Source organism: Alloyangia pacifica (genome assembly GCF_900116195.1).
Classification (GTDB): Bacteria; Pseudomonadota; Alphaproteobacteria; order Rhodobacterales; family Rhodobacteraceae; genus Salipiger; species Salipiger pacificus.
In genome coordinates this window covers 229,551-274,804 of record NZ_FOZW01000009.1, presented here as the reverse complement: position 1 = coordinate 274,804, position 45,254 = coordinate 229,551, and the positions used below count along the sequence as shown (strand labels likewise).

Sequence of the window (45,254 nt, the reverse complement as noted above, 5' to 3'; positions counted from 1 at the left end):
CGCAGTTCGCGGTTCTCCCGCTCCAGCGCCTTCATTCTCTCGGCCATCTCGCTGCGAACGCCTGAACGCTTGCCGCTGTCGACCTCAGCCTTCTTGACCCAGTCGTTCAGCGTGTTCGCCGAGCAGCCGATCTTCGCTGCGATCGACGTGATCGCCTGCCAGCGAGATCCGTGCTGCCCCTCGTTGTCGAGAACCATCCGCACGGCGCGCTCACGCACTTCGGCGGAAAACTTGTTCGTGGTCTTGCTCATGATGCTCCATCCTACTCAAGAGTGGGAGCCTCCGGCAAACCCGGGGCGGTTCAAACCCAGGGCCGCCCGCGTTAAGACGGCCCTGTTCGTTCAAAGCTCTACGGCTTCAGCGATGGCGAGGGCGTCCTCAAGTTCCACGCCCAGATAGCGCACCGTGCTGTCCATTTTGGTGTGTCCAAGCAGAAGCTGAACCGCGCGCAGGTTTCCGGTCTTACGGTAGATTTGTGCGACCTTCGTCCGGCGCATCGAGTGCGTACCATAAGCACTTGCTTCGAGCCCGATCGAAGTCACCCAATCTCGGACGAGACGCGAGTACTGCCGCGTTGAAATGTGGGGGCGGTCGTGAAAGCGGCCCGGCCACAGGTGTTGCGAGCCGATCATCATGGGATCGTCCAGCCAAGAGCCGAGAGAGTTCCGGGTGCCTTCGGCGATCTCGAAACGGACCGGTTTTCGCGTCTTGCTTTGGATGATCGAGGCGCGCTGCTTGACCTGGCCGGCGGCGTAGACATCTGCCACCTTCAGCCTGACCAGGTCGCAGCCACGCAGCTTGCTATCGATGGCGAGATTGAAAAGCGCGAGGTCGCGAGCGTTGCCTGAGATTTCAAGCCGAACGCGGATCGCCCAGACATGCTTCGGCAGAAGCGGGCGCTTCTGGCCAACGATACGTCCTTTGTTCCATGCGGGACGGCAGGCGCGGATGGCGGGCAGGTTAGCGATAGACATGACGGTCCTCCGATCCGCCTCCCCCAAACCCCGTCGCCAACTCGACGTTGGCATAGCAGGATACCATGAAGAAACGCGGGAGCAGAGATAGTCCGCGCGGAGCTGTTCCATGATGCTCGCCACGACGGGTAGAGTGGCTTCTTCGCATATGGAACACTGCCGCGAAAGGCTCCAGACCGTGCGGTGAGACCACCGGCCGTTTACACGCCTGAATCTGCGAATAGGGAGATGATCAATCGACTTTCGGTTCAAGCCCAAGTGCCACATTACAACATTAGCTCCAAAGCTTGGACATCTGGCCGTCTTTTTGAAAGTCGGCAGCACCGACTACGGAAGGATTTGCAAAGAGGAGATACGCCTCTTTCAGCGCCCGGCGCTTGGCGCGCGACCCATCAAGCCATGGCCGCTTGCTTGAAGCCTGCCATTCGGGCGGCCTTCAGGAAAGCATTGCGGGCATCGTCGACGGAGTTCATGCATTCCATGGCCGCCTCGACCTTCGCCAAGGCGGTCTGTTGCGCCGCATCGGCCACCGGCCATTTCCGGCGCAGCCAGTAATGTACCTTTTCGATCGTGCAGAATCGCGTAACGTCCCCGTCTTTCGGGTCAATCAGGATAAGAGGGTCGCCCCAGAAAATTTCCATCATATTTGTTGTCTTTCGTATTCGTGATGCCAAGGTGCCGACGCTGGCGACCACTCTCGCAAGTTGCTCCATCGGCGGCGCCTGCGGCGTGGGAAGATGTCCGGACGCAGGAACGCTCATGCGCTCAAGGTCGCCGGATTGGGGGGGGCCGGGACATCGTCAAGATAGATGAATGTCGCCCGGCCAAAATTCGAGGCGCAGATGTTTCTGCGCTGGCAGCCCAACCAATGGGCTGCAGAAAATTGCCGCTCCGAAATCGCTCAAGGTTGTTCCTTGCGATTCTGCTCGGGCGGCAGATATATCGAAAGGGCCGTTTTCATTGGGATTAGCCCAGCTTGCGGCGCTCGAGAGGGTGAGCCGTCGCGCCGGAGTTTATTCCGACTTTTCCTCGGCGGGCTGTGCTGCGGGCTTGGCAACCGGCGTGGGCGGTGTCCTGAATTTCTGGAAGCCGAAAGTTTTCGCTCCAGGGCGTTTCTTTGCCGGCTGGCTCAGGAAGTCCTTGAGGTCCAGCTGTTTTTTCGAAGGCGAATAGCCCATGTCTCTTTCCTCTAAATGGTCAAAGTGAATGGAAGCTGCCGCAGGGCAAGCCCTGCAGCAGCTCCTCCAGGTGAGACTGATACGGAATGGTCGAGACCCACAGGAGGGGCCAATCCACTCGACGCGCTCACCCGGAATTCGGATCTACTTGGCCCGAAGTGTGCGGGCCGATCAGATCGTCGTCGGCAATCGCGAGACGGCGCCGCACGGGCAATCCAACCGTTCAGCGCCGGCCGCGTCTTGGCGGTTACGTCTTGTCGCGCGCTTCGCGAGCAGCTTTGAGGCGCGCCAGCTTTTCGGTGCGCTCGTCGGCTTCTTCTTTAAGCACGCGCTTGGCGCCCGCCGTGATCTTGTCGAGCTGGGTTTCCGGCCCGGTCCGCTTCTCACCGGACGTCCCCTTGGGCTGCGGCGGTTGCCCGCCGTTCCCGGATTGCGCCGGAATGCCCTTCAGCAGATCGTCCAGCGAGCGCTTCAAGCCAAGGCCAGATTGCTGGCGGACTCGCGACCATCGCGGCCGGTCTCGACATCGAAGGTCACGTTCTGACCGTCGTCGATGCGCGTAATGCCAGCGCGTTCAAGCGCCGTGACGTGCAGAAAGATATCCTTGTCGCCGCTTTCCGGCGCGATGAAGCCGAAGCCCTTGGTGCTGTTGAACCATTTTACGGTGCCATTGGCCATGTCCGTAGTCTCCTGAATATGCTGCCCGCGACATGCGGCAGCCCGGCAAATGTCGATCCAAGACGATCAACCGAAACCGGGTCAGCGGAAGCAGCATTTCGAAGAGAAAAGCGTAAGCTCATTACATGTGGAGACTGCCGGGCAGGTTTACAAGGACAATCGGAAGTTGGTGAAAATTAAGTTCTGTCCGAGCGAAGCCGATGCGCCCGGCACACGGTCCCACTCTTGGGCGGCTTATTGATTTACCGTGAAGATGCCAATATCGGCGCACCGATCTTAGGGGCCTGAACGTTCAAGGACCATCCACGCTCACGCTCACTCCGACCTCCAGAGAGAGAAGATCGCAACCCCTCCCGTAGTACCCGCCACTCACCGGCGTCACCTGGACAATGTTGCGCGCGACCGCCACCGGGATGAGGTTCGCCGCACCGACGGAGCGATTGGTCGGGTCGAAGGCGATCCAACCCGCCCCGGGAACGAAGACCTCAACCCAGGCGTGGGTCGAGCCCGCGCCGGAGGAGCCAAGGTTTTCCTCTGCGGGGTCGTGAAGATAGCCGGAGACCAGCCGCGCGCCAAAGCCAAGCGTGCGCACAGCCTCGGCAAAGAGGACCGCGATATCCCGACACGAGCCCCAGCCTCTGTCCAGGGTTTCGAGCGGCCCCTGAGTCCCTTCCGACGAGCGGCTTTGATAGTTAATCCACGCGTTCACCCCGTTCGCCACGTCCTTGAGCAGCGACAGGGTGTCGGTCGGCCATTCCATGACAAAGCAATCTACCCAGCGCGCCAGCCTGCCGGCGTGGTCAGCATACTGGGGCTGGGCGAGCGGCCCAAGATCGGTCCAATGATCGCCCTCGTAACGAAAGGGGTAGGACGCCGCTGAGGCGGCAATCGCAAAGATCGGCCAAGTCGGAGCACTCAACTCCACCGTCATCCGCGATTGGATGCACAAAAGCTCGGAGGAGGTGTCGAAGGTGGCCGATGCGACCGCGTTGCCAGCGACGTCCTGAGCCCAGTCGATCCGTGCGGAGGGTGAGATCTGCAGATCGAATGCGATCAGGCGCAGGTCTCTCGTCTCTCGGGGGCGCAGCATTAGTCGATGGGGGCCGATGGCCACGGCCGTTCCGTAACGATACGTTGTGATGTGCGAGATGTTCAGCGTCGTCATCAGAGGCCCTACGGGCCGACGCCGGAAAACCGACGCCGGACAGGGCCCGAGCCGGCCGGCAGAGACGATCGCCAGGTGGCGGAACGTTTGCAGTGACCACAAATTCTCTCGCCGAAACCCGTGCTCAAGAAACGCGCGCCGCAACGCAGACATTTACGCTCTGCTTCCACGTCACCGCGGGCCTTGGTCAAAGCCAACGGCGCTTTTTCATCTTCGGTCATAGTGTCGTCCCTTCGCGTTCCTTGAGCAGGTCGAGGTCCTTGAGCGCCTCTTCGATGATCGTCTTGATCATGGCCTCTCTGACTTCAGGCGCATTCTGGTGTTGCCGCAGCAAGACACGCACCTGCTCCATCGCCTCAATCCACCGGCGCAATGAATCTGCCAGCAACATCACGTCGATTTCGACGCCGTTGTGATCGAGATGGGCCAGAAGTCCGGAATTCGCCGCCATACGGCGAATGCGGCTTTCGAGCCGTCCATTGGGCGTCCTGTGACGGTCGAGATCGATGGGAAGATTTGTCATGGCCCGGGAGCCCGACGTGCCGGCGTCACCGCAAGTCCCCAAAACCGGCGCGTGTCAAGACGCCTCATTCGCCAATGCCCGGCCGAGAAGACCCGGAACGCGGGAACTTTTCGGGCTTGCTCTCCACGCCTGCTGCGGCAGGGTGATCCCCGCGAGCACGATGCCGATGAATGCCGCTCCCGGGTGATCTTGTGGAATAGTAGTGCCGCAAGTCTCGCTCGCTGACGCCATCCGCCAGCATCACCATGCGAATGAGTGGATCGGCCAGCATCTTCTCAAGGAATGTGTCCCTCAGCTCCGTCTCCCCCATCCTGTCTTTCGCCATGGCCAGTTCCAGATCGCCAAGCGGGATGGTCAGGGTGCGTGCGAGGCCCGGGTGAGCGATCTGTGGATGCAGATGGACGAGAACCGACGAGGCAAGGGTTTCGTCCGCTCCTCCGGCACCCAATGGCGGTAATTCGGTCTCGATGAGGTACTCGCCCGCTGGCAGGGTTTCATCAAAACTCTCAAGTTCAAAGGAATTCAGAAATACAACGATGGTGGGGATCGGAGTGCTCATGTCTGGTCTCCCAAAAAGTGTCGTTGGTATGTAGCCGTGGATGGAACCGAAAAGCGCCATTGCTGATCTGGCTCTGTGATCAGCGGGTGCATGGGGATCAAGCATCAGACGCCTTGATGAAACGCCAAAAGCCCTCAGTTGAAGGCCTCCGCCTCCTCAAGACTCCCGGTCGGCTCCGCTTCCTCTGTCCAGACCTGAAATCCGGTCAGCGTGTTCGGCCCGAAAGTCTGCGTCAGCGGAACGTCCGCCGCGTCTCGACCTCGGGCTATGAGGATCCGCGCGGTCCGGCGCGTGTTGTTTCGCGGATCGAAGACCCACCATCGCCCGTCGAGGAACACTTCCATCCAGGCCGCAAAATCGCCCGCGGGGTGTGGCTCCGGCTCACCGATATCGCTCAGGTAGCCCGTGCAGTATCGTGCAGGAATGTTCATGCACCGGCAGAATGTTATCGCAAGATGGGCAAAGTCGCGACAGACGCCATGCCGGGTGGACAGTGCCTGTGATGCCGTGCGCGTCGCATCGGCCTTCATGTAATCGAACCTGATCGTCTGGTGGACGTGGTCACAGATGGCTTGGACACGTGCCCAGCCCGGGATGGTGCCTTCGAAGAGCTGCCATGCCTCCTCGGATAGGATGTCGGTGTCGCAGTAGCGGCTACCCAGCAGGAACACGAGCGTCTCGAATGGCAGGTCTTCGACGTTGTGTTGCTGCGCCGCCGGGGACGTCGGGTCGGGCTGCCCGGTATCGCGGAAGATGCCGCTGCTGGACAGGGTGAACTCTCCAGCCGGTGCCAGCATCCGCGTACACCAGTTGCCGAAGCCGTCGCGATAGCTTTCAAGCGAGACGCTGGGGGACGTGACAAGATAGTCCGCCTGCTCGAGATCGCCGAAGCGCGAGTAGTGGACGTTCAGCATCGCGATCAACGGTGTCGGCTGCACGAAATCATACTGCAGGCGGCACCCTATTCTAACTCGCATTTGGATCTCCTTGGCGCCGCATGTGCGCGGATGGTGTTGCGGGAACTTGCGCCGGAACCGAGCCATCGCGGCGGTTTTCCGGGTGATGCGAGGGCCGAATGTGTATCAGGGTGCGAGCGCGGTCAGGCAGGCCTTGGCTGCGTCCGGGTCCGATTTCTCAGCGCCGGGGATCGTCTTCCAGACTGCTGAAATACATGCACCTTCTCTGCATTGGGAGCGAGGGCGCGGATTGTTCGCACCTTCGCATCGTACCTTGCACCATCATCGGACCCTCCCAGGTGAACCCGAGCATCGCAAGAGCAACAGGCCCCGGCACTCCAAACGCCTCGCTTGATCCAGGAGGCAGTCTTCATAGTTCGGTCCCCCATGGAAGTGAGCGCATGCCCCACCGCTCTTGGTGAGAATGCCTCACTGGTGTTAGGGCATCGATGAGGGTCGCGCGCTTACACATGTTAGCGGCTTCTCGCGGGGCAGGTCCGCGGGGCCGAATAGCTGTTGGCGCGCGGGCCCGCATAAAGGATCGGCAGTTTGCAAACCTTGCGTCGCCGCGAAAATCCGAAAACCCGCGACATGTGCGCCATGGAAACAAAAGATTAATGGTTGGCGAAGCGCCCGATCCAGGGATGCTTTTTGGTGCTTTAGGGCCGAACGCGCCAAAAGAAATCGGGCAACTCTCGGGTCTTGGTTCCGTCAATTTAAGGCCACTGTCCAATGCGCGGCCACACCGGATCATGCTCCGGAGAGCAACGGCCCTTCTTGGTCCAAGTAGGTCGGATCAAAATCCGCGAGCGTCACCAGCCCGTCGTAATCCTCGAACGACACGTGGCCGTCTCGAAAGGTGACCAGCCCTTTTTCCCGCAATTGCCGTAGAACGCGATTCACATGGATGGCACTCAGACCCAGGGCATCCGCCAGGTGGTACTGCGTCAATGGGCAGTCATATCCATCTCGCCCTCCCAGCCCGACCAGCGACAGACGGGCCGCGAGTTCCAGAAGGAAATGCGCCATGCGCGCCGCGGCATCACGCCGACCGATCCCGACAAGGTGCTCGACCACCATGGCCTCGTCCCGCGAGGCAGCCCAGAATATCGCGGTCGCCAAGCGCGGCATCTGCGTGAGGAGTTTCAGAAGATCGTCCGACAACACCTCGATCGCCTCGATGTCGGTGATTGGTTCGAAACTATGGTCTGACGTGCGAAGAAGGACGCTTCGCAGGCCGAGGAAATCTCCCGGGATCTGGACATCGACGATCTGCCGGGTACCGTCTGCCTGAACCTTGTAGGAACAGGCCCATCCGGCGGCGAGCACGTAGGCCGCTTGCCGCGATTGCCCCTGATAGACGAGGTCTCTCCCGACCGAAAAGGACCTGCGACGCTCATGGAGGCGCTCAAGCATCGCAGTCTCGCTTTCATTCAATAGCGCGAACGCCGACAGCTTGCGGGTGAGAGGGCTGTCTGTTCCGGCAGTCATTGGCGCCTCACTGGGTTCAGAATTTCGTGACCCCAAAAAATCGAACTGACTGCTTCAGGTTAGTTCACCATAGCAGCCTATCGGTCAAAGTGCAGACCTACAATCGGACAGCCGCTTTTTCCCGGTTCATGAAGGAGGTAAGATCAAGATGTCTGACCATGTCGAATATCTCGGCGTTGCCGCGGTCTCCATTTGCGAAGCACTCCTGTTGGCCCTGAAAGAGAGCGACATCCTCCCCGACGGCGAGATAATGGGAGTTTTGAAGGATGCCGCCGCGACACATGAAAACGCGGCAAAAGCGTCCCAGCAGCCAGCCGTCATCGAAATGCACCGCGAAGTCGCGTCGGTCATCAACCGCATGATCGCCGGCCGAGCGACGATCATCTTCCAGGGCTGAACTCGCGACCCACCGTGTTCGAAGAGACAAAACGGTGCGGTTTCATCAGCGGAATCGATCAGGCTGAGCGAACGGCGGCTTAGACTGGCCGCGCTGCGGCATGCGGAACCGGTGCCGAAGGTCGGCTTGGGGCCCGAGAGCGACGGGTGCTGCGGTCCGCCAGGTGTACGCATCGCTGCTCTGCCGCAAGCCCGCATCGAGCTGACCTTCTCGGCCTGTCTGGATGCTGCATCGCGTCGCTTGGTCATGCGAAGGCCGTGAGGCTCACCATTCCCCCGGCCTTGCTCTTGGCACCCAATACTGCAACCTTGCCTGCGAGTGCATAAGGTCCGAATGATCGCGCCACAAGCGCGCCCGACCGCGCAGGGAAACCAGAGAATGACCTATATTTCCACTCAGCGCCAGGTTGACAGCTACAGTCTCAGTTTCACTGCAATGCAAGCGTGCCATCTTGATGCCTTGCATCGCCTTTCAGCTTGTGTGGGCTGGCCCCACCGTCGGTCCGATTGGGCGACGAACCTCGAGACAGGCGTTGGGATCGTTGCAGTCGACGAAATGCAGCGCGTGCATGGCTCGGCAATGTGCTTTCCCTACGGCGATGGGGCCGCAGCGGTCGGAATGGTCATCGCAAATCCAAAGCTCCGCTCCTCGGGCCTAGCCGACATGTTGGCACGGGAAGCCGTAGAACGAAGTGGCAGCCCAAGGGCGTTCCTCAATGCCTGCCAGGGCGACGTACTGTTCTATCGCGGGCTCGGCGCGAAACGAGGAGAGCAGGTCTTCAAGTACGAAGGTGTGCTGAAGGTCAACTTGGTGGCCTTCTCCCCGATCCGGGATTTCGCCCCTGAAGATTTTCTCAAAGTGCTGGAGCTCGATCAAACGTCCTACGACGCCGACCGATCTGCGGTTTTGTCGGGGCTGCTGGCAACATCGGATATTCGGGTGATCGAGCGTGCGGGGCAAGTTGTTGGCTTCGCAATGCGGCGAAGGTTCGGACGAGGCTACGTCATCGGGCCGATCACGGCGGAGCTCGGAAGCGACGCAGTCGCGCTCGCGACGTCCCTGCTGGCCGACCTCAAAGGCCAGTTCGTCCGGATTGATACGCGCCACACCGACGGGGTGTTCCAGCGATTTCTCGGCTCCTTGGGGCTTCGGTGCAAACCGGACGTGGTGACAATGACATTCGGTCGGAGCCCTCGGATCGGCTCCCCCATCGGCTACGCTCTTTCGAGCCATTCGACGGGGTAGAGAAGAGACACGCGCTGCGCAGGCCTTACTCACTCGTCCGGAGTGAATAGCGATATCGAATTCCGGTCGGTCGAATATGCTTCCCGGCAAAGTCGAACTACCGCGCTCTACGGCAGCTTTGTCCGCAATGCCGAACGCTGATCATCGGCTATGCTGCGCCGAGGCACGAACGGCCGCTTCCGTGAAGTCGCTCCGCAGCGCCCATCAGAACATCGAATGTCCGTTCTGGGCCGGGAGCGGCGGGCGCGGCTGCCCGACATGTGTATGGCTCGCTGCACTGCCGTAAGCCCGCCCCGAGCCCATGCTCGCCTTCCCTCTGTCACGTCTTTGCTGCGAGTGCATTCGGGCGTACGGCCTACGAGCGGTCTTTGGTTCGCGACGCCGCACCAAGCTTCGAGCGCGAGCCCCCGCTGAGGCCCGCTCTCTGTTGAAGACTGGATTACAGTTCCACGCCGGCGCAGAAGTCGCGATGGCGGTGGCAAAGCGAGGCTGGCCAGCCACCAGGACTTGAACATCCTGCATCAGATTTCATGTCGCGCTTGACTGTTGATACGCAGTTACTCTGACAGGGTGTTCTTGAAGACCACTCCGTCCTTCATGATCAGGTCGAAATTTGTTTCAGGGTCGGCAACGAGATCGAGGTCTTCCAGGGGATTGCCATCGACAAGGATCAGGTCGGCGTAGGCGCCCTCCGCGATCACCCCGAGCGGCCCCTCTTGATAGGGATTTCGCGCCCCGCTCAAGGCCAGCAGTTCCGCGTTTTCCGAGGTCGCGATCTTCAGCGTCTCGAAAGGGGTGTACCAGCGGCCGAGCTTGCTCAAGAACTTGCCCTGCTTTGCCGCGACGGCCGGATCGAACAGAATGTCGGTACCGAAGGCCACTTTCACATCGAGCCTATTGGCAGTCTCATAGGCGGTGTCAGTTCCGTCGGTGACGCGGATCCATTTCTCGGTACTCACCGGATCAGCAAAGGTAAAGGCATCCTCGTCGTTCAGGAGCGGCTGTATGGACAGCCAGACACCCTTGTCCGCCATCATCTGCAAGGTCTCTTCGCTCAGCAGGAAGCCGTGCTCCACAGACTTGATGCCGGCCTCGATGGCGATCTGCGTCGCACGGTCGGTAAAGGTGTGGGTTGCGACATAGGTGCCCCAGTTTTCGGCCACCGTCACGGCGGCGGCGATCTCTTCCGGGGTGTACTCGCTCACGTCCAGCGGGTCATAAAGCGATGAAACACCGCCGCCGGTCGCGATCTTTATTTGGCTTGCACCCATTCGAAGGTTTTCGCGAACGCGCAGCGTAACCTGGTCCACACCGTCGGCCCTCATCGCGATGCCGTTGCGCTCCAGGTAGCTGAGCGCATCGGGATCATCTGTCGGGACTGATGTGTAGGGGTTAAAATCGGCATGTCCGCCGGTCTGCGAGATCATCGTGCCAGAAGGATAGATGCGCGGACCGGGATAAACCCCCGCATCGATCGCTTTCTTGATGGAGAACGGGTTGCCACCGACATCGCGCACCGTGGTGAAGCCGCGCAGCAGCGTGGCCTCAGCCGACTTGGTCCCCATGATGACCATGTGGGCGAAGTCAGACTGAAACAGTTCCGCCTGAGGAATGGAGTTGAATAGGACGTGCCAGTGGGCATCTATGAGCCCCGGGATCATCGTCCGGCCGCCCCCGTCAATAACGGTGACACCCTCCTCATCGAGCGGCTCTGCCGAGACCAACTTGATCAGGTTTCCCTCGACCAAGACATTAGCGTTGGTGATCAGCGCCTCGTTCACCCCGTCGAAGACATTGACGTTGGTAAACAGCAGCTGCGGGAACGCATCTTGCGCCACCGCAGGGGATGTGCTCAGCGTGCATGCGAGTATGGCCAGAGGCCCTTTCGTCGAAAGCATTATTTCCTCCCTTTCCATGTTCCAAATCAAGTTTTATATCGCCTATCCGCGCTGCAGGTATCTCCAATAGTGGGAAGTGGACGGCACAGTGATTGCCCCAAATAGAAACGAATGCCGGCATAAAATTGATAATAGCTCCACTAATTTCCTGGATGCACTCTTATAGGTACTTCGCAAGGGTTTCCTCCCTGCGAGAAATTAAGCAGCAAACGAGAAAAGCGCAGCGCGCCTCGACGCCCCGCGTACGGTGCCGTAACTCCGTACTTGAGCCGGTGCTTTGATTGAGATCAAGCTTGCTCAGTTAAAAGCACCATGATGCGCGTGCGGCGAGCGGCAGCAAAGTCCCGCAAAGCGTAACGTAGCCGTAGAAAAATGCTGCGCGACGCATGAATGACTGTTTCCGTGAAGCTGCGCCGCAGCGAGGTCGTCCAGCCCCAAGGTCGGGTTAGGGCCGACCGCTGACGACCGGCCCGGCCTATTAGCGTTCCAGCGCTTCCGCGATGGCGAGCGCATCTCCGAGCCGGACGCCGAGGTGGCGCACAATCCTCTCCATCGTCGTGTGGTCAAGCACCGCTGACCTCAGCATCCTTGGTCTGCTAGAAGGGCCTTGTAAAAGGTGCAGGAGCCGGGGGTGAGTCAAGGGAGGTCATGCCGTCGGTACGGTTCCGCCATCGATCACATATTCGGTGCCCGTTATGGTCCCGGCGCGGTCCGACGCGAGGAAGGCGATCAGGTTCGCGATCTCGCCAGGTTGTGACGGACGCCCGATCGGCACCCCGCCCAGCGAGGCCATGATCATGCGCTTGCCCGCGTCCACGTCGACCCCGTGCTCCGCCGCAAGGCGTTTGGCCAGCTCGACCGAGGACTCGGTTTCGATCCAACCCGGAGAGACGCGTACAACCCTCACCCCCTTTGGCGAGACCTGCTTCGACAGGCTTTTGCTGTAGGTGGACAGGGCCGCCTTTGCGGCGGCATAGGCGGTTGTCGCCTCTGGCAGCGGCAGTTCGCGCTGGATAGATGTGACGTGGATCACGACGCCGCTGCCCCGCGCCTCCATCTCGGGAACCAGCGCGCGGTCAAGGCGGACCGCCGGCATCAGGTTCAGGTCAAGGTCGCGCCGCCATTCGTCGTCGCCAAGTGCCCTGTAGCCGCCCGCGGGCGCCGAGGAGCCGCCGAGCATGTGGACGATAATATCGACGCCACCCAGCTTCTCGCGCACGGCCTGAGCAACCTCGGCGCAGCCCTCAGCCAGGGTCAGGTCCGCCGCCACGAAACGGTTTTCCGGCATCTCTGGTGGCCTTGTCCGCGCGGTCGCCAGGACGTCGGCGCCAAGCTCCTTGAACAGGGCCACGGTCGCGCCTCCGGCGCCGCGCGTGCCCGAGGTGACGAGGGCCCGCTTTCCCTCGAGGGTCAGGAAGGGGCTCATGGCACGATCTCCAGTTCGGCGATCTTGCCCCCGCGAAGGACGAAGAAGTAGCGCAGGTCGATCGGGCTTCCGGGGAAGGTCCCGACGACGTGGCTGGTGACGATCGTGCGATGACGGTCTTCGGCGATGTCGAACGGCTCTGCGGTGTAGGTGTATTGCGTGGAGGCATTGGCCCTCCACTGCCGGATCGCTTCGCGCCCCTCGTAGGTATTGCCTTCGTCGATGACCGTGGCGTCCTGCGTGAAGCCCTCGGCGATCGCCTGCGCGTCGCCTTTCTTGTCGGCTGAGAAATAGGCGTCAATCGCCTCTGGCAGTTCGATACTCATGGCGAGTCTCCTGTCTGAATAGGGATCAAGGGTCGCTGCCGATCTCGCCGCTCGAACTCTCGGTCCGGGTCGGGACCGGCGCCCTGAGCATGAAGTTAGGGCTTTGACACTCTGCGGATAAGCGGGATTAATCCGGATGTGGAATTTGAATTTTCGGGATAATGGCAACCTACAAGCTGGCTGATTTCGACGCGGTTCTGGCGATTGCCCGCAGGGGATCGTTTCGGGCGGCTGCGCTGGACGTTGGGATGTCTACAAGCGCGCTCAGCAGCGCGGTCTCGAAGCTTGAGGAGCAACTTGGCGTGCGGCTATTCAATCGCACGACGCGCAGCGTGTCGCTGACCGCTGCCGGACATCGCTTCGTCGAGCAGGTCAGCCCGGCGCTCAAGGACATTCATGGCGCGATCGACACGGTCCGCTCGCAGCAGGAGACGCCCACCGGCATTCTGCGCATCAACTCCTTCGCTACGGCGGGTCGGGAGATCCTGGCGCCGCTCGTCCTCGAATACCTGCGGCGCTTTCCGGGGGTCCAGATCACCTGGTGACCGAAGGCAACCTCGTCGACATCGTGGCAGACGGTTTCGATTTTGGGGTGCGCAGCCAACCCCTTGTGCCAAGCGACATGATCGCCATCCCGCTCGGGCCTGCGCGGCGCTACGCGGTCGTTGCGACACCCACCTATTTCGAAAGCCGGGAACCGCCCAAGGTGCCTTCCGATCTGATGGCGCATGCCTGCATTCGGACGCGCCTGCCGAACGGCGCCCTCTTTCGATGGCACTTCGAAGCCGAGGGCCAACCGGTCCATGTCGATGTCGAAGGCCCGATCACGCTGGACGAAGCCAGCCTCGCGCGCATTGCCGTGCTTGATGGTCTCGGTATCGGGTACTTCATGGAGTCGGACGTGCGAGAAGATATCGAGACGGGGAGGTTGGTGCGTGTTCTCGACGCCTGGACGCCGCCGCTGGCGCCGCTTTGCCTATACTATCCCAGCCGGCGCAATCCGCCGGCGGCTTTCAAGGTCTTCGTCGATCTCGCCCGGGAGCTCGCGCGATCCTCAAGGCCGAGGTGAAGGCGTCGTGTTTATCCCGTCGCAAAAGCAAGCAGTGGGAGTCCAACATCAGAGCAGCGAACGATCGAGAGGTCCCTCACCGCTGACCTTCGCGCATCCGATTTTGCCGCGCAATGTGCCGAAAGGCTGGTCCGGGAAAGCTGCGGTGCAGCGATGACCACCTGGCGAATGTCGCCTGTGGGCCGAGAGCGACGGGCGCTGCAGCCCGCCATGGGTACGGCCTGCCGCAGCGCCGCATGACCGCCTCGAGCCCTTAGCGGAAGCGCCAATTTCTCGCTGCACGCGCACGTAGCGGAACGGCTGCTGCGCTGCCTCAGATGGTTTCGCGGCGCCGCAGCTAAGACCTCGGACATTCGTGCTTGATACAGCGAAAGCCCGAGGAGGAAAGATCGGATTGTCGGCCGAACCGGTATGGGCGTGTTAAGACCTGCCGGAAAACTTTAGCTGCCCGAGTAACGTGACACTCAGCCTGTGAATTGCATCAGCGGACGCAGCGCCGTCTCGACCCTTTCGCGGTCTGCTGGCTGAAGCGCCAGGATCGGGCGCGGGGGTGTGAAAGTTGCAAATCCAAGGGTCTCGGCGATTGCGAACATCACGCGGAAACTCCCGAACTCCCGGAACAGCGCCCAAAGGGGAGCGAAGGTCATGTCGATGCGCTCGGCTTCGGTCGCATTGCCCGTCCGGACCGCACGGGTGAGCGCGAGTGCGGGTTCAGGCAAAAGACCGGCGATCACGCTATACCAGCAGGTGCCCCCGGCAAGCAGAGAATCTTTCGCACCCCAGTCGCCACTGTATCCGATCACAAACCCCTCCGGTGTCATGGCCCGCAGGCGCTGCATCTCGCCCGCATAATCGCCATCCGCAGGCAGTGGCATCTTCACCGCGGTCACATTCGGAAGCTTCGCCAATCGCGCGATCAGGTTCAAGCTGAAGGTGAATTTCGTGGTGCCCGGGTTGTTGTAGATGCACAAGGGGAGCCCACCCGCCGCAGCGACGGACTCGAAGTGTCGGAAGACCTCTTCCTCGGTCAGCGGTTGGTAGGACATAGGCGCAAGAAGTAGGCCGTCCGCGCCGGCTTTCTGGGCATCCCGCGCGAGCTCCTCGGCGACATCGGTCGTAAGGGCGCCGATACCGACGATGAGCGGCGTCCGGCCCGCCACGCTTTCCACGGCGGCGCGGAGAGTGCGCTCGCGCTCCTCCACCGTCAGGTATGCGTATCCGCCGGTGCTACCGAGTAGCCCGATGGAATCCACACCAGCTGACACGATCCGCTCAAGGAAGCGTTGCAAAAGCTCGGGCTTTAGCTTCCCTGAATCGTCGATTGGGGTAAGGGGAAAGGCCGATAGGCCAGTGAACAGGGTCAAGGGGTTCCTCCTTTAGACGCGTGAGAAGAGCAGGCGCAGGCCGGCGAAACCAAAGAAGGCGGCAAGGACGCCTTCGATTCCGCGCCGGGCGCGCCTGTAGACGCGGACCATTGGTGCCGTCGAGAACACGAGCGCATAACCACCGAAAATCGTTACGCTCAGGATCGCGCAGCCGGCCAAAATGGTGCTCACGTCACGCCAGGATGCATCTGGACCCAAGCCAAGGGTGACGAGGGCGATCCATGCCAGAACCGCCTTCGGGTTGGCCAAGTGCATGATCAACCCATGACGGTAGAGTATCGCTGAGGACGGAGCAGTATCAGTGCGCGCGGGCATGGATGAAGTCGCGGTATCGGGCGTCATCGCGCTTCGGGCCGCCCGTACCGCGAGGTACAGCAGGTATATGCCGCCGAAGATCTTGAGGACGATTAGAGCGTCGGCGTAGCGTGCGAGCAATCCGGACACACCGGTGGCAGCAGATATCCCCCAGATAAGCGATCCAGAGATGACGCCCGCGGCCAGTGCCAGCCCGGCTTTCCGACCGTGGTTCATCGCAACGCCCATGATCCGGAGGTTGCTCGGCCCGGGGCTCCCGGCCGCGATGACGTAGGCGGTATAGACGACGAGCAGGTGGTTGATGTTTTCCATCACAGGTTCCCTTGGTGGCACGGAACTCGTCGGGCGAGGACGGCACCGCATATTCTTCCGCAAGCATCCTGCATCAGGAGCGGTTCAACTCCCTTTCGAGCACCGCCATTGAAAACTCTACCGGCTCGTCTCCGACGCATGCGTAGCTGTGCGGGCTGTCGGTCAGAAGCCTGATGGCTCCGCCCGCATCCAGGCTGATCGATTGGTTTCCGACCGTCACCACGAGGCGTCCGCGACTGACTGAAACAAGCTCACGCGTGCCAGGGCTGTGTGCGTCTGCCTCGTAGGTCTCACCGGGCACGAGGGTCCACGACCAGAGCTCGAACATCGTCGAACCAGTGATAGCGGCATCGAGCCTTGCTGCGCTCCCGGCGACCGAAGACCAGAGAACCACTGGCGTTGTCCTTTCGATCGGTTCCTCCGAAACCTCAGAAGCCGGATCAGCCAGAAGATCCGTAACGGAGAGAGACAGGGCTGCTGCCAGACGGCATAGCACACCGATGCTTGGATTGGCCTTGCCCTGCTCCACAGCTACAACCGTGCCCTTTGAAAGACCTGCTCGCTGCGCCAGCGCATCAAGGGTGAACTGGCGCGCGCCTCGGAGCGCGCGAACACGCTTCGCAAGCGTATCACCCAGCTCCCGTTCGATGTTTTCGGACATCGCCGCATCGGTCATTATATTGACTTCCCTCATCTCGATACCTATAGTCAATATAATGACCAAGATGAGGTGGCAACTACTATCGCTCAGCGAAGCCTTGGGGCCACCTCTTGCACATCGAAACCAAAGCGATTCACGCAGGACGGAGGTTCGACCCTTTGACCGGAGCGGTGTGGATACCACTGCATACACCCAACTCAAACCTTCCGAGATACCCTTTGCAAATAGTCCCGCTGATCGCCCCGGATATCTGGACTCGGCATCCGGATTTTCACCTCTTCAGCATTACCGTGCGCCAGGCGCAGGTTCAGGCAGCTGCAAGCCCAGCTCTTTCCGATCTCTTGGAGGAGGCAGAAGCTTCGGTCATGCAGGAAAATGCCGAGCGTGACGCTCATATCGCTGCGTGGGGCGAAGCCTATCGCGGATTTGGAGCCAAGCCGAACCGAACGCCCTGTTCGGCTGCTGCGTTGCTCAAGCGCAGCCAGAAAGACGGCGCGCTTCCGCGAATTTCTCCTCTGGTTGACGCTTACAATGCCATCAGCGTGCTCTACGGAGTCCCCGTTGGCGGGGAAGACCTGGATCGATACTCCGGCAGCCCGCGCCTGGTAGTAGCGAGTGGGACGGAGCCTTTCGACACCAACCAAAATGGGGAGAAGATCATTGAACACCCGGATGCTGGCGAAATCGTCTGGTGCGACAATGAGGGGGTCACATGTCGCCGTTGGAACTGGCGGCAAGGCCGGCGCACAATGATCACTGCGGAGTCGCGCTCCCTATGGCTTGTCCTTGAAGCACTCGGGCCGATGGCACCGCCCCGGCTTCAGGAGGCCGGCACACGTCTGACGGATGTGATCACCGATCTTTGCCCTGAGGTGGAAATAGCAACATCGCACGTCGACCGGATCACGGCGGTCCAATCGGCCCAAATGAGTTGATCCAATGTATCGTCCCGCAAAATCGTCTGAGACTGACCATGAGACCCTCATCGGCATGATGCGCCGCATTGGCGTCGCGACCTTGGTGACCCCCACGCCCGAAGGCATCCATGCCACCCAAGTCCCTGTCCTGATCCGCGAAGACAATGGCCGAGGAATGATCTTGGCGGCACACGTCGCGCGAGCCAATCCGCATTGGCGCGGCGGTGCATCGACGCAGAGCCTTGCCATTTTCCAGGGGCCGCATGCCTACATGTCGCCGCAGTGGTATCCGAGTAAGCAGGAGAGCGGCAAGGTTGTGCCAACCTGGCTCTACGTCTCGATCCATGCGCATGGACGGCTGACCGCCATTGAAGACGCTTCATGGCTGAAACAGCAGATCGAAGAGTTGACCAACGTTCATGAGGCCGGAAGGGAGACTCCTTGGAAGGTCTCGGACGCGCCGGAGAGCTACATCGCCAGCCTTTCGCGAGGGATCGTCGGTTTGGAATTCGCGGTCGAGCGACTGGAGGCCACCTGGAAACTGAACGAGGAAGAAAACCTTGCCGACTTGGACGGCACTCAGCGTGGCCTGGAGGGTGGCGGCCCTGCAGCCATTGAACTTGCCGAGGAAATCGCTCGTCGCAAGCTTCTGTGAGTACTAAAACCCAAGAACTGATACGGCCCCGAATGACGGCTTCGGCGATCCGCGCCGCGGCGCAGCCCCCTCGGCTGCTGCGCCTGCGAGCATCTCCATCGCTATGTTGCAACTGCATCGGATAACTGCTGAACGGCAGCTTCAGTCCGCACTGCCGACGTAGGATCGTTGGAAATGCTGCGCCGGGGCCCGAATGGCCGCTTTGGTGAAGCCGCGCCGCGGCGCCCACCAGGACACCGAATGTCCGTTGAGGGCCGAGAGGAACGCGCGCTCCTGCCCGCCATGTGTACGGCACGCTGCACCGCCGCAAGCCCGCTCGAAGCCTTTTCCAGTCGCGCCGACTACCTATCATGTTTCGAATGCCGATTTTTTGGATGCGTCGGAATTGGCGCTATATGCACATCACCCGATGAAACGCGAAGGAGGCGCTTGCATGGCCACCGCCGGAAAACAGCTGTTCACCACGCTCGAGGCCGACGGCACACTGACCGTCGCGCTTGAAGACGTTTCATTTGCCGACCCCACCCACAACCAGGTGCTGGTGCGGATGGAAGCCGCGCCGATCAATCCCTCGGACCTTGCCATTCTCGTCGGCGGCGCCGACATGGAGAACGCGGAGTATATGCCGGGCAAGTTCGTGGCCCGAATGCCCGAGGCGGCAAATGCCGCGTCGAAGGCGCGTCACGGTTTGAAATTGCCCGCTGGTAACGAAGGCGCAGGCACGGTCATCGCCGCTGGCGACAGTGATGCTGCGCAGGCGCTGGTGGGGCAGCGCGTCTCCTGCGTCCCGGGCAACGCCTACAGCCAGTATTGCCTCTCCGACGCGGACATGTGCCTCCCGCTGGGCGAGCATTCCGTCGAAGAAGGCGCCAGCGCCTTCGTCAATCCGATGACCGCCCTCGGCTTTGTGGAGACTGCCAGGGCCGACGGACAGAACGCCATCCTGCACACTGTCGGGGCCTCGAACCTCGGCCAGATGCTGACGCGCATCTGCGCAGAGGATGGCATCGGGCTGGTGAACATCGTGCGAAAGAGCGATCAGGTGGATCTGCTGAAGGGGCTTGGCTCCGAGCATGTGGTCAACTCTTCCGAAGACGATTTCATGGACAAGCTGACCGACGCAATTCGTGAGACAGGCGCCTTCTACGGCTTCGATCCCGTGGGGGGCGGCACGCTGGTAGATACCGCATTTCGGGCGATGGAGAGGGTCGCAAGGGAGCAGATGGCCGAGTATTCGCGCTACGGATCGAACCAGCCGAAACGCATGTTCATCTACGGCCGGCTCGACACCAGCCCTACCATCCTGACACCCAGCTACGGGTTCGGCTGGACCTTATCTGGCTGGCTTCTGTTCCCATTCTTGCAGTCGATTGGGCAGGAGACCATGGGCCGGATGCGCCAGCGCGTACGTGACAACCTCACCAGCACCTTTGCCAGCAGCTACAAATCTCGCGTCACGTTGGAGGAAATGCTGACCAAGGACGCCGTGCTGGACTACCGCGCCATGCGCACGGGCGAGAAATACCTCGTCACGCCCTGGGCCTGACCCGCAGGGCAGAGAGGCGCCGCCCGTCGCCGGGCAGCGCCACATAAGGTTACAGAAGCTCGAGGACCTTCTTCGCCGCCGCCTCCGACGAAGCCGGGTTCTGCCCGGTCACCAGCCGGCCATCGGCCACGGCATGAGGCTGCCAGTCGCCGACGCTCTCGAAGTCAGCCCCGAGTTCACGCAGCTTGGTTTCCAGCAGAAACGGCACCGCCTCTAACAGCCCCACGGCCTCTTCCTCGCTGTCCGTGAAGGCCGTGACCTTGCGGCCCTTCACGATGGGATCGCCATTCGCATCCACGACCTTGGCAAAGGCCGCCGGACCATGACAGACCGAGGCGACGACCTTGCCGCTGTCCCAGGCCTTGCCAATGACCTTGGCTGCAAGCGGGCTTTCCGCTAGGTCAAACATCGCGCCGTGGCCGCCCGGAATGTAGAGCGCGTCGTAAGCGGTGACGTCCTCGTCCTCGAGGCGGCCGGGGTTGGACAGAAGCGCCGTTGCTTCCTTATCTGCGCGGAACCTGGTGACCGAGGCCGGGGCCTCCTCACCAGTCACGTCGGAATTCGGGTCAATGGGAACAGGTTTGCCGCCAAGCGTCACCAGCGTGACCTCGTGGCCCGCATCAAGGAAAGCGTAATACGGGCTCGCCAACTCTTCGTACCAAACGCCGGTGGGGTTGCCGGTATCGCCAAGGACATCGGCCGCAGTGGACAGGATCAGAATACGTGCCATTTTTCAGGTCTCCTTGCGTTGTCTCGGAACGTCCCGCGAGGGTCACTGCAGGAACGTCTCCGCAGTGATATGGGACGAATTTGCAAATCGAGAAATTGATGCGCAGCATGTCAGATATCGGTAAGCTGGACACATGACCCCAGACATATCTCTTCTTCGCGTCTTCCACGCCGTGATGGAAGAACGCAATGTCACTGCTGCGGCGCGACGCCTCGGCCAGTCGCAAAGCACTGTCAGCACGGCGCTTGCGCGGCTGCGCGGCGCCTTGGGGGATGAGCTTTTCCTGCGCGCCAGATATGGCGTCGAGCCGACCGAGAAAGCGTTGCAGATCGCGCCGGACGTCGCGGCCGGGCTGGACCGGCTCGAACGGGCGTTCCGTGCCGCCGAGCCTTTCGACCCCGCTCAAAGCACGCGGCGCTTCCGGCTGTTGCTGGGTCCTTACGCGGAGGTCGTGCTCGCCCCGCCTCTGGCCGCCGCCTTCGCGCGTCACGCCCCCAAGGCGGAGCTCGAGATCGCCCCGATCGGCCCGGACCTGGATCCGCGCTCCCTTGCCGGGCAAAGCTTCGATCTCGCCATTGGCCGTTTCTCCCCGCCACCAGAGGACTTAGTTGTGTCGGAGATCTTCAATGACGGCTTCCGCTGCATCGTCGCTCCTGAGGCTCTGGCAGATGATGCGATCCTGGATCGCGACCTATACGAGCGGCTTCCGCATGTGGTGGTGGCGCCGCCCGGAAAATGGCGCACCGGCTTGCACAAGCTGACCGCCGACACAGGCCTGCGCCGCAACACCGCGGTGCTCGTCTCGCACTTCCTGACGGCGGCCCCGACGGTCGCCCGCGTCGGAGGCATCGCCACGGTCCCTGCGCGCATAGCGGCGATGATCGCCGAACCTTATGGTCTCCGAGACATGCCGGTCCCACTGAACCTTGGCACCTTCCCGACGCAGGTCGCTTGGCACCCACATAACCGGAGCGACGCACGCCACATCTGGCTGCGAGACCTTCTGAACAACATTGCATTCGGAGAAAAGGAGAGGGGCCGAGACACGTGACCACAAAGTCATTGGCAGCTCATTGCGCCTGCCTGCCGTCCCTGTCATGAGCAACGTCTGACCGCGTCGACCGCCTCGCCACCCGGGTAATCCCCAAGACCTGACTGTCAGGGACTCCTGGCGCGGCCTGTAGTGTTGTGCGGCTCAGTGCAGCCGAGCGCGCACGAAATAGGCCAGCACGGACTCCTCTCCCAGCACCCGAAGCGCCTCTAGTCGGTGGAGACCTTCGATCAGCACATAGCCGTCTCCGTCAGGCCGGAGCTGAATTGGGGTGGTCTGCCCGTCCTCCAAAATGCTCTCGGCGAGCTTGTGAACTTTGTCCTCGCAGAGCGTCTTTTTTCGCTTGAGCGGAACCCTAATGGCGCTGATCGCAACGGTGTGCTTTTCCAACATCGGTGGAGCATGGGGCAGATTGGCATCAGGCGCGAGTCCTTTCGAAGCTGGGGCGCGTGTCAATGATGTCCAAGTCATCGGGCGGGCCACCAAACGCAATACGCGCTTTGCATGCGACCAGTGTCACGCCGCGATCTCGCCGTCCCTTGCCTGCGCTGAGCCGACCCACCCAGGTTTTTTGGACAGGGTCGTTTGGTTACTTGAGCCCAAACGCGACCTTTGAATAGCCCCGAGATGTCTATGCGGCGAAGCGGACCTTCACCCCAAGAGCATGGGGCGGCAGTGGTGCGGACATTCCTGCCGTTCGCGGTACACCTACAATGGGCCATGCGGTAACGGATCATCGACTGAGCCCTTCCAAAGCGGAAATTGGATCAAGAAGCAAAGCGTGCCGCCATGGAGTGTAACTCTCTTGGGATGCCGCCCTTGCGACTGTCACCAGTCGACGGCTTGACGGATGACCTGAAACGACGATTCTGGTTCCCGCGCGGGCGCGTGAATGCCACGCGCAATTCTCTGTAGTCGTTCACATTCGTACATTTCCTTTGGCACGCAGTCGGGGCCAGTCTGTTGATCACGAAAAAGTCGCGGGAAACCGGCGATGCATTTGCAGCGCGCAAGTCGAAGGTCTTCCTGTGGCTGACCCTGTTTTCAACGATCAGTGTGCTCTGGCCGGGTCCTGGACTGACACAGGACGCCGCTGAAGATCGGCAACTCAGGATTCTGGCACTCTATTCCGGCTCCAGCACGCTCGCCGCGAACGTGGCGGTGGAGACCGGCATCGCCTCGGTCTTCGAGGCCGCGGCGCGGCAATCGCGATACGAGATATATGGCGAATATCGCGACAGTCAGCGGTTCCCCGGAGCGGAGGCCGAACGGCGTTTCGTCGAGGCGCTCGTCGCGAAATACGAAGATCAGACCATCGACGTGATCGCCACGGTCGGGCCCGAAGCGCTTCCGATCGCCGTGGGGTTGAGAGAGCGGATCGCGCCCGGCGTGCCGGTGATCTACGGCGCCGTGCAGTCAAGCACTCGAGATCAGTTCTCTGGGGTCGATGCCCTCTACGGTGTAGTGTCGACGTTTGACCTGCTTGGGACCCTCGATCTGGCAAGGGCGCTGCAGCCCGACGCGGCGCGTCTGGTGGTCTTCACGGGCTCGGCGGATTTCGACGAAAGATGGAGGGCGATGGCTGCAGACACCCTTTCGGATGTCGCGGACATCAAGATCGAGATGGTCTCTGGGCTTTCGCTGCAGGGGTTCAGGGACCGGGCGGCGACCTTCGACCCATCGACTATTCTCCTGATCCTGAGCATCTTCGAAGATGCCGACGGGCGGCGTTTCGTGCCGGTCGATGCCCTGTCTGCGATTGCCGAGGTCTCAGGGGCGCCGACCTACGGCGTGTACAGCTCGAACATGGGCCGGGGAGTGGTTGGCGGCAGCTATTCGAGTTTCGAGGCGACAGGTGCCGCGATCGCGGAACAGGCGCTGAAGGTCCTCGATGACCCGGACAGAACGGAGCGACGCGTGACGGTCCCAGTTTCCGCGGTTCTCGATTGGCGCCAGCTCAGGCGATACGGCCTCGATCCCGACAAACGCCCGCCCGGCAGCCATCTGCTCTACTACAGCCCAGGGGTCTGGGAGCGCTACAGGATCGAGATCCTCGCAACCGTCGCGATCATCATCATTCAGGCCAGTACCATCGCGGCGCTGATCGTAATGGACCGCAGGCGCCGCCGCTCTGCCGCGGAACTCGCCCAGCGGCGCATGGAGATGGCAAAACTGTCGCGCATCGCCCAGCTTGGCGAGCTTTCCGGGGCGATCGCGCATGAGCTGAACCAGCCACTGACCTCAATCCTCGCCAATGCCGAGGCCGGCTCGGCGCTGCTGGCGCAGCAGCCGCCGGATCTTGCAGAGGTGCGCGAGGTGCTACGCGACATCGCCGAAGACGACCGGCGTGCGGCGGATGTCATCGTCAACCTGCGGCGGCTCATGGGCAATGGCAGCGGCGGGTTCGAGCTGACGGATCTCAACGAAGTGATCCAATCGACCATGCGGCTCGTAAAGAGTGAAATGCTCTCGCGCGGAGTCAAGGTGGACATGCAGCTTTCCCGCGCGGCGCTGCCTGTGAAAGCGGATGTACTACAGTTGCAGCAGGTGCTGCTCAACCTCGTGATCAACGCGGCGGATGCGATGGCCGAACAGGACATGCGAAAGATGACGATCGGGACCGGGCTCGACGCGGCCGGGCAGCGCATGCTGTCGGTGTCCGACTGCGGGCCAGGTCTGCCCGGCGCACTGCGCGACAACCCCTTCAAACCCTTTGCGACCTCGAAATCGCAGGGCATGGGACTGGGGCTTTCGATCAGCAAGAGCATCGCCGAGGCGCATGGCGGAACGCTGCGCTTTGCCAGCAGCACCGCACAGGGCGCCCGCGTCGAGCTGGCGCTTCCGGCACCATGAGCGCCGAGCGGCAGCCGGCCTTCCGAGTTCATATCGTCGATGACGATGACCATGTCCGCCGGGCATTGCGGCGGCTGGTGGCCAGCGCCGGGTTCGATGCCCGCGCGCATCCCAGTGCCGAGGGGTTCCTTGACGACTTCGACCCCGCGGTGCCCGGCTGCGCCATTCTCGACATGTGCCTGCCGCAGCTGAATGGCTTTGTCCTGCAGCAGAGGATAACCGCCCTCCGTCCAGGCTTTCCGGTGGTGTTCCTCACCGGGCGTGGAGACATCGGAATGGGTGTGAAGGCGATGAAGGAGGGCGCCTTCGACTTTCTCACCAAGCCGGTGCAGCCGGCCAAGCTTCTGGCCGCCATTGCCGCAGCCGAGGCTCAGGTCGTCGAGGCGCAGGTCGAGATGCGCGAGGCGGTGCGCTACGAAGAGCGGCTGCAAAGCCTCACCGCGCGCGAGTCAGAGGTGCTGCAGGCGGTCGTCGCCGGCAACCTGAACAAGCAGATCGCGCATGAGCTTGGTCTTTCCGAGAAAACCGTGAAGGTTCACCGCGCCCGGGTGATGAAGAAGATGGGCATGCGCAGCATCGCCGAGCTTGTCCGCGCCAGCGTCACCAAACGCATCGACGCCCCCTGATGTAGGTCCGAAGGCCAACTATGCCGGCGGGGATGCATCCCGTAGACTCGCCCCATGGAGCCGCATCCCAGAACTGTGCTGATCGTCGAGGATGACGCGGGAGTCAGCCGCGCACTTTCGCGTGCGATCAGATCATTGGGGTATCGGGTGTGCGCCTTCGAGAGCGGCGAGGCGCTATTGGCGACCAAGGTGCCTCGGCTGCCCGCGACACTGCTGCTTGATCTGCACCTGCCCGGGATCAGCGGGGCCGAATTGATTGCGGCCCTCTGCATATGGGCACCCGAGCTGCGCATCATCGTGATGACCGGCCGCGACATCGCCGCGGCGCGCGAGGCCTGCGTCGCGGCGGGCGCTGCCTGCTACATCAGGAAGCCGATCTCGCGCGCCGATCTTGCGGCTCTGCTCGAGGCCTGACGCCCCTCTCGGCCGCGTGAGGTAGGTACTTGGTCCAACTGTTCGCATGACGCAGGGGCAATAAGATCGCTTTGCGGTGCAAGACCTGTGTGGTGCCGTCGGTGAGTTTGTTTTGGCCCCCGGGCTGCACCGAGAGAATTACTCTGACAGGGAGACAGTCATGTCACCAGATTTTCGAGTACGTTCATTGCTGATCGGCGCGGTTTCACTCGGCGGGTGGGGCGCACCGCTCGCGGCACAGGAAACCCAGCCGACAGAACCTGCGGAAGCCGCCGCATCCGCCGAAAAGCCGAACATCCTGGTCATCTGGGGAGATGACATCGGCCAGTCCAACATCTCGGCCTACACCCGCGGCATGATGGGTTACCGAACCCCCAACATCGACAGCATTGCAGATGACGGGATGATCTTCACGGACTACTATGGCGAGCAATCCTGTACCGCCGGTCGCTCTTCTTTCATAATGGGGCAGTCGGTGTTCCGCACCGGCCTTTCGAAGGTCGGCCTTCCCGGTGCCGAGGAAGGCATGCAGGTCGAGGATCCGACTATCGCGGGGCTTCTGAAGGACGAAGGCTACGCCACCGGCCAATTCGGGAAGAACCACCTCGGCGACCGTGACGAGCACCTGCCGACCAATCATGGCTTCGACGAGTTCTTCGGCAACCTCTACCACCTCAACGCCGAGGAAGAGCCGGAGAACGACGATTACCCCGGCGAGCTCGTTCTCGAGGATGGCCGCACCTTCCGCGAGGCCTATGGTCCGCGCGGCGTGATCCGCTCTTCCGCAGACGGTGAGATCGAGGATACCGGTCCTCTCACAAAGCAGCGCATGGAGACCGTCGACGACGAGACCGTTGCAGCCGCGCTCGATTTTATCGAGCGGCAGGAGGAACAGGGCGTGCCGTGGTTCGTCTGGTGGTCCGGCACCCGCATGCACTTTCGCACGCATGTCAGCGACGATTTCGAAGCCCAGGCTGAAGAGATCGCGGGACGCAATCTGAACGATTATGAAGCCGGGATGATCCAGCACGACCTGCACATAGGGCAGTTCCTCGACAAGCTCGAGGAACTGGGGATCGAGGACAACACCATCGTCTTCTATTCCACCGACAACGGCCCGCACATGAACACCTGGCCAGATGCTGCGATGACGCCCTTCTGGGGCGAGAAGAACACCAACTGGGAAGGCGCCTGGCGGGTCCCGGCAATGGTTCGCTGGCCCGGCCATATCGAGCCCGGCTCGGAGACGACCGAGATCGTCCACCACATGGACTGGCTGCCTACCTTCCTTGCGGCGGCGGGCAACGAGACGGTCAAGGAAGATCTTCTCGAAGGTGTCACCAACCAATCGCTCGGTCGTGACTACCGGGTCCATCTCGATGGTTACAACATCCTCCCGCTCCTGACCGGAGAGACAGAGGAGAGCCCGCGGAAAGAGATTTTCTACTTCTCGGACGATGGCGATCTGATGTCCCTGCGATACGATGAGTGGAAGATCACCTTCCTCGAGCAGAAAGCCTGGGCGACGCTGCGCGCCTGGATGGAACCCCTGACGCAACTCCGCACTCCGCTGATCTTCAACCTGCGCCGCGACCCTTATGAACGGTCCTATCGGACATCGAACACCTACTATGACTGGTGGCTCGACCACGCGTTCCTTCTGGTGCCAGCACAGCAGTATGTTGCGCGGTTCCTCGAGACGTTCGAGGAGTATCCGCCGCGGCAGGAGGCCGCCTCGTTCAGCCTCGACAAGGTGCTCGAAACGCTCTCGGACGGCCAAGCAGCGTCTCGCTGAGCCAAGCACGAGTCACGTGCTCGGACGTTCGTGCTCCGCGTCGCCCCGAATCCAATCGGGGCGGCGTGATCCAGGATCAGCTACGGCTCAACGTGTGCGGCGGAGCCAGCAGTGGCCCATGAAATATCGGCCCACACTAAGGGTCGGAGTTTAGGCACTCAGCCTGTCTCGAAAGGATTGCTCTATGAGATTCTCAAACTTTGGCTCCGGAACGCTATCGTTGTCCATGGCAGTTTTCGGTACAACACCAGTGCTCGCCGACCCTCTTCCCTCGTGGAATGAGACCGAGGCGAAGGCCGCGATCATCGAGTTTGTGGAGACGGTCACCGACCCGTCCTCCGAAGATTTCGTTCCACAGGCCGCCCGCATTGCCACTTTCGACAACGACGGCTGCCTCTGGGCTGAACAGCCGGTCTACTTCCAACTTCTCTACGCCATCGACGTGCTGAAGGAGAAGGCCGCGAGCGACCCCTCTATCCTCACCTCGGATGCCCTGAAAGCGGGCGCAGAGGGCGACCTCGAAGGCATCCTTGCGGGCGGCATGGAGGGGCTTCTCGAGGTGATCAACGTCTCCCATTCGGGGATCACCGTCGAAGACTTCCAATCCAGCGCAGGCGCGTGGCTGGAAAGCGCCGTACACCCGTCGACGGAGATGCCATTCGGCGAGATGATCTACCAACCCATGCTCGAGCTGCTGAGCTACCTGCGCGATGAGGGGTTCACCACCTACATCGTGTCGGGCGGCGGCATCGACTTCATCCGCGCCTTTGCCGAGGACACCTATGGCATCCCGCCCTGGCAAGTCGTCGGCACCGAGGGCGACACCACCTACGCGGCCGACGGCGGCGTGCCGACCCTGACGAAGAATGGCGGCATCACGTTCCTCGATGACAAGGAAGGTAAGCCGGTCGGGATCATGCGCCACATCGGGCAGCGCCCGATCTTCGCGGCGGGCAACTCGGACGGCGACTTCCAGATGCTCGAATACACCACGGCGGGCGACGGTTCGCGGTTCGGGATGCTGGTCCATCACACCGACGCGGATCGGGAGTTTGCCTATGACCGGGACAGCCATGTCGGTCAACTCGCCCGCGGCCTCGATGAGGGCGAAAGCCGCGGCTGGCTGATCGTCGACATGGCACAGGATTGGAGCAAGGTATGGCCCGGGGAATAATCGTAGGCGCCACGCTGCTGGCCGTTGCCGGGGTCTGCATCGCAGGCTCTGCATTCGCGCAGACCCAGGCAACCGCAAAGCCGAATGTAGTCCTCATGCTCACCGACAACCTCGGTTGGGGCGAGATCGGTGCCTATGGCGGTGGCATCCTGCGCGGCGCGCCGACACCGCGGCTTGATGCCTTCGCCGCCGAGGGAATGAAGCTGCTCAACTACAATGTCGAGCCGCAATGTACGCCCTCCCGATCAGCCTTGATGACGGCGCGGCACCCCATCCGCTCGGGCACAACTAAGGTCGTCTGGGGGCTGCCCTACGGGCTCATCGGCTGGGAGGTCACGATTGCGGAGCTGTTCTCTGACGCGGGCTACCGAACCGGCATGTTCGGGAAGTGGCACCTCGGAGATCAGCCCGGCCGCTACCCGACCGACCAGGGCTTCGATCTGTGGTACGGCATCCCCAACACCACGGACGAGTCGCAATACACCAGCCAATACGGTTTCGATCCCGACGTGGTCGAAGCCCCAAGCATCGTCGAGGCGCGCCGCGGTGAGACCCCGACACCGGTGAAAGACTACACTCTTGAGACCCGACCGCTCATGGATGCGGAGCTTACCGACCGGGCGATGGCCTTCATGGACGAGGCCGCCGCCGCCGGGGAGCCGTTCTTCATCTATCTGCCCTACACGCAGGCGCATCTGCCTGCGCTCCCGAACCCCGAGTTCCGGGGGAGCACCGGCAACGGAGAGTGGGCCGACATGCTCGCCGAGATGGATCATCGCGCCGGGCAGGTCCTCGACAAGATCGACGAGCTTGGGCTGCACGACAACACCATCGTCATCTGGACCAGTGACAACGGCCCCGAGGAGGCCCCAAACCATTTCGGCACCGCCGGCTACTGGCGCGGGAACTACTTCACCACGCTCGAGGGCTCGCTGCGCGTCCCGTTTATGATCCGCTGGCCCGGGCACATCCCCGAGGGCAGGCAGAGCAATGGCATCGTCCATGCGGTGGACATCCTTCCAACGCTTGCGACCGTCGCCGGCTACGAGGTGCCCTCGGACCGGATGATCGACGGCGTGGACCAGATGGCCTTCCTGACCGGTGATGCGGACAGTTCGGCCCGCGAAGGCTTTCCCGCCTACAACGGTGATCGCATGCAGTCGTACAAGTGGCGCAATTTCAAGGTCCATTACTGGCAGCAGGACAGTATGTTCTCGACGCCGGTCCAGCACAATTTCCCGCGTGTCCACAACCTTCTTCGCGACCCGAAGGAAGAATACGGCATCGCTGGTGGTTCCAACGATACCGGCGCACAGAACCTAACCTGGGTGTTTCCGGCCGTGACTGAGCAGGTGTTGGCTTTCCAAGAGAGCCTTGTCGAGGAGCCTCCAGTTCCATTCCCAGCACCGGATGGTTGGACTCCGGAATAGGCAGCGACCGATCCTGAAACGAGCCGCCGAAAGGTCCGCTTTGCATATATGGAAGCGGGGCTGGAAGCCGGCATGGCGAAGCACGGTGCTTGCCGAATGTCGTAAAGGGGCTCGGTGCGGCCGATCGCTGCGCTCAGCCTGAACGGCAGCTTCCGAGAAATGAACCCAGCGGTGCGATGTCCGATTGCTGCGCTTACCAAACGACGCCCAATTCGGCGAGGGCTTTTAGCGCGTGCTGCTGAGATGACGCTGTTCGGCGATGGTAGCACGCAGGTGTTCTCTTCGAGCGCGACGACTACGAGGTCCTGCGGCGATCACCTTGCGGTGCCTCCCAACCCCAACGGATCGCGAGACACTGCGCCTGTCTTAGGTCACCGGCTCCTTGGCCAGCCCCTTGCCGAGGATGGGTCCGGTCGGCAGGTTGGTCGGCGAGCCGCCAGCGGGCTCGAAAGTGATCTCATAGAGCTGCGTGGGATGGGGCTCGGGCAGGCCCTCTATGCTCAATACGCGTGACAGGCCGGTGGAGAGCAGGCCCAGCGAGACGGGAGGTCCGTCGTCTTCGGGTTTGGTCCAGACCTGCATCACCTGGCCCGCGGGCACGTCGGGCCGCTCGAGCAGGGTCACGCGGGTGGTGTTGTCCGGCGCGCTTTCGACAAGCGCGATGGCTTCGCCGCGGTCATCCAGCAGCACCGCCACGACCAGGGGGTCAGATGGCGTGAGCAGCGACCAGCCCAGCAGGCAGCCCAGCAGCAGGCTGGCGGCGATCCCGGTCACGGCGGCGCTGCGCCAGAGGGTCAGGCGCGCGCGCAGCGGGGCAAGGTCGATCACCTCGGCGCCATCCGTTTCAGGCTCCGGCGGAGGCGATGTCTCGTCCGATACATCCAGCCGCGGCGCGAGGCGCTCCCAGAAATCTTCCGGCAGCGGCAGGTCGTCGGCTGTCTCGTCGAGCGGGGCGAAGCGGTCACGCGCGCTTGCAAGCCGCGCCGCCACCTCGGGGTCGCGCGCGGCGAGCTCCTCCAGACGCGCGGTATCAGCCTCCGAGGCGAGCCCGAGGACAACCTCGTCGATCAGCAGATCAAGAGAACGGTCGGTCATGACAGGCACTCCCTCAGCTTGAGCAGGCCGCGCCGGATACGTGCCTTCACCGTGCCCAGCGGCGTTGCCAGCCGCCCGGCGATCTCGCCGTGGCTGTGCCCGAGCACGTAGGAGGACAGGATCGCACGCCGTGTCGCCTCATCAAGCCCTTCTAGGCACCCGCGCAGGTCTGCCGAGCTGGGCAGCCGGTCGAAGGCCGCGTCGACCAGGGCGCCCTCGGAGGCGCGGTCGATTGCCTGCGGTTCGGTCGGCACTTCGCGGTCCTCGCTGCGCAGCATGGTCAGGCAACGGTTGCGCAGGATGGTGTAGAGCCAGCCCTTGGCGCTGCCCCGGCTCTCGTCGAACTGATGCGCCCGGCGCCAGACCAGCACGAGGGCCTCCTGTACCGCATCCTCGGCAAGGTCAACCCGGCCCAGCATGCGACGCGCGACACCGAGCATGCGCCCGCCCTCCGCCGTCATGATGCCGCGCAGGGCGGATTTGTCGCCCCCGGCGCAGGCCCTGATCAAGGCTGCATGATCCGTCACGTGACTTTTTGCTCTCCCTGTGCCGCCCTCTTGCGCTGCGGCAATGGGACTACGGCTAGAGACCGCTTGCAGGCCTGTCAATTTACACGAGATGGCAGGGCCGGATGCGCGCTGAGACGTGGCCGATTTGCGTGACCCGTTCGAGCCGGGCGCAGGCATGCAGCCTGCGCCCGGCATGGACGTAGGGCGAGGCCTCACATCTCCGCGGTCATGAAGGTGATGTCGCGCAGCATCGCGTCGTCGGCGCCTTCGATATCCCAGCTTTCCTGCACGGAGCCATCGTCGAGCGAGACGGTGTGCAACTGACCCGCAGCCACGAGCCATGCGGTGTTGGTGCCCTCGGCATCGGTGGCGATATCGAAGGCGTAGTGCTCCGCGCCCTCGATGCCCAGCTTGCCGACCGCGGCCAGCGTGCCGTCGTTGGGCGAGGTCTGCCGGATCAGCGCGACGATGGTGCTGTCGATGTCGTACATCGCTGTGCTCTCGGGCTTGCCGAAACTGTTGATATAGGCCGCCGCAACGATGGCCGGGGCCTCGCCCGCGTGCATGTCGGCCTCCTCGAAGGCCAGCGAGCCGTCGACTGTCACGGCACCGCTTTCGATGTCGACGCGGTGGTTGGTGGTGCCCGACATGAAGCGCAGCTTGTCGGCCATCGGGTTGAAGTCGACGATCACCGGCGCGCCCGCCTCGATCGGCAGCTCCTTGTCCATGGTCGAGATCACGGTTGCCGCCCCGGTCTCGGGATCGATCTCGACGACCTCAAAGGTGTCGGTGACGCCGATCAGCTGCCCGTTCGAGGGGCGCAGGTCGATGCCCAGCAGCCGGTCGACACCGGTGACTTCCATGGACTCGGTCACCATGGCGGAGCTTGTGTCGATCACGTGCAGCATCTTGTCTCCGCTGAGCCCGATCGCGGTCATCGCGCCATGATCGTCGGCCAGCGCACCGGTGGCGGCGGAGGTGGTGAGCAGCAGGGTCAGGGCGGAAAAGGTCTTGTGCATCGTTCAATCTCCTCAGGTCTCGAGCGCGGCCAGTCCGCGGGCTCGATACTCCTAGGACTCGGGCTCGGGTCCGTTTGGATGCACCTGGAGAAAGAAATTTATTGGCCTGTCGGAAAGCTCTTGTAGGCCAAGCGCCGGAGCCAGCCACGCTGACTAGCGGCAACCAGCAACCGGGTCGGGTGCGCCCGCCGAGTCCAGCCCACAGCGGGCGGCTGCCCTGACCCCAGTCATGATCTTCTCCCGGTCTCTTCCCGAGTGCATTTGTGGAGGCAGGATACGCGTCGCTCTCGGGGGCGGGCAGCGACTCGTGAATACTGCGCCTGCAGGTGACAACCTTTCGGCCACGATGAAGGGGCGCCTCGCGCCCACTTCTGCTCGCTAAGGGATCAGAACTCGACCTCTGACCCGATCGGCAACTTGCGCCCGCCACAGGCTTGACGTCGCGGACGCAAATCTCCGGCGCTTGCTTACTTGGGCACCAGTACATGGTCCACTACGTGGATCACGCCATTCGACTGGTCGACATCGGCGATCGTCACGCGGGCGATCGTGCCGCTTTCATCGTAGACGTAGAGCATCCCGCCCTTCATCCGCGCGGACAACGCATCGCCCGAAACAGTCGTGAAGTTCGCCAGACCGTCCGAGCTCGCCCGTGCCTTCTGTACGACCTTGTCGGCGGTCCAGTCGCCGGCGACCACATGCGCCGTCAGAACCTTGGTCAGCATTGCCTTGTTTTCCGGCTTCAACAGTGTCTCGACCGTTCCGGTCGGAAGCATTTCGAAGGCGGCGTTTGTCGGCGCGAAAACCGTGAACGGGCCGGGGCCCTGAAGGGTCTCGACCAGGCCGGCCGCCTGAACCGCGGCGACGAGGGTCGTGTGATCGGCAGAGTTCACCGCGTTCTCGACGATATTCTTGGTCTCGTACATCGGCGCGCCGCCGACCATCGGGCTTGCGGCAAAGGCCGGGGCCGAAAAGCCAAGGGTCGCGACAAGGCCGAGAGCGAGGGCGGACGTGCATTTGATGTTGGTCATGATGTTTCCTCCAGAATGCGCCGGTTTTGTCCGGGGCTGCAGAGGATACGAAGCCGCGATTGGCCGCGTTGCGCCAAGGCGCAGAAAAAAGTGCCGCTGCGCTAAAGGCTCGGAATCTGCGCGGTTGCCAGCACCGGTCCGCTCGGGCCCGCACCGGGCGATCCGCCCGCCGGTTCCAGGCTGACCGCCAGCACATCGCCTGCGCGCACCTCAGCGCTCACCTCGGTCGTGCGCGGGGCGAGGAGCCCGAGGGATGCGACCTGCCCGTCGCGGATGAGCCACAGTTGGTAGGATCGCCCTTCGGGATCGGGCGCATCGGACAGGCGTCGAAAGACCAGCCGTTGGCTATCGCCGCGGACGGCGATCTGCAGGTCAGGCGCGCTCAGCTCTGCCAGCGGGGCGCCGGGCCGGTACAGAGGCGTGCCCCAAATCGCCACGAGCGCCATAGCGGTCACCACGGCCAGCCCGAGAAGGATCGCAGGTCCGGGCCTCCGCACGGTGCCCCCGGTTGCGCCCCGACTCTGCATTGCCCGACGCAGCCAGCCAAGCACGCCGCCTCGCAGCGGCCCGGATGCCCCGAAAAGCCTGTGCTCGGCTCGGTCCAGCACGGCGGAAGGTGGCACGACTGCTGCGAACTCGACGTTCAGCTCGGAGAAGCGCGCCTGCCACATCTCGACCTCCCGCGCGAAGGCCGGATCGCGGGTGATCCGGTCCTCCGCCCGCGCGCGTTCCTCGGCCGAGGCAAGCCCCAGCACGTAGTCCGCCGCGAGATCGGAGGTCTCGTCTTCCGTCATGCGTCCATGCACTCCTTGAGCTTGCGCAGGCCACGATGCAGCCAGCTGCGCAGGGTGTTCAGCGGGATCCCGAAGGCGCTCGCGATGTCGTCGTAGCTGCGCCCGTCAAGATAGGCGCTCCGGATAGCGGTGGCACGGTCCGTGTCGAGCGTCGCAAGACAATCGGCGATGCGCCGCGCCTCGTCCTTCATCTCGACAAGGGTTTCCGGCCCCGGCCCGGCGTCGGCAACCTCCAGCATGGCCGCATCATTCGAACCGGCGGCCTCACGGCGCAGCGCGGCCGTGCGCGATCGCAGGCGATCGAGGCAATGGTTGCGCGCAACGGTCACAACCCAGGACATCGGCTGGCCGCGCATGGGATCGAACTGATGCGCCTTGCTCCAAAGCTTGACCATAATCTCCTGCAACGCGTCTTCCGCTTCGGCCCTGTCCTTGAGCATACGAAGACAGACCCCGAAAAGTTTCGGGCCGGCTTCGGAATAGAGGTTGCGCAGCGCGGCCCTCTCCCCCTGCGCCATGCGCAAGAGGACGTCAGCCAGCGGTTCCTCGGTCATGGGTCCCCCTCTTATGAGGGCAGGACGCATGCCACACCCAACCGATGTCAAGGAAAACGAAGAAGATGGCCGCCGAGGCCACATAATGCCTGCGTCCTGTCGCCTTGCGTCAGCGTTCGCGATGCCTGTGACGCACAGAGAACCCGCAAGGCCTGTAGGGGACTGGCTTACTCTTGAACGTCGATGTCAGGCTATCGCTGACCAGAGGGGTTCCGCTCCCTGCCATCCAGCAGCTCTGAGCGCGGAAGGTCGGGGCACCGTGGAGACCGACCGGCATTCGGCTTGGCCCTTTTCCTCCCCCCGCCCATTCTGCCCGGGGCAGGCGCCGACACACAGTTTCGCCGCCGAGACGTCGCGCTGGCGCGCTTCAGGACCGTGGATGAACGCTCTTGGTGATCGCGTTCGCCTGCCCCGGCTTCGCATAAGCGCCATTGAGTTGACCGCGCGGCGGAGCGCATAGGATATTCGGCATCTGGCAGACGAACCCTCGTCTACGCCAGGAGTTGATTACCGCACGCAACTGGGCACGCCTTCATGACATTCGTATGCACCGCCCGCGCCTGGAGGCCCGGGGCGGGCGGCGAGACTTCTTCGTTTCGGTCTCATTAGGCTATTCGACGACAGCTACTCCGTAGCCACGCTCGTTCGTGGCCCACGCGATGATCGCCAGCCCCAAGGAACTCAGCGACAGAAGAGCTCCTGCCCAGTTCGGCGACGCAAGGCCAAGTCCGGCTGCTATGGTGGCTCCACCAAGCCAGGCGCCGATTGACCAGGCAGGGAACGGGCTCTTGATGAAGCGCTGTTTGACTTCCATGAAGTCAGAAAGCGTCTCTTCGATGTCCACGTGATAACTGGTGACGTCGACAAGATCGCTCAGATCCAGCCCGGCGATCCGCAGGAGTTCCTTGATGCGTTTCAGGGCCCATTCGGATTGGCCGGCGACGTCTTCTGGAGCACTTCCATCCGGACGAGCACCGACCTGCCCGGAGATGAACAGGAACCCTCTCGATTTGACGGCGGGAGAGAAACCGTATTTTTCGAACGCCGCCCGATAGCCTTCGAACATCTCATTACCTTGTGGTATCTGCAGAACTTCTGGTGCCATGCCTACTTCTTTCGTTTTGTTGCGGAAGGGACGAAACGGCAGAGCTTTCTTTGGAGGAGCCCTGAATCCTCAGACTCACGATGCCACGCTCAGGACTGCGACCCGCTACGGTCGTTGGCGTACCGTGTGCCAGGGGAGAACTTCGAGCCCATGCCGGCCTGCAATGTGTCAGATTTGCGCGGCAATTCTTGTCTTGTCGATGACGGACCAGACGTTCTGTATCTTTCGATCCTGGAACTCGTAGAACACGTTCTCGTCAAAGCAAACCCTTTTGCCGTTCACTGCCATGCCGAAGAGGTAGCCTACCGGGGTGCAGTCGAATGCCAAGCGGCAGGCGATCATGGGCGGGTCGCAGACAAGACCTGCGATGTTGAAATGGAGATCGGGTATCGCGCGGAAGTCCGCAACGAGCATGTTTGCGTAGCCGTCGAGACCGATCGAGACCCCATTGTATTGCACCTGGTCGGCGACAAAGAGATGAAGAACCTGCCAACCCTGCCTGTTCAAGCACGCGATATACCCCTGATAGGACTCAATGATCTCTTCTCGCCCCACTGCTCCCGCCTCTGTATTCCGCCTCGACGGACTGTGACCTGCGGGAGAGAAGACGCAACGGCACGACTGACGACTTCGTCCGCTCTGAGGTCGACCGACGCCGCATTGCCGAGAATCTGCACCTAAGGCTTCGCGATCGCTCTCACACTGCGGCACTGCGCAACCGAAAACGCTTGCCTCTGTTTCGGCATGAAGAATCCGGATACAACGCGTAGCGGCGCCTGAATAGGCACGAGACATCGCAATGCTACCTGCCGGCGATGCACGAGCGTGAGCGCTACAACAAGGAACGGCCGCATAGTGCGCTCGGATATCGAGTACCTGCGCCTAAGGTTTTCAGTCCAGTAGATCGAAGGTCAGCCGGCATCAGCATTTCACCCGGACCACCTGCTGGGTTCAGCTCATCTTCCTGCCGGTCAGGCACGCTCACACATTGGCACCCGGTCGGCGCGCAGCGCCCGGCGGCTGATGATCCACTCCTGCGCCTGTACGACGATCATGCCGACAAGCACTAACGCGCCCCCCAGAAGAAACTCCGATGTCAGAGCGTCCCCCAGCAGGACGGCTCCGCTGACCACGCCGAAGACCGGGGTCATAAAGCTGAGTACCCCGAGCCGCGACGAACGGTAAATCTGCAGCATGCGGAACCAGACGAGGAAGCTGAGGCTGCAGACGACTATCGTCTGGAATGAGAGGCTGACCATGACAGCAGGCGTCGGTTCGAGCGACAGCCGCCCGGTCAGTGTGCAGAAGCCAAGCGCCGCTGCCCCCGCGATAGCCAACTGGTAGAAGAGCGTCTGCGCCGGCGGCGCCTCGGAGACGCGGGTGGTGCGGATCACCACGGTCGTCATCCCCCAGCAGAGGCCCGCAGCCAGTCCGAGCACGTCACCGAGGAGCATCCCGGGGGTCAGCGCGGCGCCCGGCCCGCGCAGCTCGGGCAGCACGAAGATCGCAGCGACGCCGATAAAGGTGATTGCCACCCCGACCCATCGCACCGCCCCCATGCGTTCGTCGGGCTGCGCCACATGCAGGCCAATCGCCGCGAAAATCGGTGCGGTATAGAGAAATACCGCCATATGCGAAGCCGTAGTCCAGCGCAGCCCCTCGGCAACCAGCAGGAACTCGAGCGCAAAGAGCGCCCCCGCAAGCAGGCCGGGCCCGAAAAACAGCCCGCGGTGCCAGCGGTCGCGCATAAACACCCGGCTCAGCGCCAGGACAATCAACGCGGCACAGGCCGAGCGAAGGCCAATCTGCAGCATTGGATCGACCGAGTCCGCGACGATCTTCATAGCGCTCTGCTGCAGCCCCCAGATCAGGCACAGCAGGATCATCACAGCGATGGCGTTGGTATCAATGGGTCGTTTCATGGGCGCACCTTGGCAGGCAATTCATGAGCCCTATTTAGACTGGCCGATCACCTATATATAGTGCAAGTACGCCAAACAATCGTCGCGGACCGCCAGCCATGACCCCAGCCCAGAGCGCGCCGCACCTGCGCCATCCGCCTTTTCGCGATAAGCTGCCCGCGCCGATCTACTTCCGGCTCGAGAGCATGCCTGACAACGCCACATACCCGGTGATGCAGCATCCGTGGGGAGAGTTCGTATATTCCTTCAGTGGCGTTACCGAGTTGCGGCTCGCGGGGCAGCACCTGCTCGCGCCCCCACACATGGGCTTTTGGATCCCGCCCCACGTAGAGCACGTGGGCTTCAACCGGCGCGCCGCGGTGCATTTCTCGACGTACATCAGCGAAGAGTTCTGCGACGCGCTGCCGGATCGCACATGCTCGCTTCTTGTTACCCCATTGCTGCGCGCCATCCTCAATAGCCTCTCGGAAACCCGGTTCACTGAAACCGAGACGCAGTCCCGCCTGTTGCGCGTCATGGTCGACGAGCTCGAAAATTGCTCGATTGCCGACAGTTTCGTGCCGGAAACCAGTGATGTGTTGCTGGCCCCCGTGCTCGAGGCACTTCGCGATGCGCCTGCCGATCCACGCAGCAATGCGCAACTCGCCCGGGCTTTTGGGATGAGTGAGCGGACGCTGGTCCGACGCTGTACGCAAGAACTTGGCATGTCGCTCAGTGAATGGCGCCAGCGCGTGCGCGTGGTTCGGGGCATCTCGTTGTTGCAGGACGGGGCCAGCGTCGAGAGCGTGGCGCTCGATCTCGGCTACGGCACGGCCTCGGCCTTCATCGCCATGTTTCGGCGCATCACCGGCAGCAGCCCTGCGCGTTTCGTAGGCCGATAGAGATCCCACCTGGTCCGACCACGCCGCCGGACACGACAACGCCCCCCATTTCGTTGGCACCTACGTATGCGCGTCAGGTTTAGCCGTCGCCGCGCGGGGCAAATTCCATGGGTCCACTGAGCTGAGCACCACAGCGCGTAGTCCCAATGGGTGAATCATTCGACTCCAGCTGACCCTAGGTCAGCCCTTTTGTTGCGCAAACTGCCAATTGTTTCACCGCAATACGCCAAAGCACTGCGAGGGGCCATGCGCGGTGCCAGAGTTGTCTCGAGATTTTCATGTGCACCCGCTAATCTGTCTCGGTAGGCTTGGGGAGGCGAGAATGCACATCTCGGTATCACGTACTGATAAAGGCTACAGCGTGAAGCTCCTGTCAGCGCAGCGTGCCATCCAGGGCGAGGTCTGCTTTAGACTGAAAGCTGATGCCGTGGAATTTGCCGAGCTTTGGCGTGATTGGGTCGGTGCTCAAAGTATCGTTGCATAGGCACACCCTTAGGGCAAGAAAAGTGAGACCGCTGCACAGCAGTCCGTCCCCAGTACCCTGACAAAACGCCGGTCATCAAACCCAACGCTGATACCGAGCGGCCCGATGCTTCCGCCCACTATATGTCAAAGTCGAGGACACCTCGCGATGGTACGACGATGCCCGACACAATCCGGTCCGAACCGCTGGGACAGCCTTGTCCGGCGATGTACATGAGCCCAAGCGATGGTCTTCGACTCTGCCATCCGTCTCATCTCCCCGTCACGGATGTTTGGAGGCGAGAGATGCACCTTGATCTCGAACCGCTCCACCGCAAGACCGCGCGTGCCCTCTGGCAGTATCTGCCGCGGCCATCCTGCCGCTGATTACGGCGGTGGCCTTCGCTGGCTACATGTTGGTCACCCGGCAGCTTCGCAGTCTGGCCCCAGTGGCGCAGCAGGCCACGACCGCCATCGCTGCGGTGATCCTTGGGCTGCCCTTCCTGTGGCTTTTGCCAGAGAGCCTCGGCGGCGGGGCCACTTGGCCACAGGGCGTGGCGTGGGTCCATCTCGGCGGCATGGGCCTCGCGGCGACCCTATCGCACATCTTTCTAACCTACGCGCTGCGGCTCGCACCCTCGGCGCTGATCGCCCCCTTGGGATATCTTGAGCTCGCCTCGGCAACCGTCCTGGGCTGGCTGGTGTTCGGTGACTTCCCCGCGCCTATGGTCTGGGCGGGGATCGCGCTGATCGTGGGCTCCGGGCTATATCTGATCCATCGCGAGCAGCTGGCGCACCGCCGCCCGCAGGTACCGGTCACCTCGAGCACGCTTTAGGCACTAGCCCTGCCCCTGCGCATCATACCGCGAGAGGATCGCGGCAACCTCTTTCTCGCTCAGCATGCGCGGCGACAGGCCACGCGTCATAATTTCCCGTCTGGCCTCGCCTCGAGATCTTCGATGGCGCAAACTGCGGCTTCGAGATTCTCGCCGGCCGCAACCGCCCCATGGTTGGCCAGCATCCCAGCCCATCGCTTGTCCGACAGCCCTTGGGTCGTGTTGTGGATCGCCAGATCGCCGGGCAAGAGATAGTGCAGAACTGTATCCCCCCGAGCTTCATGACCGGATAGGGCGTCAGTGGCGACAGAAAGTCATGCAGATCCGCATCGCGTATTGAAACGATGCAATGACACCCCGAAAATGCACGACACTCCCTGCGGAGCCACGGACCTCATAAAGCGCGCTGTGCAGCGGCACATCCTTTGTCGGCGCATCGCCCTCGACATCGGTCAATTGCGCCTCGAGCCGTGGGACAGCCCCTGAGTGGAAAACGTTGAGGCGTAGCAGCAGAGCTGTTCGCATAGGGGCGCGAGCTCGTTGATGACCGCGCCACCAGCACAGAGATCGCTTGACGAAAATCGGAGCACCGTTTGCCGCCGAAACGCGCGCGCCGATCACTTCGCCGAGGTTTTAGGAAGCACGCCCCCGTCGTCCTCTGCCGTCACCCCATCCCACCATAGCCCATGAAGCCGACGGTCGGGTTGCTGCCATCCGAGCCCACCTGGCAGCGCCAAGGGGCACCGCTCGGACCGATCCGCATGTAGACCGAGCTTCTTGCGCCCGAGGCTTGCGATCCGACGACCTTCAGCCTGCCCGAGGTTTCCGCCGCCAGCTTGGCCCTGCATGCCCGCACGGCCGCATCGCTCGCGGAAAAGCTGCCTTCGACGAACCCCTTGGTCAGCGGTTGTATCTGCGGGCCCTTGGCACAGGCGGCGATGGCGGCAAATGCGGCAAGCAGCACGATAGTCCGGACGCAATCGACCATCAGGGTGGCCTCCTCTCGTGGCAATCCCGGCCAGCCTGCGGCACCGGGCGATCCGGCTCAAGGGGCGCTGGCGAACTCGTGTCCGCTCGTTTCCGCACGCCGATCGCGGACCGGCTCCCCCTTGCCGATCATGCGCGCCGCGACTGGTCCGGCGCCGCCGGCAGCCCGGCCGCGCGCATTGCCTCCGAGATGGTCTCGAGATGCCGCCGCATAGCCGCCGCCGCGCGGCCCGGCTCTCGCCTCGAGATCGCCGCCGCAATGGCCTCGTGCTGAACGCTATGGCGCTCGGTGAACTCGGTGACGCCAAGCCTGCGGTAGGTCAGCTCCCACTCTCGCTGCCAGGCCGCGTGACGCCGCACCCCCGCAAGAAAATCAAGCAGTCCCAGGAGGATCGGATTGCCCGTCACCTCGGCGATACCCCGGTGAAAGGTCGCGTCGAGCTGCTCGCTCTCAGGCCGCGTGCGTGCCCTGCGGCCACGCTGCGCCAGGTCTGCCAGATAGGCCGCCTGCTCCGCGGTGGCGAGCCGCGCCGCCTCGGCGGCCACCGAGGGCTCGATGGTCATGCGCGCCTGCATGAGCTGCATCGGCGCGGCGCCCTGCACGAGGATCTGCTCGCGGATCGGATGGCCGAGCGGCCGCGGACCGCAGAAGGTGCCCTGCCCGACGTGCCGCCAGAGCTCGCCCTCGCGCTCGAGCACCTGCAACGCGCCGCGCAGCGTCTCGCGGCTGCAGCCGAGCTGGCGGGCAAGTGTGCGCTCCGCGGGCAGCCGCGCGCCGACCTCAGAGGCCAGTTCCGCCACCAGCCCGCGGAGTTCCGACAGGACCACCTGCCCCCGTTTCGATGCCATGCCGTGCCTCCCGCTCCGGACCGGTAACCAGACCAATTTGCAGACCAATGCCATGCCATGCAACACCGCGCCGCTCTCGAGGAGGACCCAGATGCTGACCACGACCATCCTTGCTCTTGCCGGTTTCGGCGCGGGGGCGCTCAACGCCATCGCGGGCGGAGGCACATTCCTGACCTTTCCCGCGCTGGTCTGGGTCGGCGTGCCGCCGATCATGGCCAATGCCACCGCCACTTTCGCCGCCCTGCCCGGCTATGCCGGAAGCAGCTGGGCCTATCGCCGCGACATCCAGGCAGGCGAAGGGCCAAGCCTGACCGCGCTCGTCGTCACCGCCATGCTTGGCGGGATCCTTGGCGCGCTGCTGCTGCTGGTCACCCCCGAGGACCTGTTTTCCGGCGTCATTCCCTGGCTGCTGCTGATGGCCACGCTGGCTTTTGCCGCCGGTCCCGCGCTGCTGCGCGGGCTGCTCGCCTCGGGGCGCCACCTGCCCGATGCCGTCTCGCTGACGCTGACGCTGCTGCTGCTCGTCTCGATCTACGGCGGCTATTTCAACGGCGGGCTCGGGATCCTGCTGCTGGCCGCCTTCGGACTCATCGGCATGAGCGACCTGCACCGGATGAACGGGCTGAAGACGCTGGCCTCGCTGGTGCTGTCCGCTGTCTCGGTCGTCACCTACAGCCTTGCCGGGCTGATCGACTGGAACGCGCTGCTCGTCACCGGCCTTGGCTGCGCCACGGGCGGCTACGTCGGGGCGCATATGGCCCGCAAGATGCAGGACCTGTCGCTGCCGCGGACCTTCATCGTCACCGTCGGGCTGGTCACCACCATCGTCTTCTTCGCGCAGGCCTACGGTTGAACTTTTCGCAAAATGCTGAATTTTTGCGCGGCAGGCACAGAAGGCAGTCCAACATGCACATTCTCCGTTCTCTCGGGCCAGCCGTGGCGCGAGTCTCCCTCGGCGAGGCGCTCCGGGCCGGTTTCGGCGCGCTGCTCGGCCTCGGCGTCACCGGGCTGGTCCTGCTCTCGCCGCAGATCGACCTGAGCCTCGGGCTCTATCTCGTCGCGCCCTTCGGCGCCACCTCGGTGCTGCTCTTCGCGGTGCCCAACAGCCCCCTTGCCCAGCCCTGGTCCGCCATCGTCGGCAATACCGTCGCGGCGCTGGTGGGCGTTGCGACCTGCCTGCTGGTCGCCGATCCGGCGCTGCGCATCGCGCTCGCCGTGGGGCTGGCGATCACCGCGACGATCCTGTGCCGCGCGGTGCATCCGCCAGCGGGGGCGGTGGCGATGACCGCCGCCATGAGCCCCGAGGCGATCGACCATCTCGGCTTCTGGTTCGCCCTGACCCCGATCGCCGCGGGCACCGCCGCACTGGTCGTGCTCGCCGCGCTCTACGCCCGGCTGACCGGGCGGCACTACCCGTTCCGGCAGTTCGATGCCCCCGGCCAGCACGGCACCGGGGACCGCAGCCCCTCTGAGCGTCTCGGGCTTTCGGAGACAGAGCTTTCCGGGCTGCTGGAGCGTTACCGGCAGTCGTTCAACCTCGGGGTCGAGGATCTGGCCCGGCTCATCGGCGCCGCCGAACTGCAAGCCGCGAGCCACCATGCGGGCCCGCTCACGGCCGAAGACATCATGTCTCGCGATCTGGTCACCGTCGGGGGCGACACCGGCCTTGCCGAGGTCGCCGAGCTGTTCCGGCGGCATCGCTTCGCCTCGCTGCCGGTGGTCGGGCCGGGGCAGAGGTTTCTCGGGGTGATCTTCCAGATCCACCTGATCACCCGCGCCCGCGAGGACGCAGAGCGGCTCGAACGCGGCTTCCTGCCCGCCTTCCGGCGGCTCGTCGATCTGGGGCGCGAGATCCCGGTGAGTGCCTCGGACATCATGAAGGTCGCCGGCCCGCGCGCCACGCGCGCCTCGCCGGTCGCCGCGCTGCTGCCGATGATGGCGGATGGAGACGTCGAGGCCATCCCGGTGCTCGAGCGCGGACGCATCGTCGGCATCGTCACGCGCACAGACCTGATCGCGGCGCTGGCGCGGCAGGCGCTGCGGCACGGCTGAGATCGCCGCAGGAAAAAGCCTGCAGGCAAAAAAATGGCCGAGACAAGCTCGGCCGAAGTCCAACAGGGAGGTAGGGAAAGATGAGCTTTTCAGCTCAAATCCGAACCCTGCGCCCTATCTATGGGCGAAATAAAAACTTCTCAACAAGAAGCACCATGCGTGTGCAGCATACCCGCCACCCAGGTCGCGCGGTCCCGCTGATGGTCTGCGCCTGAGTGGGGCCGAAACCCAAGCTTTCAAACGCTCAGCCGAAGCTCTGGTCGTGCCGGCAAACTGGGCGTCGAGCGTTCTAGGCATCTTGCGCAGGACAGATTTGCGTCGGGGAAGCTTGCGCTGCACCGCAGCAATTCCTATCTGAAGAGTATGGCACGGCGACGTGCTGGCGGAATTTGCCGGGCTCTCTCCTCCTCCCTTGGGGTCGCAGCGCTCCCGCCCCTCTCAATTCCCAGCCAACACACCCCGCCGAACCTGTCCGGCAATGGACTTTTTCACCTTTTGGTATGTCGCACTCATCGTGAACGACGCACGGCTCCTTGCGCCATCAGCTGAGTGCGGCGAGACAGTTCAGCGCGATTTCTCCACCTCGATCCTACACGTGGATGACTGCCCGGATTCGCGCTTGCGTTGGCGAGTAGTTTAAACCGAGCGACCGGTTGCCACCTTGGAAGGCCATGAACTCAGGCGGTGGCGACTATAAGGTCTGAACGCTGCGACCAGGCGTGGCAGGGAACACCGGGTACGCCGTGCCGCTAAATCCAACCCAGATTAAATCCAAGATCTCATTGCAAATGCCGCGGAAACCCCGCTCATGTTCTCCATGTCAATTGTCAGGCGCATCTTGCTGCAATACACACTCAGGAAAATCTGGAGCGATAAATGTCCAAATTCGACCTTGATGTCCTTTCTCTTGAAGACCTGAAGAAACTCCAAAAGCAGGTTGCGAAGGCTATCGCCAGTTACGAAGCGCGCCAAAAGGCCGCCGCTTTCAAAAAGGTCGACGCAATCGCCAAAGAGCTTGGCTACTCTCTCTCGGACCTTGCCGAGTTCCGTGCCGCGCCCAAACGCCCGGCCTCGATCCCGAAATATCGCCATCCGAAGAACCGTGTGCAGCGACACCGCTGGTGAAACAGCGCGACATTGCAGGTGGTGATTTTGGGGGAAGCGGAAGCCGGGCGTAGCCCGGATGTAGCTTCCCCCAAAATCTCGCGCGGGTTTACCCCGTGCGGTTGGCGGTGACGGCGGTCAGGGTGGTCCGATCTTCGACGACCAAGAAGAGGATCGGATGCCCGGCCGTTTCATCACCGACCGACAACACGAGGATTACATGACCCTTCGACAGCATCACACGCAAAAGATTGCGGCTGCCAAAGCCGGCTTCAGCGTCAGCACCGGAGCCCGGATCGAACGTG

52 protein-coding genes are annotated in these 45,254 nt (G+C 62.7%); 20 read left to right on the top strand and 32 right to left on the bottom strand.

From position 1 onward, the window contains the following. The 11 genes from BM397_RS19295 to BM397_RS19250 form a co-directional block, all read right to left on the bottom strand. Positions 1 to 251, bottom strand: a 251-nt coding sequence (locus tag BM397_RS19295; protein WP_143187071.1) for a transposase, incomplete at its 3' end; no start/stop codon positions are given. Positions 252 to 341: 90 nt separating this feature from the next. Then, positions 342 to 974: a tyrosine-type recombinase/integrase gene (locus tag BM397_RS19290; protein WP_092431307.1), complete on the bottom strand. Its 633-nt coding sequence runs from the start codon at positions 972 to 974 to the stop codon at positions 342 to 344. Positions 975 to 1,366: 392 nt separating this feature from the next. After that, positions 1,367 to 1,687, bottom strand: a complete 321-nt coding sequence (locus tag BM397_RS19285) for a DUF982 domain-containing protein (RefSeq protein ID WP_245696275.1) — start codon at positions 1,685 to 1,687, stop codon at positions 1,367 to 1,369. Positions 1,688 to 1,987: 300 nt separating this feature from the next. Then, positions 1,988 to 2,152 (bottom strand): hypothetical protein, encoded by a 165-nt coding sequence (locus BM397_RS29375; RefSeq protein ID WP_176806989.1) that lies wholly within the window; start codon positions 2,150 to 2,152, stop codon positions 1,988 to 1,990. 247 nt (positions 2,153 to 2,399) lie between these two features. Continuing rightward, positions 2,400 to 2,627 carry a hypothetical protein gene (locus BM397_RS19280; RefSeq protein ID WP_092431304.1) on the bottom strand — a complete coding sequence of 76 codons (228 nt, stop codon included), beginning with the start codon at positions 2,625 to 2,627 and terminating at the stop codon, positions 2,400 to 2,402. Then, positions 2,624 to 2,830: a cold-shock protein gene (locus BM397_RS19275; protein ID WP_092431303.1), complete on the bottom strand. Its 207-nt coding sequence runs from the start codon at positions 2,828 to 2,830 to the stop codon at positions 2,624 to 2,626. The genes BM397_RS19280 and BM397_RS19275 overlap by 4 nt, the downstream gene beginning before the upstream one ends. 292 nt (positions 2,831 to 3,122) lie before the next feature. Next, complete coding sequence (locus tag BM397_RS19270; RefSeq protein WP_092431308.1) at positions 3,123 to 3,995, bottom strand: transglutaminase family protein; 873 nt, start codon at positions 3,993 to 3,995, stop codon at positions 3,123 to 3,125. A gap of 217 nt (positions 3,996 to 4,212) precedes the next feature. Next, positions 4,213 to 4,518, bottom strand: coding sequence for a hypothetical protein (locus BM397_RS19265; RefSeq protein ID WP_143015465.1), 306 nt, complete (start codon positions 4,516 to 4,518; stop codon positions 4,213 to 4,215). A 64-nt stretch (positions 4,519 to 4,582) separates the two neighbouring features. Continuing rightward, complete coding sequence (locus tag BM397_RS19260) at positions 4,583 to 5,077, bottom strand: hypothetical protein (RefSeq protein ID WP_176806987.1); 495 nt, start codon at positions 5,075 to 5,077, stop codon at positions 4,583 to 4,585. A 134-nt stretch (positions 5,078 to 5,211) separates the two neighbouring features. Then, positions 5,212 to 6,054, bottom strand: a complete 843-nt coding sequence (locus BM397_RS19255) for a transglutaminase-like domain-containing protein (protein WP_092431300.1) — start codon at positions 6,052 to 6,054, stop codon at positions 5,212 to 5,214. 729 nt (positions 6,055 to 6,783) lie between these two features. After that, on the bottom strand, positions 6,784 to 7,524 hold the full coding sequence (locus BM397_RS19250) for a Crp/Fnr family transcriptional regulator (protein WP_092431299.1): 741 nt from the start codon (positions 7,522 to 7,524) through the stop codon (positions 6,784 to 6,786). A gap of 148 nt (positions 7,525 to 7,672) precedes the next feature. Here BM397_RS19250 and BM397_RS19245 point away from each other — a divergent pair, with 148 nt between their 5' ends. Further along, complete coding sequence (locus tag BM397_RS19245) at positions 7,673 to 7,921, top strand: hypothetical protein (protein WP_092431298.1); 249 nt, start codon at positions 7,673 to 7,675, stop codon at positions 7,919 to 7,921. Between the two features lie 378 nt (positions 7,922 to 8,299). Further along, the gene (locus tag BM397_RS19240) at positions 8,300 to 9,166 is read left to right on the top strand and encodes a GNAT family N-acetyltransferase (RefSeq protein WP_092431297.1); all 867 of its coding nucleotides are present in this window, start codon (positions 8,300 to 8,302) and stop codon (positions 9,164 to 9,166) included. A gap of 557 nt (positions 9,167 to 9,723) precedes the next feature. On the opposite strand, the gene BM397_RS19235 is transcribed toward BM397_RS19240, so the two are convergent. The 3 genes from BM397_RS19235 to BM397_RS19220 all read right to left on the bottom strand — a co-directional run bounded on the left by BM397_RS19235 (position 9,724) and on the right by BM397_RS19220 (position 12,816). Next, a complete protein-coding gene (locus BM397_RS19235) occupies positions 9,724 to 11,064 on the bottom strand; it encodes a metal-dependent hydrolase family protein (protein WP_245696274.1) in 1,341 nt (446 codons plus the stop codon). A 646-nt stretch (positions 11,065 to 11,710) separates the two neighbouring features. Then, on the bottom strand, positions 11,711 to 12,490 hold the full coding sequence (locus BM397_RS19225; protein ID WP_092431293.1) for an SDR family oxidoreductase: 780 nt from the start codon (positions 12,488 to 12,490) through the stop codon (positions 11,711 to 11,713). Next, on the bottom strand, positions 12,487 to 12,816 hold the full coding sequence (locus BM397_RS19220) for a nuclear transport factor 2 family protein (RefSeq protein WP_092431292.1): 330 nt from the start codon (positions 12,814 to 12,816) through the stop codon (positions 12,487 to 12,489). The genes BM397_RS19225 and BM397_RS19220 overlap by 4 nt, the downstream gene beginning before the upstream one ends. A 161-nt stretch (positions 12,817 to 12,977) precedes the next feature. Between BM397_RS19220 and BM397_RS29985 the strand changes: the two genes are divergently transcribed. Both BM397_RS29985 and BM397_RS29980 read left to right on the top strand, forming a co-directional pair. Then, a complete protein-coding gene (locus BM397_RS29985) occupies positions 12,978 to 13,361 on the top strand; it encodes a LysR family transcriptional regulator (protein ID WP_342707657.1) in 384 nt (127 codons plus the stop codon). Continuing rightward, entirely contained in the window at positions 13,358 to 13,885 is a 528-nt protein-coding gene (locus BM397_RS29980; protein WP_342707656.1) for a LysR substrate-binding domain-containing protein, read from the top strand. The genes BM397_RS29985 and BM397_RS29980 overlap by 4 nt, the downstream gene beginning before the upstream one ends. A gap of 464 nt (positions 13,886 to 14,349) precedes the next feature. On the opposite strand, the gene BM397_RS19210 is transcribed toward BM397_RS29980, so the two are convergent. The 3 genes from BM397_RS19210 to BM397_RS19200 all read right to left on the bottom strand — a co-directional run bounded on the left by BM397_RS19210 (position 14,350) and on the right by BM397_RS19200 (position 16,573). After that, positions 14,350 to 15,249 carry a dihydrodipicolinate synthase family protein gene (locus tag BM397_RS19210; RefSeq protein WP_092431290.1) on the bottom strand — a complete coding sequence of 300 codons (900 nt, stop codon included), beginning with the start codon at positions 15,247 to 15,249 and terminating at the stop codon, positions 14,350 to 14,352. Between the two features lie 12 nt (positions 15,250 to 15,261). After that, entirely contained in the window at positions 15,262 to 15,897 is a 636-nt protein-coding gene (locus tag BM397_RS19205; RefSeq protein ID WP_092431289.1) for a LysE family translocator, read from the bottom strand. A 73-nt stretch (positions 15,898 to 15,970) separates the two neighbouring features. Next, positions 15,971 to 16,573, bottom strand: coding sequence for a helix-turn-helix domain-containing protein (locus BM397_RS19200; RefSeq protein ID WP_092431288.1), 603 nt, complete (start codon positions 16,571 to 16,573; stop codon positions 15,971 to 15,973). Positions 16,574 to 16,668: 95 nt separating this feature from the next. Here BM397_RS19200 and BM397_RS19195 point away from each other — a divergent pair, with 95 nt between their 5' ends. The 3 genes from BM397_RS19195 (at position 16,669) to BM397_RS19185 (ending at position 19,676) form a co-directional block, all read left to right on the top strand. Next, positions 16,669 to 17,493 (top strand): B3/B4 domain-containing protein, encoded by an 825-nt coding sequence (locus tag BM397_RS19195; protein WP_143187070.1) that lies wholly within the window; start codon positions 16,669 to 16,671, stop codon positions 17,491 to 17,493. Positions 17,494 to 17,497: 4 nt separating this feature from the next. Further along, positions 17,498 to 18,130: an FMN-binding negative transcriptional regulator gene (locus BM397_RS19190; protein ID WP_092431284.1), complete on the top strand. Its 633-nt coding sequence runs from the start codon at positions 17,498 to 17,500 to the stop codon at positions 18,128 to 18,130. Positions 18,131 to 18,563: 433 nt separating this feature from the next. After that, positions 18,564 to 19,676 (top strand): zinc-binding dehydrogenase, encoded by a 1,113-nt coding sequence (locus BM397_RS19185; RefSeq protein ID WP_092431283.1) that lies wholly within the window; start codon positions 18,564 to 18,566, stop codon positions 19,674 to 19,676. A 49-nt stretch (positions 19,677 to 19,725) separates the two neighbouring features. Here the strand turns inward: BM397_RS19185 and BM397_RS19180 are convergent, their stop codons facing one another. Next, entirely contained in the window at positions 19,726 to 20,406 is a 681-nt protein-coding gene (locus BM397_RS19180; protein WP_092431282.1) for a type 1 glutamine amidotransferase domain-containing protein, read from the bottom strand. A gap of 133 nt (positions 20,407 to 20,539) precedes the next feature. Between BM397_RS19180 and BM397_RS19175 the strand changes: the two genes are divergently transcribed. Continuing rightward, the gene (locus BM397_RS19175) at positions 20,540 to 21,457 is read left to right on the top strand and encodes a LysR family transcriptional regulator (protein WP_092431280.1); all 918 of its coding nucleotides are present in this window, start codon (positions 20,540 to 20,542) and stop codon (positions 21,455 to 21,457) included. Positions 21,458 to 21,601: 144 nt separating this feature from the next. Here BM397_RS19175 and BM397_RS19170 read toward each other — a convergent pair whose 3' ends face one another. Then, positions 21,602 to 21,928 carry a ParB N-terminal domain-containing protein gene (locus BM397_RS19170; protein ID WP_224848450.1) on the bottom strand — a complete coding sequence of 109 codons (327 nt, stop codon included), beginning with the start codon at positions 21,926 to 21,928 and terminating at the stop codon, positions 21,602 to 21,604. A 492-nt stretch (positions 21,929 to 22,420) separates the two neighbouring features. On the opposite strand from BM397_RS19170, the gene BM397_RS19165 reads away from it, so the two are divergent. From BM397_RS19165 to BM397_RS19140, 6 genes are all read left to right on the top strand, one after another. Further along, positions 22,421 to 24,310 carry a sensor histidine kinase gene (locus BM397_RS19165; protein ID WP_092431275.1) on the top strand — a complete coding sequence of 630 codons (1,890 nt, stop codon included), beginning with the start codon at positions 22,421 to 22,423 and terminating at the stop codon, positions 24,308 to 24,310. Continuing rightward, positions 24,307 to 24,936: a response regulator transcription factor gene (locus tag BM397_RS19160; RefSeq protein WP_092431273.1), complete on the top strand. Its 630-nt coding sequence runs from the start codon at positions 24,307 to 24,309 to the stop codon at positions 24,934 to 24,936. Before BM397_RS19165 ends, BM397_RS19160 begins: the two co-directional genes overlap by 4 nt. Positions 24,937 to 25,011: 75 nt before the next feature. Continuing rightward, entirely contained in the window at positions 25,012 to 25,350 is a 339-nt protein-coding gene (locus BM397_RS19155; protein ID WP_176806985.1) for a response regulator, read from the top strand. 160 nt (positions 25,351 to 25,510) lie between these two features. Continuing rightward, entirely contained in the window at positions 25,511 to 27,145 is a 1,635-nt protein-coding gene (locus tag BM397_RS19150) for an arylsulfatase (protein ID WP_092431270.1), read from the top strand. Positions 27,146 to 27,371: 226 nt separating this feature from the next. Next, positions 27,372 to 28,319 (top strand): HAD family hydrolase, encoded by a 948-nt coding sequence (locus BM397_RS19145; protein ID WP_218124948.1) that lies wholly within the window; start codon positions 27,372 to 27,374, stop codon positions 28,317 to 28,319. Next, a complete protein-coding gene (locus BM397_RS19140) occupies positions 28,304 to 29,749 on the top strand; it encodes an arylsulfatase (RefSeq protein WP_092431267.1) in 1,446 nt (481 codons plus the stop codon). The genes BM397_RS19145 and BM397_RS19140 overlap by 16 nt, the downstream gene beginning before the upstream one ends. A gap of 366 nt (positions 29,750 to 30,115) precedes the next feature. Here the strand turns inward: BM397_RS19140 and BM397_RS19135 are convergent, their stop codons facing one another. From BM397_RS19135 to BM397_RS19095, 9 genes are all read right to left on the bottom strand, one after another. Next, positions 30,116 to 30,844, bottom strand: a complete 729-nt coding sequence (locus BM397_RS19135) for an anti-sigma factor (protein WP_092431266.1) — start codon at positions 30,842 to 30,844, stop codon at positions 30,116 to 30,118. Continuing rightward, a complete protein-coding gene (locus BM397_RS19130; RefSeq protein WP_176806890.1) occupies positions 30,841 to 31,305 on the bottom strand; it encodes a sigma-70 family RNA polymerase sigma factor in 465 nt (154 codons plus the stop codon). The genes BM397_RS19135 and BM397_RS19130 overlap by 4 nt, the downstream gene beginning before the upstream one ends. 260 nt (positions 31,306 to 31,565) lie before the next feature. After that, on the bottom strand, positions 31,566 to 32,372 hold the full coding sequence (locus tag BM397_RS19125) for a DUF4394 domain-containing protein (RefSeq protein ID WP_092567409.1): 807 nt from the start codon (positions 32,370 to 32,372) through the stop codon (positions 31,566 to 31,568). A 467-nt stretch (positions 32,373 to 32,839) separates the two neighbouring features. Beyond that, a complete protein-coding gene (locus BM397_RS19120) occupies positions 32,840 to 33,403 on the bottom strand; it encodes a fasciclin domain-containing protein (protein WP_092431262.1) in 564 nt (187 codons plus the stop codon). Positions 33,404 to 33,504: 101 nt separating this feature from the next. Then, positions 33,505 to 34,197: an anti-sigma factor gene (locus BM397_RS19115; RefSeq protein ID WP_092431261.1), complete on the bottom strand. Its 693-nt coding sequence runs from the start codon at positions 34,195 to 34,197 to the stop codon at positions 33,505 to 33,507. Beyond that, positions 34,194 to 34,751: a sigma-70 family RNA polymerase sigma factor gene (locus BM397_RS19110; protein WP_092431260.1), complete on the bottom strand. Its 558-nt coding sequence runs from the start codon at positions 34,749 to 34,751 to the stop codon at positions 34,194 to 34,196. Before BM397_RS19110 ends, BM397_RS19115 begins: the two co-directional genes overlap by 4 nt. A 610-nt stretch (positions 34,752 to 35,361) precedes the next feature. Next, positions 35,362 to 35,856 (bottom strand): Rid family hydrolase, encoded by a 495-nt coding sequence (locus tag BM397_RS19105; RefSeq protein WP_218124947.1) that lies wholly within the window; start codon positions 35,854 to 35,856, stop codon positions 35,362 to 35,364. A 168-nt stretch (positions 35,857 to 36,024) separates the two neighbouring features. After that, positions 36,025 to 36,411 (bottom strand): ester cyclase, encoded by a 387-nt coding sequence (locus tag BM397_RS19100; RefSeq protein WP_092431257.1) that lies wholly within the window; start codon positions 36,409 to 36,411, stop codon positions 36,025 to 36,027. Between the two features lie 416 nt (positions 36,412 to 36,827). Next, the gene (locus BM397_RS19095) at positions 36,828 to 37,778 is read right to left on the bottom strand and encodes a DMT family transporter (protein WP_092431256.1); all 951 of its coding nucleotides are present in this window, start codon (positions 37,776 to 37,778) and stop codon (positions 36,828 to 36,830) included. A 98-nt stretch (positions 37,779 to 37,876) separates the two neighbouring features. Here BM397_RS19095 and BM397_RS19090 point away from each other — a divergent pair, with 98 nt between their 5' ends. From BM397_RS19090 to BM397_RS19085, 3 genes are all read left to right on the top strand, one after another. Next, the gene (locus BM397_RS19090; RefSeq protein WP_092431255.1) at positions 37,877 to 38,659 is read left to right on the top strand and encodes an AraC family transcriptional regulator; all 783 of its coding nucleotides are present in this window, start codon (positions 37,877 to 37,879) and stop codon (positions 38,657 to 38,659) included. A gap of 322 nt (positions 38,660 to 38,981) precedes the next feature. After that, the gene (locus tag BM397_RS29370) at positions 38,982 to 39,143 is read left to right on the top strand and encodes a hypothetical protein (protein WP_176806983.1); all 162 of its coding nucleotides are present in this window, start codon (positions 38,982 to 38,984) and stop codon (positions 39,141 to 39,143) included. A gap of 331 nt (positions 39,144 to 39,474) precedes the next feature. Beyond that, positions 39,475 to 39,957: an EamA family transporter gene (locus tag BM397_RS19085; protein ID WP_342707659.1), complete on the top strand. Its 483-nt coding sequence runs from the start codon at positions 39,475 to 39,477 to the stop codon at positions 39,955 to 39,957. Positions 39,958 to 40,043: 86 nt separating this feature from the next. Here BM397_RS19085 and BM397_RS29975 read toward each other — a convergent pair whose 3' ends face one another. The 3 genes from BM397_RS29975 to BM397_RS19075 form a co-directional block, all read right to left on the bottom strand. Beyond that, positions 40,044 to 40,217, bottom strand: a complete 174-nt coding sequence (locus BM397_RS29975; protein WP_143015464.1) for a class II aldolase/adducin family protein — start codon at positions 40,215 to 40,217, stop codon at positions 40,044 to 40,046. Between the two features lie 404 nt (positions 40,218 to 40,621). Further along, positions 40,622 to 40,945: a hypothetical protein gene (locus BM397_RS19080; protein WP_092431252.1), complete on the bottom strand. Its 324-nt coding sequence runs from the start codon at positions 40,943 to 40,945 to the stop codon at positions 40,622 to 40,624. A 128-nt stretch (positions 40,946 to 41,073) separates the two neighbouring features. Continuing rightward, positions 41,074 to 41,793 carry a FadR/GntR family transcriptional regulator gene (locus BM397_RS19075; RefSeq protein ID WP_092431251.1) on the bottom strand — a complete coding sequence of 240 codons (720 nt, stop codon included), beginning with the start codon at positions 41,791 to 41,793 and terminating at the stop codon, positions 41,074 to 41,076. Positions 41,794 to 41,884: 91 nt separating this feature from the next. Between BM397_RS19075 and BM397_RS19070 the strand changes: the two genes are divergently transcribed. The 3 genes from BM397_RS19070 (at position 41,885) to BM397_RS19060 (ending at position 44,970) form a co-directional block, all read left to right on the top strand. Then, entirely contained in the window at positions 41,885 to 42,646 is a 762-nt protein-coding gene (locus tag BM397_RS19070) for a sulfite exporter TauE/SafE family protein (RefSeq protein WP_092567408.1), read from the top strand. Between the two features lie 53 nt (positions 42,647 to 42,699). Next, positions 42,700 to 43,845 (top strand): HPP family protein, encoded by a 1,146-nt coding sequence (locus BM397_RS19065; RefSeq protein ID WP_092431249.1) that lies wholly within the window; start codon positions 42,700 to 42,702, stop codon positions 43,843 to 43,845. Positions 43,846 to 44,721: 876 nt separating this feature from the next. Continuing rightward, positions 44,722 to 44,970, top strand: coding sequence for an H-NS histone family protein (locus tag BM397_RS19060; protein ID WP_092431247.1), 249 nt, complete (start codon positions 44,722 to 44,724; stop codon positions 44,968 to 44,970). Between the two features lie 88 nt (positions 44,971 to 45,058). Here BM397_RS19060 and BM397_RS29535 read toward each other — a convergent pair. Further along, positions 45,059 to 45,254 (bottom strand): hypothetical protein (locus BM397_RS29535; protein ID WP_092567410.1); only part of this gene is annotated, 196 nt, incomplete at its 5' end.

Bases quoted from the DNA above. Each gene is read 5' to 3' on its own strand.
- BM397_RS19120 (WP_092431262.1), bottom strand. From the start codon at position 33,403: ATGACCAACATCAAATGCACGTCCGCCCTCGCTCTCGGCCTTGTCGCG.
- BM397_RS19175 (WP_092431280.1), top strand. From the start codon at position 20,540: ATGACCCCAGACATATCTCTTCTTCGCGTCTTCCACGCCGTGATGGAA.
- BM397_RS19170 (WP_224848450.1), bottom strand. From the start codon at position 21,928: ATGACTTGGACATCATTGACACGCGCCCCAGCTTCGAAAGGACTCGCG.
- BM397_RS19090 (WP_092431255.1), top strand. From the start codon at position 37,877: ATGACCCCAGCCCAGAGCGCGCCGCACCTGCGCCATCCGCCTTTTCGC.
- BM397_RS19160 (WP_092431273.1), top strand. From the start codon at position 24,307: ATGAGCGCCGAGCGGCAGCCGGCCTTCCGAGTTCATATCGTCGATGAC.
- BM397_RS19180 (WP_092431282.1), bottom strand. From the start codon at position 20,406: ATGGCACGTATTCTGATCCTGTCCACTGCGGCCGATGTCCTTGGCGAT.
- BM397_RS19110 (WP_092431260.1), bottom strand. From the start codon at position 34,751: ATGACCGAGGAACCGCTGGCTGACGTCCTCTTGCGCATGGCGCAGGGG.
- BM397_RS19205 (WP_092431289.1), bottom strand. From the start codon at position 15,897: ATGGAAAACATCAACCACCTGCTCGTCGTCTATACCGCCTACGTCATC.
- BM397_RS19105 (WP_218124947.1), bottom strand. From the start codon at position 35,856: ATGGCACCAGAAGTTCTGCAGATACCACAAGGTAATGAGATGTTCGAA.
- BM397_RS19080 (WP_092431252.1), bottom strand. From the start codon at position 40,945: ATGGTCGATTGCGTCCGGACTATCGTGCTGCTTGCCGCATTTGCCGCC.
- BM397_RS29375 (WP_176806989.1), bottom strand. From the start codon at position 2,152: ATGGGCTATTCGCCTTCGAAAAAACAGCTGGACCTCAAGGACTTCCTG.
- BM397_RS19265 (WP_143015465.1), bottom strand. From the start codon at position 4,518: ATGACAAATCTTCCCATCGATCTCGACCGTCACAGGACGCCCAATGGA.
- BM397_RS29370 (WP_176806983.1), top strand. From the start codon at position 38,982: ATGCACATCTCGGTATCACGTACTGATAAAGGCTACAGCGTGAAGCTC.
- BM397_RS19275 (WP_092431303.1), bottom strand. From the start codon at position 2,830: ATGGCCAATGGCACCGTAAAATGGTTCAACAGCACCAAGGGCTTCGGC.
- BM397_RS19225 (WP_092431293.1), bottom strand. From the start codon at position 12,490: ATGAGCCCCTTCCTGACCCTCGAGGGAAAGCGGGCCCTCGTCACCTCG.
- BM397_RS19070 (WP_092567408.1), top strand. From the start codon at position 41,885: ATGCTGACCACGACCATCCTTGCTCTTGCCGGTTTCGGCGCGGGGGCG.
- BM397_RS29985 (WP_342707657.1), top strand. From the start codon at position 12,978: ATGGCAACCTACAAGCTGGCTGATTTCGACGCGGTTCTGGCGATTGCC.
- BM397_RS19065 (WP_092431249.1), top strand. From the start codon at position 42,700: ATGCACATTCTCCGTTCTCTCGGGCCAGCCGTGGCGCGAGTCTCCCTC.
- BM397_RS19075 (WP_092431251.1), bottom strand. From the start codon at position 41,793: ATGGCATCGAAACGGGGGCAGGTGGTCCTGTCGGAACTCCGCGGGCTG.
- BM397_RS19285 (WP_245696275.1), bottom strand. From the start codon at position 1,687: ATGGAGCAACTTGCGAGAGTGGTCGCCAGCGTCGGCACCTTGGCATCA.
- BM397_RS19125 (WP_092567409.1), bottom strand. From the start codon at position 32,372: ATGCACAAGACCTTTTCCGCCCTGACCCTGCTGCTCACCACCTCCGCC.
- BM397_RS19115 (WP_092431261.1), bottom strand. From the start codon at position 34,197: ATGACGGAAGACGAGACCTCCGATCTCGCGGCGGACTACGTGCTGGGG.
- BM397_RS19060 (WP_092431247.1), top strand. From the start codon at position 44,722: ATGTCCAAATTCGACCTTGATGTCCTTTCTCTTGAAGACCTGAAGAAA.
- BM397_RS19235 (WP_245696274.1), bottom strand. From the start codon at position 11,064: ATGCTTTCGACGAAAGGGCCTCTGGCCATACTCGCATGCACGCTGAGC.
- BM397_RS19135 (WP_092431266.1), bottom strand. From the start codon at position 30,844: ATGACCGACCGTTCTCTTGATCTGCTGATCGACGAGGTTGTCCTCGGG.
- BM397_RS19145 (WP_218124948.1), top strand. From the start codon at position 27,372: ATGGCAGTTTTCGGTACAACACCAGTGCTCGCCGACCCTCTTCCCTCG.
- BM397_RS19190 (WP_092431284.1), top strand. From the start codon at position 17,498: ATGTATCGTCCCGCAAAATCGTCTGAGACTGACCATGAGACCCTCATC.
- BM397_RS19270 (WP_092431308.1), bottom strand. From the start codon at position 3,995: ATGACGACGCTGAACATCTCGCACATCACAACGTATCGTTACGGAACG.
- BM397_RS19220 (WP_092431292.1), bottom strand. From the start codon at position 12,816: ATGAGTATCGAACTGCCAGAGGCGATTGACGCCTATTTCTCAGCCGAC.
- BM397_RS19245 (WP_092431298.1), top strand. From the start codon at position 7,673: ATGTCTGACCATGTCGAATATCTCGGCGTTGCCGCGGTCTCCATTTGC.
- BM397_RS19255 (WP_092431300.1), bottom strand. From the start codon at position 6,054: ATGCGAGTTAGAATAGGGTGCCGCCTGCAGTATGATTTCGTGCAGCCG.
- BM397_RS19200 (WP_092431288.1), bottom strand. From the start codon at position 16,573: ATGACCGATGCGGCGATGTCCGAAAACATCGAACGGGAGCTGGGTGAT.
- BM397_RS19130 (WP_176806890.1), bottom strand. From the start codon at position 31,305: ATGACGGCGGAGGGCGGGCGCATGCTCGGTGTCGCGCGTCGCATGCTG.
- BM397_RS19260 (WP_176806987.1), bottom strand. From the start codon at position 5,077: ATGAGCACTCCGATCCCCACCATCGTTGTATTTCTGAATTCCTTTGAA.
- BM397_RS19240 (WP_092431297.1), top strand. From the start codon at position 8,300: ATGACCTATATTTCCACTCAGCGCCAGGTTGACAGCTACAGTCTCAGT.
- BM397_RS19250 (WP_092431299.1), bottom strand. From the start codon at position 7,524: ATGACTGCCGGAACAGACAGCCCTCTCACCCGCAAGCTGTCGGCGTTC.
- BM397_RS19140 (WP_092431267.1), top strand. From the start codon at position 28,304: ATGGCCCGGGGAATAATCGTAGGCGCCACGCTGCTGGCCGTTGCCGGG.
- BM397_RS19095 (WP_092431256.1), bottom strand. From the start codon at position 37,778: ATGAAACGACCCATTGATACCAACGCCATCGCTGTGATGATCCTGCTG.
- BM397_RS19185 (WP_092431283.1), top strand. From the start codon at position 18,564: ATGGCCACCGCCGGAAAACAGCTGTTCACCACGCTCGAGGCCGACGGC.
- BM397_RS19290 (WP_092431307.1), bottom strand. From the start codon at position 974: ATGTCTATCGCTAACCTGCCCGCCATCCGCGCCTGCCGTCCCGCATGG.
- BM397_RS19150 (WP_092431270.1), top strand. From the start codon at position 25,511: ATGTCACCAGATTTTCGAGTACGTTCATTGCTGATCGGCGCGGTTTCA.